The following is a 57,671-nucleotide window of genomic DNA, read 5'->3' on the forward strand; positions in this document are numbered from 1 at the left end:
TAGACCTGCAGTGCTCTAACTAAAGAGACTTCAATAATGGTGCGGAAGGAGAGACTTGAACTCTCACACCTTGCGGCGCCAGAACCTAAATCTGGTGCGTCTACCAATTCCGCCACTTCCGCATCAATTTTGTATTCATATCGCTAATTGGTAAAAGCCATATGAAATTGTAAATGGTGGCTACGACGGGATTCGAACCTGTGACCCCATCATTATGAGTGATGTGCTCTAACCAGCTGAGCTACGTAGCCACTCGTGAGCGAGACAATATAAACTCTCTAGCTCTTAGTGACAAGCCCTTTTTTAATTAGGCCCGCACTGGAAATAATGGCTGACTACAAGGAGTCAACCAGGGACAATGGATGGGGCATCAAATGATGCTTTACCGCTACTGAACCAATACTTTAAACCGAACTAGGGACAATAGACGAGGCATCAAAAGCTGTTATCCACTGTGCCTATAAATAGTGGCAGGTCTACCTGGATTCGAACCAGGGAATGGCGGCATCAAAAGCCGCTGCCTTACCGCTTGGCGATAGACCTGCAGTGCTCTAACTAAAGAGACTTCAATAATGGTGCGGAAGGAGAGACTTGAACTCTCACACCTTGCGGCGCCAGAACCTAAATCTGGTGCGTCTACCAATTCCGCCACTTCCGCATCAATTCCTAACTACTTTCAGAAGAAAAGTGTTTAGGAATGGTGGCTACGACGGGATTCGAACCTGTGACCCCATCATTATGAGTGATGTGCTCTAACCAGCTGAGCTACGTAGCCATACCATATTTTGTTCTCTTCGATTCGTTGCCTTATCGTTGGGAACGGCGCGCATTATGCGAAGTTGAGGCAAAGCCGTCAATAGTTTTTTTGAATAAATCCTCATAAATCAACCGTTCGGTTTCTTTTTAAACAAAGAGGCGTGTTAATGATCGAAAACTGATAACAAATTGGCATCAGTTTAAAGAGTTAATTGGTTTCTTTGTAAAAGAACAATAAAAAAGCCAGCGAGAGAGCTGGCTTTTAAAGTCAATGACTTGGATACAAATTAAACGTTGAAACGGAAGTGAACTACATCGCCATCTTTTACGATGTAATCTTTACCTTCTAAGCGCCATTTACCCGCATCTTTCGCACCGCTTTCACCGTTAAACTGGATAAAGTCATCGTAGCCAACAACTTCAGCACGAATGAAGCCTTTTTCAAAATCAGTGTGGATCTTACCAGCAGCCTGTGGTGCTGTTGCACCAACAGGAATAGTCCATGCGCGAACTTCTTTCACACCGGCGGTAAAGTAAGTGTGTAGAGTTAGAAGTTCGTAGCCAGAACGGATAACACGGTTAAGACCAGGTTCTTCGATACCCATATCAGCAAGGAACTCTTCCCGATCTTCATCATCTAGTTCTGAAAGCTCAGACTCGATAGCTGCACATACTGGAACAACCACATTATTCTCTTTTTCAGCGTACTCGCGTACTGCGTCTAGGTATGGGTTGTCTTCAAAGCCGTCTTCGTTAACGTTGGCAATGTACATGGTTGGTTTTAGCGTTAGGAAGTTTAGATAGCCGATTGCCGCTAGCTCTTCTTTTGCTAGTTCTACAGTGCGCGCCATGCCGCCTTCAGTCAGTACTGGAAGTAGCTTTTCAAGTACAGCAAGTTCGAACTTAGCGTCTTTATCGCCACCTTTTGCTTTTTTTGCGTTGCGTTGAATTGCACGCTCACAAGAGTCAAGGTCAGCCATCGCTAGCTCGAGGTTGATCACTTCGATATCTTCGATTGGTGATACTTTACCTGCAACGTGGACAATGTTTTCGTTCTCAAAACAACGTACAACGTGACCAATCGCATCAGTTTCACGGATGTTGGCTAGGAACTTGTTACCTAGACCTTCACCACGAGATGCACCAGCTACTAGACCCGCGATATCAACGAACTCCATCGTTGTTGGCAGCACTTTCTGTGGGTTAACGATCTTTGCTAGTGCGTCTAGACGAAGATCGGGTACAGGTACTACGCCTGTATTTGGCTCGATAGTACAAAACGGGAAGTTAGCCGCTTCGATACCTGCTTTAGTGAGTGCATTAAACAGAGTTGATTTACCTACGTTTGGTAGACCAACGATGCCACATTTAAAACCCATGATAGTAACCTTATTCAGCTTTGAACGTGTGTAAACGATTTTGCGCCTTTGATAGGCCATCCTTAATTAGGATATCCAAACAGCGAACAGATTCATCTGCTGCTGCATCAAGAAGCTCTTGTTCTTTTGCCGGAGCCTTGCCTAAAACAAATCCGGCAACTTTGTCTTTGTGCCCAGGGTGACCGATCCCGATCCTTAGGCGATAGAAATCTTTGCAATTGCCAAGTTTACTAATGGTATCGCGAAGGCCATTGTGGCCGCCATGGCCACCACCTTTCTTAAATTTAGCGACACCCGGTGGTAAATCTAGCTCATCGTGTGCAACCATTATCTCTTCTGGTTTTATTTGGTAAAACTTTGCTAACGCAGCAACCGATTTGCCTGAGAGATTCATAAAGGTGGTCGGAATAAGCAGACGGAGATCCTGTCCATTGACCATTATGCGCCCGGTTAACCCGAAGAATTTAGCTTCATTCTTCAATGTTACATTGTGAATACGTGCAAGCTCTTCTACTACCCAAGCGCCCGCATTGTGGCGAGTTCTTGCGTATTCAGGCCCTGGATTTGCAAGGCCGACAAGAAGTTTAATTTGTTGACTCAAGGTTAGGATCTCTCTTGGAATCTCAAAAAGCGCCGTATGATAGCATACAAATCTCGTCGCGGGCGAGATGAGCAATAAGGGCAAATAAAAAAACACCCCAGAAGGGGTGTTTTCAAATTAAGTTAATCGCAGTTGCGATTAGTTGAACATAGCAGAGATTGACTCTTCGTTGCTGATGCGGCGGATGGCTTCAGCCAGCATGCGAGATAGGCTTAGACAAGTAACTTTGCCTGTAGCTGCCATCTCTTTGGGTAGCGTAATTGAGTCAGTCACGATAACTTGGTCTAGCACAGAGTTACCGATATTCTGTGCTGCGTTTCCTGAGAATACAGCGTGAGTAGCGTAAGCGAATACACGCTTAGCACCGCGCTCTTTTAGTGCTTCTGCTGCTTTACATAGCGTACCACCCGTATCAATCATGTCATCAACGATCACGCAGTCGCGACCTTCAACATCACCGATTAGGTTCATAACTTCAGAAACGTTTGCACGTGGACGACGCTTGTCTACGATAGCGATATCGATGTCACCTAGAGCTTTCGCTGTTGCACGAGCACGAACAACACCGCCGAGGTCTGGAGATACCACTACTGGGTTCTCTAGGCCACGAGCTTGCATATCTTCAAGAAGTACTGGAGTCCCGAAGATGTTGTCTACAGGAACATCGAAGAAGCCTTGGATTTGTTCAGCGTGAAGGTCGATCGTAAGAACACGGTCAACGCCAACGTTAGAAAGGAAATCTGCAACAACTTTCGCAGTGATTGGCACACGAGCAGAACGTACGCGACGGTCTTGACGAGCGTAACCAAAGTAAGGGATAACTGCTGTAATACGGCCCGCTGAAGCGCGGCGCATTGCGTCAATCATCACTACAAGTTCCATTAGGTTGTCGTTAGTTGGTGCACAAGTAGATTGGATGATGAAAACATCACTGCCACGTACGTTTTCGTTGATTTGAACAGCGACTTCGCCATCAGAAAAACGAGAAACAGTAGCATCACCAAGAGAGATGTATAGACGATCAGCAATACGTTGGGCTAGTTCAGGTGTAGCGTTACCAGCAAATAGCTTCATATCAGGCACGGTGGAAACCTCAGGGTTGCGTCCAGTTTTTAAATAGATTGTGTGTGGGCTAAGCGATATTTAGCCAATGTCTCGTATAAAGGCGAAATATTCTTTCCTTTAGCGACAAATGCGGAGACAGTGTCTGGCAGTTTCCCGAGGGTAGTTTCAGCTTGGTTTTTGCTCGAAAATTCGGCAAAAACGCATGATCCCGTCCCGGTCAACCGCGACGGCGCGTATTGTAGCAGCCATGAAAGTTGCTTATCAACCTCTTGGTACAGCATTCGAACAATTTTTTCGCAATCGTTTCCGTAATCACTGTCAAGAAGGGTTGCCAGAGTTCGCTTTGGCGTATTTCTAGTCAAATTGGGATGGGTGAAAATATCGACAGTGGCAATTGAGACATTAGGTCTTACTATCAGATACCATTTTTCTTCTGGTTCAGCTTGAGTTAGCTGTTCACCGATTCCCTCAGCAAAGGCAGCAAAACCTCGAGTAAACACAGGTACATCTGCCCCTAATTTTAGTCCGATCTTTGCTAGTTCATCTTCAGATAGGTTGGACTGCCACAAATGATTGAGGGCAACAAGCGTCGTTGCCGCATTGGATGAGCCACCACCAATTCCGCCACCCATAGGGAGTACTTTGTTAAGCTCGATATGAGCGCCGAACGTGCATCCCGATTTTTTTTGCAATTCGGTGGCTGCTTTCCAGATTAAATTATCTTGCAGCGCTACACCGGGAATCTGTGGAGAGAGTGTAATGTCACCTGAGCCGTTAGCTGTAATTGTGAGGTCATCTCCATGGTCGAGAAACTGAAACAAAGTTTGCAGTTCGTGATAGCCATTGTCACGGCGCCCGGTAATGTAGAGAAATAAGTTGAGCTTTGCTGGAGAAGGCCAGTGAGTGGTCTCGGTGATCATTAGTTTATGTTCCACTTCGAAATAATAATGTTAATTGAGATATCGCCCTGAGTCAGTTTCATTTTTTTTGGCAGCGGCAAGGTAGTACCATCAATCAACACATCTTGGTAGCTGGTGTAGTTGAGCTGCCAAACTTGATCGCCAACTCGCTTGGTTAAAGACGCTAGCGTGTTGGTCTGGTTCAAATCATAGTAATCGGCTTGGGTTGGTCTACCGAGCATCCAATCATTGAGCTGCTTTACTGGTATGTTTAGGCCAGTTAGCTGTTTTATCAATGTTTCAGGGGTAGAAGCTTGGAAAGTTTGCTCGTCGTAGGTTTCCACGCTTGCACCATCGGGCGTTGTTTTTAAGTTAAGCGCTGTTTGACCGAGAAAAGTGGTCATTCGCAATTGAGTCAATGTTGAAGAATGGTGCCAATGGAAATTAAGTGATTGTCTTTGATCTGGTGCGATATAGCCGAGTTTGCCGTTGGATTTGTAATCTTGAATGGTAGCTAAACGTTGTTGATGAGTCTGCCACTCGACGTTGGTTGTGCTGTCAATGGTGGCACAGCCGTGTAGAAAAAGCGCACCGACGAGCAAGAGAAAAATAGATCGAAATTGTTTCGCCATTGCTGATTAATTACCCAGTTTGAGCCAAAGTATCCCCTCACTATATCATTGAAATCACGAACTCAAGAAAACATATCCTATTCCCCTTTCAATAAACGGGGGCATCAAGTAAAATTCCGACCTTATTTGTCCATGCCCGATTCAGAGAACCCACGATACATGTCTTTGCTTGCTATAGGTATCAATCATAATACGGCCTCCGTCGAACTTCGTGAAAAAGTCGCGTTTGGTCCGGAAAAGTTACCTGAAGCCTTAGACCAGCTCGGCCAAAACACCATCGTAAATGGTAGTGTGATTGTTTCTACCTGTAATCGCACCGAAATCTATTGCGATGTAAAAAGTGGTGGTAAGAGCAAAATTATTGATTGGTTGTCTCAGTTTCACCAAGTGAGCCCAGAAGATCTTAAACCTAGCCTTTATATCCATGAGGAGCAGGCAGCAATTCGCCACTTGATGCGAGTTTCCTGTGGTTTAGATTCTTTGGTCTTAGGTGAGCCACAGATCTTAGGCCAGGTAAAACAAGCCTTTTCTGATTCGCGTGGTAGTAAGATCGTAGACTCGGCAATGGAGAAACTGTTTCAAAAAGCCTTCTCTGTTGCTAAGCGAGTTCGTACCGAGACTGATATTGGCGGTAATGCGGTATCGGTGGCCTATGCAGCCTGTACGTTAGCGAAGCATATTTTCGAATCACTTGAGAAATCAACCGTGTTGTTGGTAGGCGCAGGTGAAACGATAGAGTTGGTAGCAAAACACCTCGCGGCAAATGGTTGTAGCAAAATGATTGTTGCCAACCGGACTAAAGAGCGTGCGCTTCCTTTGGCGGAACAGTTTGGCGCTGAGATTATTGGTTTGCCCGAAATTCCTGACCATTTGCCTCGAGCCGATATTGTGATTAGTTCCACCGCCAGCCCATTACCTATTATTGGTAAAGGTATGGTTGAGACAGCGTTGAAAGCACGTCGTTTCCAACCCATGCTGTTGGTTGATATCGCCGTTCCACGTGATATTGAATCGCAAGTCGGTGAGCTTAATGATGCCTACCTTTATTCGGTCGATGATCTGCAATCTATTGTTGATAGCAACATGGAGCAGAGAAAAATCGAAGCGATTCAAGCAGAAGCGATTGTTAGTGAAGAGAGTGCGGCATTTATGTCGTGGATGCGTTCATTACAAGCCGTTGACAGTATTCGTGAGTACCGTCAATCTGCCAATGAAATTCGCGAAGAGCTACTTAGCAAAAGTTTACAGTCTCTTGCAGCAGGAGCCGATGCAGAAAAGGTTCTGCTCGAGCTTAGTAATAAGTTAACCAACAAATTAATTCATGCGCCGACTCGTGCACTACAAAGCGCTGCAGAGAAAGGTGAGCCAGCACGGCTTGCTACTATTAGACAAAGTTTAGGTCTGGACAACTCTTAGTTTTAGAGTGACAGACTTCATTAGACCCCTGAGTTAAAGAAAACTATGAAAGCCTCTATTTTAACTAAGCTAGAAACCCTGGTTGAGCGTTACGAAGAAGTTCAACATCTACTTGGCGATCCTGATGTGATCGGTAACCAAGATAAATTCCGCGCGTTATCAAAAGAGTATTCTCAACTAGAGGAAGTCACTAAGTGTTTCCAAGCTTACCAGCAAGCGCAAGAAGATTTGGTTGCTGCTGAAGAGATGGCAAAAGAAGACGATGAAGAAATGCGCGAAATGGCTCAGGAAGAAATCAGTGAAGCGAAAGAGACCATTGAGCGTCTCAGCGATGAGCTACAAATCTTGCTACTGCCGAAAGATCCTAATGATGATCGTAACTGTTTCCTAGAAATCCGCGCGGGTGCGGGTGGTGATGAAGCGGGTATTTTTGCTGGTGACCTATTCCGTATGTACAGCAAGTTTGCTGAAAAGAAAGGTTGGCGCGTTGAAGTGATGTCTTCGAACGAATCGGAACACGGTGGTTATAAAGAGATGATCGCTAAAGTTTCTGGTGACGGTGCGTACGGCGTATTGAAATTTGAGTCAGGTGGTCACCGCGTACAACGTGTACCAGCGACAGAATCTCAAGGTCGCGTCCATACTTCAGCTTGTACGGTAGCAGTTATGGCAGAAATTCCAGAAGCGGAGATTCCAGAAATCAAAGCTACAGACCTTAAGATTGATACTTTCCGCGCGTCAGGCGCGGGTGGTCAGCACGTTAACACCACTGACTCTGCTATTCGTATTACCCACTTACCAACGGGTACGGTTGTTGAGTGTCAGGATGAGCGTTCACAACATAAAAACAAAGCGAAAGCGATGGCAGTTTTGGCTGCGCGTATTATTCAAGCAGAAGAAGCAAAGCGTGCGGCTGAAGAGTCAGACACACGTCGCAACCTTCTAGGTTCTGGTGACCGTAGTGATCGTATCCGTACTTACAACTACCCTCAAGGCCGTGTTTCAGATCACCGTATTAACCTGACAATCTATCGCCTCAACGAAGTGATGGAAGGAGAGGTAGCAAGCTTGATTGATCCTGTTATTCAGGAGCACCAAGCGGATCAGCTAGCTGCTCTAGCAGAGAACAACTAAACCAATGTCGGCTGACAAGAGTGTTGAAAGCACACTAAAAAAGGCCGTACAGCAACTTCAAGAGAGTGGCAGTGATTCGCCCTCTCTTGATGCCGCGGTGCTTCTTTGCCACGCCTTAGATAAACCACGCTCCTTTCTATTGACTTGGCCTGACAAAGTTCTTGAAACTGGGCAGTTAAGTGTCTTTCAAAGCTTATTGCAGCGTAGATTAAGCGGAGAGCCGATAGCCTATATCACGGGTGAACGTGAATTTTGGTCATTGCCGTTAAAAGTCTCGCCAACGACGCTTATCCCAAGACCTGATACTGAACGCTTAGTCGAGATTGCCCTTGATAAAGCACTTCTAAATCAAGGTGATATTCTTGATTTAGGGACAGGAACTGGCGCAATAGCTTTGGCTTTAGCGTCTGAACTTCCCAATAGACAAGTTTGGGGGGTTGATCTTAAAACCGACGCCCAGCAGTTGGCGCAATCGAATGCGAGCTCATTGAATCTGACCAACACACAGTTTTTGGCAGGAAGTTGGTTTGAGCCTATTTCGAATGGCACAGAGTTTGCTCTTATAGTTTCCAACCCTCCCTATATTGAGAAAGAAGATCCACACCTGACTCAAGGAGATGTGCGCTTCGAACCACTGAGTGCATTGGTCGCCGACGAGAAGGGGCTAGCCGATATCAGATATATCGCAACGCAAGCTCGTTCCTATCTTATCAATGGCGGATGGTTGATGTTCGAGCATGGCTTTGAGCAAGGTGAGGCAGTAAGAGAGTTATTATTATCACTTGGCTACGACCAAGTGGCGACCTACAAGGACTATGGTGACAATGATCGAGTAACCATCGGCCAATATCACCACTGAAGTAAGAGAGACAATCAATGTACGAAGGTTTAAAACATTTCCATCTGCTCACTATCGCAATCAGTGCCACGTTATTATCGGTGCGCTTTGCCATGATGATGGCGCATTCTCAACTGTTAGAGAAAAAGTTCTTTAAAGTTTTTCCACATATCAATGACACTTGTTTGCTGCTATCAGGAATTGGTTTGATCTTTATTACAGGCTTTATGCCATTTACTCCCGCCGCGCCTTGGTTGACGGAGAAGATTACCTGTGTTTTAGCCTATATCGCGCTAGGTTTCTTCGCCCTAAAGTTAGGCAAAAACAAGTTGTTAAGAACATTTTCATTCTTTGGTGCGTTAGGTTGGCTAGCTATGGCAGGAAAAGTTGCCGTAACTAAGACGCCAATGTTCTTTGGATAACATCTTTGGTCGATGAGGTGATGACAACCAATATGCTTGAGCTATTTGATGAAGATTTTGATGCCTTGGAGCTTGCGGAAGGTGCTTTGGCTTTAAACAAAGCAATCAACCCTCAAACCCAAGTTCATTGGGCAGAAGCGGAGCTAAGTCGGCTGGTGCAAGAGGCTGAAATCGCGTTGGTTCATGAAGCGAGCGACAAGCACCGCTTTGAAGCCCTCCTGCGTCTTTTCTATTATGAGTGGGGGTTTCAAGGTGATAGAGAGAGCTATTTCCACTCAGAAAATGGCTTTGTCGATAAAGTTCTTGAAACGCGTAGAGGCATTCCGGTTAGCTTAGGAGCTATTTTACTCTATATTGCGCGTAAATTAGGCTTTCCATTGGTAGGAGTAACGTTTCCTACTCAGTTCCTTGTAAAACTGGAGTGGCATGGGGAGCAAGCACTCTATATTAACCCGTTCAATGGCGAATACGTTTCAGAGCATACCTTAGGAGCTTGGCTGATCGGCCACAAAGGCCCTCTGGCTAAACTTGAATCTAAGCACTTGCTCGAAACCGACAATCCAACTGTCATTGGTCGATGGTTGGCGTTACTGAAAAGTGCCCTACTGCGTGAGGAACGCTATACTTTGGCGTTAAAGTGTACCGATCTTGCGCTAGCTTTTGTTCCTGATGACCCATACGAAATCCGCGATCGTGGGTTTATCTATCAGCAGCTTGATTGTCATCAAATCGCATTGAGTGATTATCAATATTTTATCGATCAGTGTCCTGATGACCCAGCAGCAGAACTGCTCAAGAATCAAGTGACCGCCATGAGTGACACTCAGGTAACCTTACATTAAGTCCATCTCTTAAGAGCTGGCACGACATTGAAATAGAGAGAAGAAAATGGAACAGAAAATTGTTCAAGTTGGCGACATTCCAGTTGCGAACGACAAGCCATTCACGCTGTTTGCAGGCATGAACGTTTTAGAATCTCGTGATCTAGCAATGCAGATCTGTGAGCACTACGTAAAAGTAACCGAAAAATTGGGTATCCCTTACGTATTTAAAGCGTCATTTGATAAAGCAAACCGTAGCTCTGTCCACTCTTACCGTGGCCCAGGTCTTGAAGAAGGAATGAAAATCTTCCAAGAGCTAAAAGATACCTTTGGTGTGAAAATTATCACCGACGTTCACACAGAAGAGCAAGCTCAGCCAGTCGCAGACGTGGTTGATGTTATTCAGCTTCCTGCGTTCTTAGCACGTCAAACTGACCTTGTTGAAGCGATGGCCAAAACGGGTGCAGTGATCAACGTTAAAAAACCTCAATTTATGAGCCCAGGTCAGGTAGGTAACATCGTTGATAAATTTAGCGAATGTGGTAATGAGAACATCATTCTATGTGAGCGTGGTTCTTGCCTTGGTTACGATAACCTAGTGGTTGATATGCTGGGCTTTGGTGTCATGAAAAAAGTATCTAACGGCAGCCCAATTATTTTTGATGTGACTCACTCACTTCAGATGCGTGACCCTTCTGGCGCAGCTTCTGGCGGTCGTCGTGAGCAAACGGTTGAATTGGCTAAAGCTGGTCTAGCAACGGGGATCGCGGGTCTATTTATCGAAGCGCACCCTAACCCAGATCAAGCGCGCTGTGATGGTCCATCGGCATTGCCACTTGATAAGTTAGAGCCGTTCCTTGCGCAAATGAAAGCGCTTGACGATCTAATCAAAGGCTTTGAACATATAGATATTAAATAGATATTAATAATGTAGTAATGAAAGTCAGCATCGTTGCTGACTTTTTTTTAATCTAATTTGATGGAGACAAACAGGAGCGGTATTGAAATTTGAATAAGGCTAAACTAGGTGCATATTGATTTGGTGTTATGGTATTGCAAAGGCTTTAATTAAAACTGACTTATTGTTCTGTTATAACGTAACAATAAGTGCTTAATTTTGTTGCTATAAATTGCGAAGTTCGCCTTTTGTGTTGATTAAATAATCTAAGTCACAATTACTGTTAGACAGTTATTTATGGCAGACAAACGTTTGCTTGTGATCTTTTATTTATGGCTGTGTAAATCTCAGCATTTATTACATGATTAATAGTTGTTAAGAGTGATCTGGTCATCATAAATATGAAATTCAAGTGTCACTTTCGTCACCTTAATTTAAACTAGTTCAAGTTTTGCTGCTCTCTCAGCCTGTTTTTTCCAAGTCTGTCTATTGAATGAGAGCAGTATAAAAAGCAGTGGAAACCCCTAAAAGTTCAAAAGGTATGACAATGAAGCAACGCCTGATCGTAAAAAGCGCAATTAGCGCGGCTATCCTGGCAACTCTAGCTGGTTGTGCAACGGCACCACAACATGAGTGGGAAGCAGATAAAACTTACAAGTTGACGGTTCTACACACTAACGACCACCACGGTCGCTTTTGGCAGAACAAATACGGCGAGTACGGCATGGCTGCTCGTAAAACGTTGATCGATGAGCTTCGTGCTGAAGTCGCAGCAGAGGGCGGTAGCTCACTACTGTTGTCTGGTGGTGACATCAACACAGGTGTTCCAGAGTCAGACCTACAAGACGCTGAGCCAGATTTCAAAGGCATGAGCAAAATTGGTTACGATGCAATGGCGCTAGGTAACCATGAGTTCGATAACCCACTTGAAGTACTAATGAAACAGAAAGATTGGGCAAACTTCCCTATGCTTTCTGCAAACATCTACGACAAGAAGACTGGCGAGCGTATGTTCCAGGCTTATGAGATGTTTGATCTACAAGGCATCAAGGTAGCCGTAATTGGTCTAACAACTGAAGACACTCAAAAAATTGGTAACCCGGAGTTCATCGGTGGTATTGATTTCCGTGACCCTAAAGAAGAAGCGAAGCAGCTAATTGCTGAACTTGAGAAAACTGAAAAGCCAGATCTAATCTTCGCTGTTACTCACATGGGTCACTATGAAGACGGCAAGCGTGGCGTAAATGCTCCTGGTGATGTAGCCCTAGCTCGTTACCTAGGTGAAGGTTCTCTAGATATGATCGTTGGTGGCCACTCACAAGAGCCAGTATGTATGGAAGCGCCAAACGTTGTTAAGAAAAACTTCAAGCCTTCTGACGAATGTAAGCCCGACCTACAAAACGGTACTTACATCGTTCAGGCGCACGAATGGGGTAAGTATGTAGGCCGTGCTGATTACGAATTCCGTAACGGCGAACTAGAAATGGTCAGCTACGACCTAATCCCTGTTAACCTGAAGAAGAAGGTTAAGATTGACGGTAAGAAGCAGCGTGTTCTTATTGAAGATCAGATCGCAGAAGATTCAGAACTACTAGAATTCCTGCGTCCATACCAAGAAAAAGGTAAGGCGCAACTAGACGTTAAAATTGCTGAAACTAACGGCAAGCTTGAAGGTGACCGTAACGTAGTTCGTTTCCAACAAACTAACCTAGGTCGTTTGATCGCGACAGCTCACATGGAGCGTGCGAAAGCTGACTTTGCGGTAATGAACTCTGGTGGTGTACGTGATTCTATCGACGCAGGTGATGTGACATACAAAGACGTACTGACTGTACAGCCATTTGGTAACATCCTGACTTACACAGACATGTCTGGTCAAGAAGTGATGGATTACCTAAACGTTGTTGCAACTAAGCCTGTGGATTCTGGAGCTTACGCTCAGTTTGCGGGTATCTCTATGACAGTCGCTGACGGCAAAGTATCGAACGTATTCATCAGTGGCAAGCAACTTCGCCTAGACGAAACTTACCGCTTTACAGTACCAAGCTTTAACGCATCAGGTGGTGACGGCTACCCTAAACTTATGGGACACCCAGGTTTTGTTAATACCGGTTTCGTTGACGCAGAAGTACTAAAAGAGTACCTAGAGTCAAACAGCCCTATCGATGTAAATAAATACGCGCCATCTGGTGAGATTGTTTACAAGTAAGTTGACAGCAGCTTAGAACACTAATTAAGCTAAAACGCCACTCAGTAGAGTGGCGTTTTTTGTTTGTCTAAACAGGGGGGGAGCATGACTCCTGCAATCAATCTCGCTAAAAAGAAAAAAGTGGCTCACACTATCCACCAATACCATCATGATCCAAGAGCGGAAAGCTATGGTCTTGAAGCCGCTGAGGCGCTGGGGCAAAATCCAGAACAAGTATTTAAAACCTTGCTATTTTGCCTAAACGGCGAACCGAAAAACCTCGCGGTTGCGGTGATTCCGGTTGATCAGAAGCTCAACCTAAAACAAGCAGCGAAAGCGGCAAAAGGTAAAAAAGCAGAGATGGCGAATCCCGATATCGCGCAGAAAACAACAGGGTATGTCGTGGGAGGTATCAGCCCACTTGGACAAAAAAAGGCATTGTCGACCTTTATCCATCAAAGTGCCGTTGGACAAGAAACGATCTGTGTCAGCGCGGGTAAACGAGGTTTAGAAATTGAGTTATCACCTCAAGATTTAGCAATGCTAACCCGTGGTCAGTTTGTGGAGTTGTGTGGGTAGACGGAGGAACGGACTGCGTCCTCGGGATATTGGAACGGGCTGCGCCCTATGGAACACTTCGTTTCGGGAAAGCGGGATCGGGCTTCGCCCTGCGAGAAAATATGTGTTTACTCTTTAAGCAAAGATGAGCAACGATAGTTTTCTAGTTTTCTAGTTTTCTAGTTTTCTAGTTTTCTAGTTTTCTAGTTTTCTAGTTTTCTAGTTTTCCAAAAAAGGGTTGGCGCAAAACGCCAACCCTCCAAAAATCAATCCCGAATCCCGAATCCCGAATCCCGAATCCCGAATCCCGAATCCCGAATCCCGAATCCCGAATCCCGAATCCCGAATCCCGAATCCCGAATCTACTTCGTTTCTTCTTCCATCTGCGCATTATCCACCACGTGGTTTTCGCCCAAATCTTTTGGAAGTACTAGGTTTAGTAGAATCGCCACGATACCACATAGGCTGACACCTTGCAGGCTGAACTCGCCAATACCGAAAGCCATACCACCGATACCAAATACTAGAGTAATCGCGACAATCACTAGGTTACGCGACTTGTGTAGGTCAACATTATTCTTAATCAGAGTGTTTAAGCCAACCGTCGCGATAGAGCCAAACAGCAGAATCATAATACCGCCCATTACCGGCATCGGAATGGTTTGCAGCACAGCACCAAGCTTACCGACTAAAGCCAGTACAATCGCGCTCACTGCAGCCCAAGTCATGATCACAGGGTTAAATGCTTTGGTCAGCATTACCGCGCCTGTTACCTCAGAATAGGTTGTGTTTGGTGGTGCACCAACCATTGAAGCCGCAATGGTTGCCACCCCGTCACCCGCAATTGTGCGATGTAAACCAGGCTTTTTAAGGTAATTTTTGCCGGTTACGTTTGATATTGCCAGCATATCGCCAACGTGCTCAACAGCAGGAGCAATCGCCACTGGAATCATAAATAAGATGGCGTTGATGTTGAATTCAGGTGTAGTGAAGTTCGGTAGAGCAAACCAAGCCGCTTGCTGCACTGGCGAGAAATCAACAATGCCGTAACCGAGGCTTAGTGCGTAGCCGACTACGATACCGCCTAGAATTGGTGTTAATTTGAGGAAACCTTTAGCAAACACGCTAAGAACAATTGTTGTTAATAGCGACGCCACCGAAATCACCAATGATGCGTCGGCATCGATAACCTGTGCTCCATCTACCTTGCCTAACGCCATATTGACTGCCACAGGAGCCAGACCTAAACCGATCACCATGATGACTGGGCCGACAACAACAGGTGGAAGTAGCTTGTGAATAATTTCAACGCCACGGACTTTAATTAGCGCGCCCATCGCCACATATACAAAACCTGCGGCCATTAAACCACCCATGGTTGCAGGTACTCCCCAAGTTTGAACGCCATAGAGAATTGGGGCAATAAAAGCGAAGGAAGAAGCGAGGAAGATAGGAACAGAGCGGCGGGTGACAAATTGAAAGAGAAGAGTTCCGACGCCGGCGCCGAACAGAGCGACACTAGGATCTAAGCCTGTCAACAATGGGACTAATACTAGTGCCCCAAATGCGACGAACAACATTTGCGCACCTTGAATGGCGTTTTTCATGGGTTATTCCTTTATGTGGCAAAGCAAAGAGCAATAATAAACTGCTCAGCAAAAATAAAATTCGCGGGATTTTATCATTATGCCAATCGTTTGCAATCTGAACTTGATCAAATATTTCGTCATTTATTTATTTGTTAACGTAATGGCTTTGTGGGTGGAAATTCAGAATACCGCCAAGATTCTAGACCTTTAGTTGCTCCGGTCCCGATAGTTGCTTATCATCAACCTTTAACGTGTAAGAAACTGATCTTAGGAAGTGTATGCGTCATCTAGCTTTGTTCATTTTGGGACTGGTTACTCTGCCTGCGTTGGCGTTAACTAATGTTGATTTGTACCAAACTGAAGTTGTATTAGACCAAACGGTAGATAATGCCGATGCCAAAGCGCGTGCTGAAGGCATGAAAGAAGTGATCGTTCGTGCTTCTGGTGACCGCAATGCGGTTTCTAATGAGGTGGTACTAAAAGCACTTAAGCAGAGTTCTCAGTACGTCGCTCAATTGAGTTACGGTAAGGTTGATGAACAGCAGTCACTGCGTATGGTGTTTAGTGCGCCGCATATACGCTCACTATTGAGTCAAGCCCAGTTACCCGTATGGCCTGCGGCTCGCGCCAATCTACTGGTTTGGCTGGTGGAAGAAGGACAAACAGATCGTAACATCATTTGGGAACACTCGTCGTCACAGGTGCTGGATCAGATGAAGCAACAAGCTCTGAAACGTGGGCTTCCACTCACGGTGCCTGTCGGTGATTTTGATGATATAACTGGTATTGCGGTTTCTGATCTGTGGGGGGGATTCATTCAACCAGTAGGTCAAGCTAGTCAACGTTATCCGGTTGATGGTGTGCTGGTGGTGAAAGCTCAAGGCAATAGCCTTAGATGGACCCTTTATGATCAAAGACCGGCGAGCATAGGTGTCACTCGTCAGGCACCTCTTGCGGGTTCGAACAATGGTGTAGACGCCGCCGATAAAATGATTAATCACATCAGTGACTACTATGCGAAGAAGAGTGCTGTGGTTGTGGCAAGTGAGTCTTCAGAGGCCGTTAAAGTTCGATTCACTGAGCTAAATGATGCGGTGAGCTTCTTTACTCTTGAGAATCAGCTTAAGAAGCTAAGTTCTGTCGCGTCTTTAGATATCCTTAAGATTCAAGGCAACCAGGTGACGTTCGATGTTCATTTACTTTCTTCACAGCAAGAATTTGAACAAGAAGTACGTCGTATGCGCGACGTGATTCAGCTTGAAAGTGTGACTGATGAGCCACAGTTCAAGCCTGAAGTTCATGACCCAGTGGTAAATCCATTACCAGTTGAGAGTGATAGTTCAGTTCAAAGTGAAGTCATGACCTCTTCTGAATCAGTGCAATCTATTGAAGCTGCGCCACAAGTGATTCCAGCGGAAATGATTCTGTTGTTTGAATGGCAGGGTCAAGCATATGTTACGCCTGAGCCGACACCAGATACAGCAGACTCTGCTACAACTCAAGTTGAAAGTAGCAAGGTAGAGCAAGACGTTATCACTCAGTAACTCGTGTGGAACGATTGAAATACAAGCCCGGCATTGAATAGCCAATGCCGGGCTTTTGTGTTTTAGAGGCGCAAAACTAAACAGTCAAATCTGATGCGAAATAGCGCCGCGCATGGTTGCTAACCCTACATGATCAGTTCCAAAGTAATGTCACTGTATTGGTAAACGTTCCCCCCAAAGTTTGCGCTAAATGCCTTAGCGTCTTTCTCCTTGCTAAAGCTTGCTAAGGTGCTGCCCATCGCTCCTGTCTGGCTCGATCCAATCACATACCATGCCATTTTTGCATCAATAAAGTGTTCGTCGTTGGGCTTACCCCATGGCGACTGACTCATATCATGCACAAAGACTTCTTGGACTAAACGAGCGTTCTCCGGTTGAAGAAGATACGCAAATAAATCTCGAGTGGAGCAGAACTTACTGATGTCTTTCTTATCCTTCTGGTAAGCCTCCCCCTTTGGGCCGGGAAAGTTGCTGATGATCATGCCACATAGGTGGCATTCATCAGCACTCTCTATGGCTACTGCATCGCGTAGCATGGATTGCTGTGAATCTTCTCCACAGCCAATTATAAGTAGTGGGAGAAGGAATAATCCGCTCCATTTAACCAAAAAACGTTTAGTCATGATCTGCCTCGTTTAGAGTTTTTTCTTTCTGAAGATAGCCATGGCAATGCCAAGAGGAATGATAATCCAAGCCACCATTGTGATAAGTAAAGTTTGTGTGGAATAGCTAGCGTTGATTGCAACAGCGAGAACACCACTGATATCGGTTGTGTTTAGCGCAGATAAATTGACGAGACGAAATAAATCTGCCGGATTGAGCATCATCACTTGTACTAGGTTGTGCTGTGAGAGTCCGTCATCAATGCCGATAAGAAGAGCAAGGAGAGTTAAGTCGAAGACTAAGACGAAGAACAGCCAAACAAGAAGAGCGGCGCCTGCGGCCTTTGATTTTTCGGCGGACAACAAGCTAATGATATAGGCTAAGCCAATGAAAACCAGACCGAGTAAAATTGAACTGAGGATAAATAGCGCAAAAGAGCTAAATACGACTTGTGAAGAATTAGAGAGTCCAATTAATAGCCCTGCACTACCAAAGCCAATAAATGTGGCTAAGGAAATAATGCTGCCTTGGCCAAGAAACTTACCCAATAATAATTGAGAATGACTAATCGGGTAGGTCATTAGTAGCAGCAAGGTACCTGATTCTTGCTCACCAACGAAGCTGTCATAGCATAGCAGCAAGGCGATAAGTGGAATGATAAAAACCGACAAACTCGACAAGCTTGCAATAGTTGTTGAGAGAGAAGGTGTACTTATTTGCCCCGATGCTGCACTGCCGTAATAACTTAGGCCAATGGCCAACAACGAGAAAATAAGGGTAATTGAAACCAACCAACGGTTTCTTAATCCATCTTGGAATTCTTTAATGCCTATTGCGATGATCGGATTCATTGTTTTTCCTCCACCTGTCGGCACGCCGTATTGGTCAAATAATACTGATATATCTGCTCTAAATTTGCTGGGGTGACCTGAATGTCTTGCAAGCTTTCGTTGCTGATCAGCTCTTTTACCACAGCCATTTTGTGTGACTCTGGGATCTGAAGGCTATCACTGTTAGTCATAAAGCCAGAGAGAGTAGGGTGAGCCGCCAAAGCACCGTTCAAACCTTGAGTTTTAATCGTAACGGGGAGCTGTGCTTGTTGACGTAGACTCGCCAGTGTACCTGCTGCAATGCAAGTCCCTTTTGAAAGAATCATAGCTCGGTCGATGTGTTTTTCTACGCCAGGTAACACATGAGAGCAAAGCAGTACACTTGCCCCTTGGTTTTTGAGTTGATCGACACTGGCATAGAACTCCTGCGTTGCAATCGGATCTAATCCAACCGTAGGCTCATCGAGTAATAACAGTTTGGGTTCACCCAGAAATGCTTGTGCGAGCCCAAGGCGTTGTCTCATACCTTTCGAATAATGCTTAACCTGCTGATTTTTAGCGTCACTTAAGCCAACATCTTGTAGTAGAGACTGAACCTGTCCTTTGGGTGTGGACTTTAGACGTGCAAAGTAGGTTAGTACTTCTAAACCAGTGAGTTGATCGTAAAACGAAACATTTTCCGGCAAATAGCCAATAGACTTGCGGCTATGCCAAGCCTGCTTAGAGCACGGGTCGGTATCAAAAACGCGAGCCGTTCCGCTAGTTACATCAATAATGCCAAGAATGACCTTCATCATGGTAGTTTTTCCGGCACCATTATGGCCGAATAATCCCAAAGCTTCCCCTGCCTCAAGGGTAAGATTGACTTGATTTAATGCACGCAATTGCTTGTATTGCTTAGAGACATTATCGAGTTGAACAATCGCTAGACTCATGAATGGTCTTCCTCTTGGTGAGAACAAGTGGGCTGTAATGCTAGATTTGGTGCAGAGCTAGTTTTGCAACTGAGAGCGGCTCCGCTATCTGCTTTTACGCAGTCGCTATCGGCAGGTGACATAAGTGGGTAAGAATCTTTAACCCCAGCTGGCTTTAATATCGGGAATTGCTTTTGAATCCAACGCAGCATCAACACGGCAGGGCTATCCAGCAGTACTTTAGACTCAGGGTATCGCCATACCAACTTGTCGATACCATCATTTGGTTCAAATGGGGTGTCGCCAACATTGTTATTATCTAAGTCCCAACCAAGATAGTTGCTCCAATAATTGCCGCTCCCTTGCTGACTCCACTCTTGCTCTCGGGTAGATACGTATTTAACTTGCGTCGGGTTATTGATGAAACTATTGCCAAAGATCTTACCATTTTCGGATCCAGCGGTGAGGTGAATGCCAATCTCAGCGGTATCAATGGTATTGTAGCTCAGGGTGTTATAGCTTGAGTTGTAAACGAAGATCCCTTTTCCTTCACGGCCCACAACTTTATTTTCAGGTTTAGTCCAAACATTGTTGAGTGTGTTGTAGGAGATATCTGAATAGGTGATAAAGTTCATCAATATGCCATAATCTTCGCTACTTAAGCTGCGATTTCCTCTGACAGTCAATTGCTTGGAACTCATCAAAGCGTACCCTGCACGAGTGTCGTACGCGAGATTATCGAGCACTTGATTGTGGTGGGAATACATATAGTGGATACCGTAGCGTAGGTCGTGCATGGTATTGCCCCTGAGTTCGCTATCGGTACTTGATATGATGTATAGCCCGTCTCGGGTTTTACTTACTTGATTGCCAATGACTTGTGCATTTTTGACGCCTGAGAGCTGAATTCCATTACCGCGGTCAGCAGAGCGAAGCTTAGGGTTGCCTTGAATCGCATTGTTTTCAATCAAGACATGCTGCGCGCGTTGAGTCCAAATACCAAACCCGTCGCCTTGAAGAGTGTTGTTGCGAATCACCAAGTGACTAAGTGCTACATCGCTATAAATTCCGGCGTTTTGTTCAGTCAGATCATCACCCCAGTTAACAATTTTTAAGCCATCAATGGTGATATTTGAAGCTAATAGAGTCAGGGCATTGCCTACCCCTTGGGCGTCAATGATGGTTTCATGTGTTCCGAGCAGAGTTATTTCGTATTTGATAGTAAAATTGCCGAGATAACGTCCCGGTGTGAGTGTGACGATATCGCCTTGTTCAAGGTTATTAAGCACACTCTGCAAGTCATCCTTGGTGGTGACAGTAATCTCGCGACCATAGCTGCTGAGGCTAACGAGTACCGCGATTAGTAATAAAAGCGAACGGTTTGCTTTCAATGGCTTTCCCTTATAAACATGACCGTTGGGGAGCCTTGCCCCTAGCAAAAGAGGCAAGGGCTTGGTGCTAGGCTTCTACCAACATTCGGCCACGCATTTCCATATGGAGAGCATGACAGAACCAGTTACAGTAGTACCACTGGACGCCCGGTTTATCGGCGACAAAGGTTATCGAAGCGGTTTCTTGTGGACTGATCTCCATCTGCACACCATGGTTAGTCATACAGAAACCATGAGTCACATCTTCAATCATATCTAGATTGGTAACGACGATGGTCACTTCATTGCCCAGCTTGACTTTAAACTCGTTCATACCAAACGTTGGGGCGACAGAAGTCATGTAAACACGGACCTTATTGCCATCGCGGATGACTTTATTGTCGGTCATGACATTTACGCCATCTTTCTTCGCCATCGCGATCGTTTCAGCAAAGATGGGATCATTGCGGTCCCAGATTTTATTGGGTTTGACCTTGCTGCGATGGATAATAGTACCGTCGTGCGGTTCGGCAAAGGTTGGACCATCGTGAACGAGCTTCATCTCATCACCAGAGATATCGATCAACTGGTCATTTTCAGCCTTTAATGGCCCTACTGGCAAGAAGCGGTCTTTAGAGAATTTACACAGTGAAACCAGCCACTTACCATCAGCATCACGTGTCTCACCGCTTGAGGTACTATTGTGACCTGGTTGGTAATGAACATCGATTTTCTGACGAATGTAATTGATTTTTTCGCCATTGTAGGCGCGAATGGCTTCTTCAATATTCCACTTTGCTACTTGACTATCAAGGAACAGTGTCGTGTAAGCATAGCCATTTTGATCGAATGCTGTATGCAGTGGACCTAATCCGAGTTCTGGTTCACCAACGATGGTGTCACGTGGCTTAATTTTATCTTCGAACAGGTCGTCGAGCTTAGCGATAGAGATGATCGAAACGGTTGGTGAAAGCTTGCCATTAGCCATGAAATACTTACCGTCTGGTGAAGTGTTCATGCCGTGAGGAGACTTAGGCACTGGTATGTAACGAGTTAAATCAGACCCTTTACGGCCATCAAGAACAGGAACCTTGTTGCCATTATAAGTTTTGAATTTACCGGCCTTAAGGGCAGTTTCACAGCGAGCAAGGTTGAAAACCACAACATGGTCGCGCTCGGCGGTGATCATTTCCCCAAGGTTCATGCCCATTTCAGAGTTATAACAGGTAGAAGCAAAGTATTTACCGTCGTAGTCAGCATCAGTGTTATCTAAGTTACCGTCCACCATTACTTGGAAAGCGATTTCCATACTTTCTGCATCAATAACGTTAAATAGCGAGCGGTAACTGCTGACATCTTCAAGTGTCGCTTTTCCATCGTTGTTCATCGGTATTTCGAATTCACTGTTGCAGATGACGTACTTAGTCTCAGGTACTTTTTGTACACGTAAACCATGAATTGCTTGAACGTTTGGAATGGTAATCATCTTGTCGACTTTCATTACATCACAGCGAATACGCGCGACTCGTGAGTTAGCCTTGTCGTTGATGAACACATACTTACCGTTATAGCGACCATCGGTCATACTCATATGCGGGTGGTGTGAGTCTCCTGACATGATATGAGCACTATCACCTTTGATGCGCTTACTTTCGTCGGTAAAGCCCCAACCAGTGGCACTACAACTGTTGAAAACAGGGATACGCATAAGCTCACGCATAGATGGAATACCTAGGATTCGTACTTCTCCAGAGTGACCACCACTCCAGAAACCATAGTATTCGTCTTGTTCGCCAGGGTGAACGAATGGGCTATTGGCCATTTCATCAGCTTGCGCTTTGGCCATTGAAGCAAACATGGCTGCTGTCATAGGGGCGGCGGCAACGCCTAAGCCTAAAGCTGCACTTTTACCGAAAAACTTTCGTCGGTCAGAGTTGATTGGCGAGTTGGTATCGTCATATTTACTCTTATCATCGCTCATTGGTAAATCTCCGTTTTACGTTATTGTTCAACTGATATTGGGTAACGGTTAAAACTTGCTCACCAACCACTTATACTAGGTGTTTACAATTGTGTTACGGGTATATCAGAACTCATTTGTTGACGTTTTTTACGTGCCATTTTTTTCAATGGTGGACACTTGCCATCGTTGGAATAGGTTATCTGGCAATCAAGGCAGTAATGGCACTCGCGCATATTAATCACACCGTCAGGATGAATCGCTTGAATCTCACACTCCTTCGCGCATATTTTGCAAGGGGATCCGCATTCAGGACGACGCTTAAGCCAATCAAAGAGACGGACACTGTTTGAGATTGAGAGTGCGGCACCGAGTGGGCACAGGTAACGACAAAAGGTCTTGCGGTTAAATAGATTAAGACTGAGTAAAAAGAGCGCCCAAGCGACAAAGGGCCATTCGCGGTCAAACTTGAGCAAGAAGGTGGTTTTAAATGGCTCTATTTCGGCAAATTGTTCTGCCAAAGCAAGAGAGTCAAGTGAGATAGCAAACAGGGCGAGTAAGATGAGATACTTGATGGCCCAAAGTCTTTCGTGTACTGCCCAAGGTAGCTCAAATTGAGGAACTTTAACGTAGCGAGCGACTTGATTAATCAGCTCTTGCAATGCACCAAATGGACACAGCCAACCACAATACACAGCGCGCCCCCATAGCAGCATGGTCACGGCGGCGGCACACCAAAGAATAAAGATGATCGGGTCGAGCAAGAACAAGTCCCATGAGAAGCCTTTAAACAGTGACTGTAAGAAAGTAAACACGTTGACCACAGAGAGCTGACCACCCCAAACCCAGCCAATTAATACTACTGTGACGACTAAGAACCCATGACGTAAGCGATGCATAAAAGTAGGGTGCCTGACCAAAATATCTTGGAAAAACAAAATGAGAATAAGGACGGCAATTAACGCCAGCAATATCACAACCTGAATCTGCCGTTCATGCCAAATTTGTTCTGTCGGGCTGAGTTCTTTCGGTGGAATAATCGCTGGTGGCGTGTCGACATAATTCTCAAGGACGTCGTAATGGCCTTTAAAACTGGTAAACACGCTATCAATAGGGCCCGTTTGGCGCCTCACTAAAAGTTCGATTTGCCAACTGGCCCCTGGGTCAAACTCGTGATGGGCTTGCACCTTAAATATCGACATCTCTTTAAAACTTGGTGCGCCTACCGCATATAAATCGGCGATGCGGGTGTGGTCTAAGTCGCGAAATGAGATTTCATTGTCGTTCTGGTGCACTTGTAAACGATCAAAGATTCCGCCGCGTACATAGCCAGAGCCTTTGTATGAATAGCCGTTTCCGAATACAGCGATAAGGTGTTCATCTGGTTGAAGGCTATCGGTAAGCCACTGGTATTCGGACTCACCAAATAGGTTAATACCTATGGTTGGAATGTCGGCTAAGGCGTAGTAAATCTCGGAGAACATATCATTACTTTTGGATTTTGCTACGGTATCGATGTTCTCGGCATCTGTACCATCAAAAGCTTCCTGAACAACTTGGTTGGTTAGATAGAGCTTACGAATTGATCCATCGCCGGTTAAATCAAGCCAACTCTTTTTAGCAAAGACATCTTTCCTGATGGTCGAAATGGGCTGAATGATACCGTTAGAAGGTGTGATAATGCCTAACGATTCCGCTGCTTTTGTCGCGGCTTTGGTGATGGCGACATTCATTACCATAACGGTAACGGTTGCTCCTGAAAGGCCGTCAATGGGAACATAGCCTTGCTCAGTTTTTCCTCCGACTTTAATTCTGTCTTTGACTGAGAGACCGACATATTGGTCACTAAACTCCCTTAACTTACGTTCGGGTATTCCGGCCAAAATAATCGGTTCGTGATGCTCCAACACTTTCGAAGCAAGATATTCGCCTTCGGGGCTTATCACCACCAGCATATTGACGGGCTCACCTGAATAAGCGGGTATTCGAGCAATATCATTGGTTTCAAATGCGTAGCCCAAGATACCGTCGGCCCCTTCTATGGTGCGAATCAATGGGGTGCCTTGTTTATCGGAGATCGATGTAAAATTTGGGAAAGTTTCTTGGATAAGTGGAATTGGGTCTTTGGGAGGACTTACAAACAGCGCATGAGCAGAGAGAGAAAAAAAGAACAGCGCGAAGCAGCAGAACGATACGATTCTGGACAGCGATAATGCGTAGCACGCATTCACGAATTTAGCTTTGTGTTCCATTTCAAGCTCCCTGCGAAGCAGAACAAACAATGCGTAGTAGGTTAATGTATGAGCAACAGAAGAAATTGATTTAAATCATTAATCACTAATTAACAATCTATTGATTTGATAAACTTTAAGCTCAATCACGTAAATGAGATGTTTATATTTGTTTAATAAAATGTCATTGTTTTTGCTGTGGGTATTATGGCGGAGAGGTGATCTCTCCGCTTTAGAGTAAATTAAACCTTGCTATTTGCTTTCCTCAAAGCGTGCTTTTTCTTCTTTCTCAACCTTAGACAGTCTTTTCAATTTCATGCCGAGTTCTTTACCTCTCGCTCTGGTATAGAGAATATTGCCGAAGAAGGCGAGTGTTGTGAGGGCGAGTTCAACTACCGCCAACCAACGTTCGCCATCATCAACGTATAAGATGGTAAAGCCGTGCAAGAAATAGAGCATCAAAACAAAGTTTGCCCACGCATGGGTATAAGGCTTACCAGCAAGAATTCCTGGAAGAGGTAATAATAGAGGGACAGCCCAAGCGATAGCTAATGTCGTGCTACTAATATGTGGATGAGGGGACAGCGACAGTTGCCATATCATTATCCATGTGAGTAGGGCAAGGTTGCCAAACAAGGCCAGCAGGCGATAAAGCTTAGTCGTTGACTGCATATCTTGCATAGTTATTGGTCCTTCAGTTTTAAAGCGGTCTGCGCTAAACGCTTCCCCAGTTGTTGCGACAATTCAATCTCATCTCCACTTAACGTTGAGCCCGTAGAGCTAACCGATGTCGCGCCATAAGGCGTTCCTCCGCTTTGTGTCGTGTGTAGTTTTGGTTGTGAATAGGGAATACCTAGAATCATCATTCCGTGGTGTAATAGCGGTAGCATCATGCTGTTCAGAGTTGTTTCTTGCCCGCCATGAAGACTCGATGAAGAAGTAAACACACATGCAGGTTTGTCAATCAAATCACCTGCCACCCACAGGGAGGTAGTTTTATCCCAAAAGTGTTTAAGTGGCGCTGCCATGTTGCCGAACCATACGGGGCTTCCCATCGCTAAACCATCACACCGCTTGAGTTCATTGGTGGTGATGACAGGATCGTCGGGCTTGTTTTCACCGTCTAGTTCATCAACAGTGCGCAGTATAGCTTCACAGTGTGGGATGGACTCCACCCCGCGTGCGATCTGTCTGGCAATGGCTCGCGTAGAACCATGCCGACTGTAATACAAGATGATGACTTGGCAACTCATAGAATGTCTAAGACTTGCTCCGGTGGTCGGCCATGCTTGGCTTTGCCGTTAGCAATCACGATTGGACGTTCAATTAACTTCGGGTTTTCAGCCATCGCTTTAAACAGGGTTTCGTCATCCGCTGATTTCAGCTCTAGCTCTTTGTAGATATCTTCTTTAGTGCGCATCATATCGCGAACTTCAGAAACACCAAGTTGAGTCATCAGTGTTTTAAGCTCATCGACACTTGGTGGAGTTTCGAGATACTTAATGATTTGTGGTTGAAAGTTTTTTTCTTCTAATAGAGCCAGAGTTTGGCGGCTTTTAGAGCATCGAGGGTTGTGATAAATCACGACTGACATAGAGTTTTCTCCATTTATTATTGTAAAGCGAAAAAACGATCCCTTTGTACCATTAATTGGTCAATACGGGCATCATATCTCGCTTGCTTTAAGCTTCCTAATTCAGCGATTTGACTCGCTTGTGTGTAATATTGAATTGCTTTGTCCCAATTGGCTTTGAGCGCTAGGATTTCAGCGCGGGCAGCTAAGTCTTCGTCACTTACGCCAAGGTGAATATTGGCTTCAGACAGCAAGTGCCAACCATTGACATCATTTGGATTATCATGGGTATAACGTTGCAATACTTTTATTGCCTCTTTGTTCTTGTCTTGCTCCATAAGCACGTTGGCATAGTTGATTGTCAGTACCGCGTTGTTGGGTGCTGATTTTAATGAACGCTTAAGCATTTCTTCTGCTTTTTCTGGTTGCTTCATTGCGATATAGAGATCAGACATCGCATCAAGATAGAAGCGATTATACGCATCTTGTTTTAGCAGGTTTTGCAAAATGGAGTGCGCTTCTTCAAGCTGATTGTTATCTAGGTGAACTAGCGCTTTACCATACTGAAGAGAGGGCTTGATATTGTTCGGCGCCCGTTTTTCCTTGCGGTTCATCCAATCCAGAGCGGCTTTTGCCTCGATACCAGTATAACGAGCGACAACTCTCGCTCTGGCAAGGTGGTAGTTAAGGGACGGGTCGACTCGGCGGGCTGGATAGTTCTGTGCTCGAGCGCGGCTGTCAGAAATACGATCTTCTGGCAAGGGGTGAGTTAACAGCATCGGTGGCGGCTTACTTGCGTAACGGAATTCATCCGCCAGGCGGCCAAAAAATCGCGGCATAGCGTTCACATCAAATCCAGCTTTGGACAATGTGCTGATACCAAAGCGGTCTGCCTCTTTTTCGTTGCTACGAGTGTAGTTAATTTGGCCTTGCATGTTACCTGCAGTCGTTGCAGTAATGGCTGCCATACCTGCCTGAGGCGAAGCGATTGCCAGTAATAAAGAACCAGCTAACGCGGCTAACGTTGCTGGAGAGCGTCTGGCTTGCTCCTCCATGCTTCGTGCTAAGTGGCGTTGTGTCACGTGGGCAATTTCGTGAGCCACCACTGATGCAAGTTCACTCTCACTTTGTGCATAGAGAAATAGACCTGAGTGAAGTGCGACGTAACCGCCAAAAAACGCGAATGCGTTGATGTTGCGGTCGCGGATCATGAAGAAGGTGAACGGTGTTTTAACATCTGATGCATTCGCGACCAAGCGATGACCTAAACTGTCAATATATTCGTTGAGCACGGGATCATTAACAATCGGTGAGCCGCTACGAAGCATGCGCATATAGGCATCGCCATATTGCTGTTCTTGGGCAATGGTCAAAGTGCCACTTGCCGCGGTGCCAATATCAGGAAGGTTTAGATTGTTTGCAAACGTAGGCGCCGGAGTGCTTAATGCGGTGGCAATACAAAGGCAAACTAATGAACGCGTATGTTTAAACATATTTAACAGGTGATACTCCGTAGATTTCCTCATCCTTGTCACGTTTATCATAACAAGACGGATATACGCTTGGACACCATAACGATAATATGGTTTCCAATTCGTTAAGTGATTCATTTAGTGAATGTAAAAGCAGCGATTCACCCAGAGTTCACAGCCGTGACCTTACCACTATTATTTGCACTGACGACTGGAATAAAACACTATACAATACCTATCGGTAATAATATGCATCGGGCGATAGAATGGAACCGAATATTTTGGATTTACGCCAAGAACGCTGTCCAATGGCACTGTTACTTGCTAAGCGTCACACAAAAAATTTGGCTGCTGGGGAGCAAACATTGCTCCTGGTTTCTGATTCAAGCTCATATGTCGATATCACTCATTACCTCCACCAGCACGTATTTAAGCTAATCTGTGAAGAGATGGACGGTTATTATCGTGTGCAAGTCAGCCGCTCAACAAACCCAAAGGAATTATGCTGAATGTTTGAAATGGTAAGTCGCTGGTATAAGCGACGTTTCTCTGATCCACACGCTGTAAGCCTTGTTGCGATTCTCTTATTCGGCTTCATTACGATTTATTTCTTCGGCAATCTAATTGCCCCTTTACTGGTCGCTATCGTGTTGGCGTATCTGCTTGAATGGCCTGTTGTTCAGCTTTCTCGCTTAGGTATCCCACGAACGTTATCCGTAGTGCTTGTTATTTTGGGCTTTAGTAGCTTGATGATTGTCGCTATTTTTGGCTTAGTTCCAACAATTTGGGAACAGGTTGGCAACTTAATCAATGATATCCCAACTATGTATGGTGGTCTGCAAGCGTTTATTGCTGAATTACCGCATCGCTACCCTGAGCTAGAGAACTTTCAGATTGTCGAGTCACTGGTCACTAATGCTAAAAACCAAGTGATAGTGATGGGAGAGACGGTTGTTAAAGGTTCGCTTGCTTCCTTGGTCAGTTTGGCTACTTTGGCTGTCTATTTGATTTTGGTTCCACTGTTGGTTTTTTTCTTGTTAAAAGATAAAGACGAGATGATGGATATGACCAGTGGTGTTTTACCACGTAATCGTCGCTTAGCAACCAAAGTATGGGATGAGATGAACGAACAAATCTCTAACTACATTCGCGGTAAGGTGATGGAGATCCTTATTGTTGGTGGGGTGAGTTATGTGACTTTTGCCATCCTTGATCTGCGATACTCCGTGCTGCTAGCTGTTGCGGTGGGTTTCTCGGTACTTATTCCTTATATCGGCGCAGCAGCCGTAACGGTTCCGGTTGCGATTGTTGGGCTATTCCAGTGGGGGCTGTCCCCACAGTTTTATTGGTTGTTAATTGCTTACGGTATTATTCAGGCCCTAGATGGTAACGTATTGGTGCCTGTACTTTTCTCTGAGGCCGTGAATCTTCACCCTGTTGCCATTATTGTTGCAGTACTAGTATTCGGCGGCTTATGGGGGTTCTGGGGGGTATTCTTTGCTATTCCGCTAGCGACTTTGGTTAAGGCCGTGTGGAATGCGCTGCCCAGTCAGGATGATGAAGTGACGACATAACTCGCTTTGGTGAATGCAAGCGATTACATATTAAGCCCTAAAGTTACCTCTTTAGGGCTTTTTGTTTGTGCTCCAGTTGGCATTTTTACCTACTATAGAATTTACTTAAGTGTGTATTTGTTAGAAATTTCTTAAGTAAACGTTATTCGTGACGATAACTATACTAATTACAATAACAAAACGCTTGCTGACTAATTGAGGGAAAATATGAAATTTAGCCAAAAAATCGTTGCGGCTTCATCGGCACTACTGCTGGTGACTGTAACCCTGTTGTCGATTCAACAGCTAAGCACCGTAAAACAGGAAGTCGAAGCACTCGTTGATACCAGCTTAAATGAGATGGTAAAAGGTGTGAAGAATACAGTGGTTTCAGAGATGGAAAGTAAAAAATCTTTGGCTCAATCAACCACTGAGGTTCTTGAACTTGATCCGCAAAACCGTCAACTCGTTAAACAGATTCTAGAAAAACCAGAGTTAAAAGGCAGTTTCCTTGCGGTTGGCTTTGGTTATGAAGCGGACGGTTTTGTCGTAGAAAATGATGATGGCTGGGAAGCAGGGCCTGACTACGACCCTCGAGTACGTCCTTGGTTTAAAGATGCGAAAGCGCAAGGCAAGTTAGTCGTGACGGACCCGTATGTTGATGTCTCGTCGAAAAAAGTGATTATCTCTATTGGTACACCAGTCAAAGAGAATGGTCAGTTTATGGCGGGTATGTTCTACGATATGGAGTTAGGCGGTTTAGCCGATCTGGTCAATAGCGTAAACCTACTGGATGCGGGCTACTTATTCATCGTAACTGCTGACGGTACTACTATTGCTCACCCACAAGCTGAAAATAACGGTGAAAACCTCACAAAGTATTTGCCTCAAGCAAAAGTTCAGGGCGGAAATCAAAGGTTTGAGCAAGATGGCAAGCGCTTGTTAGTTCACTTTGAAAAAGTTCCTTCTGAAAACTGGTACATCGGTGCGGTTGTTGATGAAGATATTGCGTTTGCGGCAGTGGATGACATGCGCAGCAGCTCAATTCTATACGTTGTGATTGGCGTTGTACTTAGTGTGTTGGTACTTAGCTTCTTGATCAAAGTGTTGATGAAGCCACTAGCAACATTGAACGATGCAATTCAAGATGTGGCATCTGGTCAAGGGGATCTTACTAAGCGTTTAGATACCAACACAGACCAAGAGTTTGCCCAGTTGGCGGAAGGATTCAATACCTTTACTGAAACACTGCAAAAACAGATCCAGCAATCTAAAGCTATTGGTGCAGAAATACTCCGTGGTACTGAAATGACGGTGGTTGGCGCACAGCATTCAGCAGGAGCTATGCGCAGTCAACTTGAAGAGTTAGAGCAGCTAGCTACAGCGATGAACGAAATGGCTGTGACGGCGACTGAAGTGGCAAACAACGCACAAGGTGCGGCAGCGGCGGCTAAAGAAGCGGATGAAGCGACTCAGGATGGCTCATCGGTCGTGAGTGATACAACCAATTCAATAGACATGCTCTCTACACGTATCGATCAAGCGGTAGAAGAGGTTCAAGGACTTGAATCTGCCACTGCCAATATTGAAACTATTTTGAAAGTCATCAATGATATTGCAGACCAAACTAACCTACTGGCACTGAATGCGGCGATTGAAGCGGCTCGTGCGGGTGAGTCTGGACGTGGGTTTGCGGTTGTAGCGGATGAGGTCCGCACTTTGGCTCAGCGTACCCAAGAATCAACCACTGAAATTCGTAATATGATTGAACAGCTTCAAGCTGGGGCGAGTTCGGTTTCAGTAGCGATGAATGAAAGTAAAAATACGGCAGTTGATGCGGTTGACAAAGCACAAGCGGCAGATGGTGCGTTGCAGCGTATTCGTGACGCGATTCAGCGTATTAGCGACATGAATATGCAGATCGCCTCTGCGGCAGAAGAGCAAAGCTTGGTGGCTGAAGAGATCAACAGCAACACAGTGAAAATCAAAGACTTGTCGACTCAAGTTGCAGACTCAGCTGAAGAAGCAAACATGGCGATGCAAGTTCAAACTGAGAATGTTCGTGAACAAGACGCGATTCTAAACAAGTTTATTGTTTAGTCGTTCAGTTGTGTCCCGCAAAACTAAAACGCCAGCGATTAAGCTGGCGTTTTTATTAGCAAGAGTTAATTATTTGTTTTCGTTTAAATAATCTAAAACCACTTCGTGGTGAGTCTTTGTTTTAAACTTGTTGAAGACATGCTCAATCACGCCTTCTTCGTTGATCAAGAAGCTAATACGGTGCAGGCCATCGTATACCTTACCCATGAACTTCTTCTCACCCCATACACCAAACTGGTCTGCAACCGCGTGGTCTTCGTCAGATAACAGCGTAAAGTTAAGCTCATCACGTTCGATGAACTTACCTAGGCGCTTAACTGGATCGATACTGACGCCAAGGACAACGACGTTGTTAGCATCAAGCTCAGCTTTAACATCGCGTAGCCCTTGTGCCTGAACGGTACACCCGGGAGTCATCGCTTTTGGGTAAAAGTAAAACAGAACTTTCTTACCTTTGAAATCGCTAAGTGATACGGCTTCGCCATTTTGATCAAGTAAAGAGAACGCTGGCGCAGGGGCACCGGCTGTGAGCGTGTTCATGGAGATTCCTTTTTATTGGCTGTTTTTTAAGAAATTTAGTGAGCCTTGAACGGCTAAGTCTTGGCAGAGATTATCGAACTCTTCTTGTAGCTGCATTAAGTTGCATTCTGAGTCTACAGTTGCGGTTATCGCAATATGGAACTGGTCTTTTTCCGAGTCGATTTTTTGCTTGTCTATAGTTTGAGCACTGAGTGACGAAAGACCGATATTCTTCTCTGCGAAAAAATTGGTGAACTTTTCTGTCAATCCTGGCTTATCATTTGATTCAACAAACACTTCTAACGTGTAGGCGTTGTCAAGGTGAGCGTGAGTAGAAGTACGTTTCATGATGGTGATGAGATCATGCTCCTGACCGAGAAGTGGGAGAGTGGTCTCTACACGAGTCACCGCTGCTTTATTGCCGGTCAGCAACATGATTAGGGTAAATTCATTGCCAAATAGGGCGATACGACTGTCAACAATATTGCATCCAGACTGAGTGACCAGGTGTACAACTTGGTTGCATACGCCTGGGCGATCCGTTCCTACCGCAGTAATCACCAGATGTTGAGTCATAGGTTCACTTCTATCAAAGTTAGGTTTATTAATGAGATAGCTTAGCACAGTTATATGCTAGAAAAATGGCCTCGGTACGCTTTTCTAATTTGCTTTGAACGTATTTTAGTCTATTGCGTCGTACTGGGTTAATTCCTAACTTGCTACTGACACGACCGGAATTGAAAGGAGTAAGTTGCCAAAGTTCTAACATCTGATAAATATTCATTCATTTAGGTGATTTAAGCGGCTTTAAGCGCTTGTCTTTATCAATCGCCTTACAGTACCATGCGATTAGTATCTAAATTAGGGAGAAAGACATGTTTTCAGGAAGTATAGTAGCGTTAATTACACCGTTTAATAATGATGGCGAAGTAGATTACGTGAGCCTGAAGAAACTGGTGGAATACCATGTAGCGGCTGGTAGTGACGGCATCGTTGCAGTGGGTACTACTGGTGAGTCGGCGACGCTTACGATTGAAGAGCATGTCAAGGTTGTGATGAAGACGGTTGAGTTTGCAGAAGGTCGTATCCCTGTCATTGCGGGAACGGGTGCCAATGCCACTCATGAGTCTGTTACCTTCAGTCGTCTATTAAACAACTCTGGTATTGCGGGTTGTCTAAGCGTAACTCCTTACTACAACAAACCTACTCAAGAGGGTTTGTTCCAACACTACAAAGCAATTGCAGAAGAGAGTGATGTACCACAAATTTTGTACAACGTACCGGGGCGAACTGCGGTAGACTTACTGCCTGAAACCGTAGCTCGTCTTTCTGAAATTGAAAGCATTGTTGCATTAAAAGATGCGACAGGTGATTTAAGCAGAATTGCAATTCACCGTGAACTTTGTGGCGAAGATTTTATCTTACTAAGTGGCGATGATTCGTCTGGGCTCGAATTTGTCAAACAGGGTGGTAATGGAGTGATCTCTGTGACCAACAATATCGCTGCAGAAGATATGGCGAAGATGTTTAGACTGGCGAGTGAAGGTAAGTTTGAAGAAGCGGAAATCATTAATCAACGTTTGATGCCGCTGCATAAGAACCTATTTGTTGAGTCAAGTCCGATTCCGGTCAAGTGGGCAGCCCATACACTCGGCCTTATCGAACATGGTGGCCTGCGATTACCGCTGACAGAGCTGTCTGAAAATGCTCGCCCAATAGTGGCTCAAGCGATGACGGAAGCTTGCATTTACTAAATTTAAAGATGGACTGCCGGAGTGTCACTGCTCCGGCAAGTATGTATCAGGAGTTTCAATGAAATTGTCTCACCAGCTAGTCGTCAGTTCACTAGCTGTTTTTGTTTTAAGTGCATGTTCCGGTAGTGCCACGCAGCGTCGTCAAGCGAAGGATGACTTCGAATACTTGAACACGCCACCCTTGAAAGAGTGGACGCTAGCTGAAGGCGCTAACCCTCAGTTCTATAAAAATTACGATATTCCTCAAGGTGATTTTTCTGGTGGGGTTGGCAAAGATGTTGATATCCGTTCTCCACAGCAAATCCTTGAGCTTATTCCTGGCGCACGTGCCGAGCGTAAACAAGGTGAAACGACACTGTGGTTATTACGTGAAGATGAGCTAGATAAAGTATGGCAGACTGCTTTGAAGATGCTTCAAGAGCACGGAATCGGTATTCTTGAGCAGACTGACACTCGTCTTGAAACAGACTGGGTATTATGGACGGAGCAAGACGAAGAGCTAGAAATTGGCTCACGTTACTCGATTGAACGTATTCTTGTCGGTGGTCGCCACGGGTTTAAAATTTCTTTGATCGATTGGCGCGAAGGTGGCAGGAAAGTACCTGTGACCGAGACCAACAAAGAGCGTTATAATGCTTTGATGACTAACTTAGTCACGGCTCGTTATGACCAAGACCTTCGTGAAGAAGCGGCGCGTAAAGCGCAAGAATTGGTTAAGCAGATCCCAATTTCGATGGGCTCTGACCGCAGCGGATTCCCGGTTATTATTGCGCGTACTCCATACAATGTGCTTTGGTTACGTATTCCGACATTGCTGCCAGAAATGGGCTTTACGATTGAAGAACGTAATCAGTCACAAGGCACGGTTAAAGCAAAATATGCAGCGCCAGATGATGAGTTCTGGACTGAGATAGGTGTGAAGCCAATCCAGCTAGCATCAGGTACATACACTTTCCTTCTGGGTGATCTTGGTAACCGTACGTCAATAAATGTGACAGATTCCGCGGGCAAACCAGTAGAAGAAGAGTTATTGCAAGATATGGTGCCAATCATTGCTGCTGTTGCTGAACAGACAGACGAGTAACAAGCAGATAGCAAGTATAAAAAAGCTGACATGATGTCAGCTTTTTTTATATCTATATCGCCACGGTGGTCAGTGGCAAAGTAGTTAACTACAGCACCATAGCGGCAATCCAACCAAAGACAATTAATGGAATATTGTAGTGGATAAAGGTGGGTACTACAGTTTCCCAAATATGCTCGTGTTGACCGTCAGCATTTAGACCCGACGTCGGACCCAGCGTTGAGTCTGAAGCAGGAGAGCCTGCATCACCCAGAGCTGCAGCTGTACCGACTAGCGCGATAGTGGCCATCGGAGAGAAACCGAACGCGGCTGCTAAGGGAACATAGATGGTTGCGAGGATTGGAATAGTTGAGAACGATGAACCGATCCCCATAGTAACCAGTAGACCGACTACCAACATGAGTAGTGCGGCTAGTGGTTTGTTGTCACCAATGCTTGTTGATAGCGCTTCAACTAACGACTCTACACCACCAGTCTGCTTCATTACCGCCGCAAAACCCGCTGCTGCAATCATGATAAAGCCAATCATTGCCATCATGTGTACGCCTTTGGTGAAAACATCGTGCGTCTCTTTCCACGCAATAACGCCGCCAAAAGTAAACACCATAAATCCTGCAAGGCCACCAATGATCATTGAACCAGTAGAAAGCTGCACACTTAATGCCGCAACAATACCTGCCGCTGCGACAAGAATGTTTTTCTTATTGATCGACTCAGGGTTCTCTTCTACGTGGGTCAGTTCCGTCTCTTGATACTGACGAGGCTTGCGATAGCTAAAGAAAATCGCTGTAAGTAGACCAAAAATCATCCCGGCTGCTGGAAGTAGCATCGCGACTGGCACTTGGCTAGCTACAACGTTTTCTAGACCGTTCTCATGTAAGTTCTTAAGCAGAATGTTGTTTAGGAAAATGCCACCAAAACCAATAGGTAGAACCATATAAGGCGTTACCAAACCGAAGGTGAGTACACAAGCGATCATTCGACGGTCGAGGTTAAGCTTTGCAAAAACGCCTAGTAGAGGTGGAATAAGAATCGGGATAAAGGCGATGTGGACTGGAATAACGTTTTGTGACGACATAGTGACTAACACTAAGGCAATCAGTACCGCGTATTTTAGGCCAGTCGAGGCTGACGCGTTCTCTTTACCGTTAATACGTTTGATGACGCTATTTGCTAAAAGGTCGGTAATACCAGAGCGCGAGATAGCAACAGCAAAGGTACCGAGCATAGCGTAGCTAAGTGCGATAGTGGCACCACCTCCAAGTCCGCTTTCGAAGGCAGCAACCGCTTCATTAAGTTCCATACCTGAAACCAAACCACCAACGATAGCGCTAAATGTCAGTGCTACGACGACATTGACGCGCATCAGTGCTAAGGCAAGCATGACACATACAGAAATGACAACAGGGTTCATAATTTACTCGTGTGTTGTGTTTACATTTATTCTTTTATTTCTTCTTCGCCAGCATCAATTAACGGCCAACCGCCAAGGGCTTTCCATTTATTGACGATGCCGCAGAAGAGCTCTGCCGTTTTTTGTGTATCGTATAGAGCAGAGTGGGCTTCTTTATTGTCAAAATCCATCCCTGCGGTTTTGCACGCTTTTGCAAGCACCGTTTGGCCATAAGCCAAACCACTTAACGTTGCAGTGTCAAAGGTAGCGAAGGGGTGGAAAGGGACGCGTTTAAGTTTGCTACGCTCGCTCGCTTCCATCACGAAGCTGTGATCGAAGTTTGCATTGTGAGCGACCATGATTGCACGGCTACAATCAGCGGCTTTTTGCTCTTTGCGTACCAACTTATAAATCTCTTTGAGGGCTTCAGATTCTGTCACTGCGCCACGTAATGGGCTGAATGGGTCACGAATGCCGTTAAATTCCAGCGCTTCTTTCTCTAGGTTAGCGCCTTCAAATGGCTCGACATGAAAATGAATGGTAGAGGCAGGGACAAGATCGCCGTTTTCGTCCATCTTTAAGGTAACGGCGCAGATTTCGAGTAGCGCATCGGTCTTTGCGTTGAACCCAGCGGTTTCTACGTCAATAACAACTGGAAAGTAGCCGCGAAATCGTTTTTTTAGCGTCAATGCTTCGTTTTCAATAGTCATGTGTGCTTAAAATAATGTGACAGGGCAGACATTATTGCAGATTCTTTAAGCGAGAAAAACCGTTAATGCTGATTGAAAATGAATCATTGGTAATTTGTCCTATACAAATCAGTTGGCGAGATTATTGCATTGCTCTATGTGAAGGTAATCGGGTGGCAAAATATGGCTGCCCAAGTTGAGTTAAGAGATGAAGTATTCTATGAAGAAGTGGTTGGCTCCTAGTGTTGCAATGGCAATAACAGCGTTTACTCCCAATGTATTTGCGTTGGAGAAACACTATGTGGCCAAACCTCAGCAGTCTATGTGGCAAATGGTTGCCAACACACCACTTGAATGCCGTCTTGTTCATCCTATTCCAAACTATGGTGACGCGGTTTTTTCATCGCATGCGAGCAAAAAAATTAACCTCGATTTTGAGCTCAAGATGAAACGCCCAATGGGGCAAACTCGCGACGTAAGCTTGATTTCTATGCCACCGGCTTGGAGGCCGGGAGATAGTGCGGACAGACTAACCACCATCCGCTTCTTCCAACAGTTTGATGGCTATGTTGGTGGTCAAACCGCTTGGAACATACTGGGCGAGTTAGAAAAAGGTCGTTATCCGACATTCAGTTATCAAGAATGGCGCAGTCGAAATCAGCGAGTAGAAGTGGCGCTCTCTTCGGTGTTGTTCCAACAGTCCTATAATGTGTTTAGCGATTGTATTGCCAACCTTCTGCCATACAGCTTCGAAGACATTGCCTTTACGATACTTCACTATGACCGTACCAGTGTTGAGCTAAATAAACAGTCACAGAAAAGATTGGCGCAAATTGCCGAGTACATTAAGCACAATCAAGATATTGACCTTGTATTGGTGTCGACTTATACCGATGCTGACGATGGTAAGAGTGTCAGTCAAAGCCTTTCAGAGCGCCGTGCTGAGGTGTTAGAAGAGTACTTTAAGTCTCTTGGCTTACCAGAGGACCGAATTCAAGTTCGGGGGTATGGCCGAAGACGACCAGTTGATGATAATGCTTCGCCAATTGGTAAAGACCGAAATCGACGTGTGGTCATCTCATTGGGAAGAACGCAAATATAGTCAGCTAAAACAGAAACAGGCCAGATTGACTGGCCTTTTTGTTGTTCCGTTTAGCGTGCATATACCAACCAAAATAAATATCTGATCACATATTTATCTAGATTGGTACTAGTTCAAACGGAATTTAGCAATAAGGTTACAGTTGGTGGCGGTATCGATATCTTGTACCAACTGAGCAATCTTGGGATTTGGGTGCCTTTTCATAAACTCAATCAAGGCTTTTTTGCAACAGCCCATCGAATCGATGAAGGCATCACAATCATTGTTCGGGCATTGTGGTACGAGAGTCAGCACCTTCTCTGACGCGAGCTGGAGATATTTAAGTTCATACTTTACATCACCGACGTTGCGCCAGAACATCGCCATGTTATGGCATGAAATCACCGAGATCATTAAGCGGTCTTCAACGCCAACCTCTTCAGCTTCACTAATGCGTTCACTTAACGTAAGCGCTTGCTGATAATGAAGGATACCTCTTAGGTGATCTTCATCGTTCATTGCCATGTCTGCTAGTAAGGTATGTTTCTCCCACTCTTGGATGCCCATTGTTCTAATCTCCTAACCGCGAATAGGCTTGAGATTAAATGATAATTATTATCAAGTAAAGCTAAAAAAATAGGACAGTGTGATACTGTCCTATTTAAAACATCGCCTGAAGTAATAATTAACCTTCTAAGCCTGCTGATGCTTGTTTATTTTGAATCAGCTCTAACATGTAGCCATCAGGGTCTTTGACGAACGCAATATGAGTTGTGCCGCCTTTAACTGGGCCTGGCTCACGAGTCACATTACCACCCGCCGCTTTGATTGCGTCGCATGTTGTGTAGATATCATCAACACCAATCGCGATATGACCAAAGGCACTGCCTAAGTCATACTCTTTTGTACCCCAGTTATACGTTAGCTCAATGACTGCACCTTGAGACTCGTCGCCATAGCCAAGGAAAGCTAGAGTATATTCATACTCTTTATTTTCGTTGGTACGAAGTAGCTGCATGCCCATCACGTCAGTATAAAATTGAATTGATTTGTCTAGATCACCGACGCGAAGCATGGTGTGCAGGATACGTCCATTTGACATTGTCGTGCTCTCCTAATTTTCTGGATAAACTTTTTCTTTGTATTCGCAAAGGTCTTCAATGATGCAACTACCACAGCGAGGCTTACGTGCGACACAAGTATAGCGACCATGTAGGATTAGCCAGTGGTGTACATCTAGCTTAAATTCTTTAGGCACGACCTTGAGTAGTTTTTCTTCTACTTGGTCGACATTCTTACCCATTGCAAACTTAGTTCGATTTGATACGCGATAGATATGAGTATCCACCGCGATAGTTGGCCAGCCAAAGGCGGTATTTAGCACTACGTTTGCTGTTTTACGTCCAACGCCGGGTAACGCTTCGAGAGCTTCACGGTTTTCAGGGACTTCGCCATTGTGCTGCTCGAGTATGATCTTACAGGTCTTAATGACGTTTTCGGCTTTGGAGTTAAACAGACCTATAGTCTTGATGTACTCTTTAACGCCATCGATACCTAAGTCAAACAGCCCTTGTGGCGTGTTGGCTACCGGGTACAGTTTATCTGTGGCTTTGTTGACACTGACGTCAGTCGCTTGTGCAGAGAGCAGTACCGCAATCAATAACTCGAATGGTGTACTCCAATTTAATTCGGTTTGAGGGTTAGGGTTATTTTCCCTCAGTCGCTCCAGTATTAATCGTCGTTTATCTTTGTTCATTTGAGGCTGCTTTCCAGTGCTCCGTTTGATGCGATAAGCTCAAACTGTTGTTGTTGTTATTGATTGGTCACCCGAGCTCGCTCAATGGCTTGTTTTTGTTGTTTCGGTTGGCGAGCTTCTAACTGTTTATCTATGACATTTTTCGCGGCAATAAGTAATCCGACGCCAATGAAAGCACCTGGTGGAAGCAGGGCGAGCAGGAAGCTATTGTCGAACTGAAACACCTCGATTCGTAAAGAGGTTGCCCATTCACCGAGTAGCAGGTCTGCACCGTCAAATAACGTTCCGTTACCAATAACTTCACGCATTGCCCCTAACACGACCAGTACGCTGGTCATTCCGAGCCCCATCCAAAAGCCGTCTTGTGCAGCAGGAAGTAGGTCGTTCTTAGACGCAAAGGCTTCGGCGCGACCAATGATGATACAGTTAGTTACGATCAAAGGAATAAAGATACCCAGAGAAAGGTACAGGCCGTACGCGTAGGCATTCATCAACAATTGAACGCAAGTTACCAGGGCTGCGATGATCATTACGAATACAGGGATACGTACTTCTTTCGGTACATAGTCACGCACCAATGAAACGGTCACATTTGAACCGACCAGAACGAGTAGGGTGGCAATCCCGAGCCCAAGTGCATTGGTCACGGTCGATGAAACAGCAAGTAATGGACACAAGCCTAGTAATTGAACTAGAGCAGGGTTGTTGTCCCACATGCCGTTCTTAATTAAGGTCTTATGCTCACTCATTGTTGCCTCCACAGTTCAGTGGTTGTGCCAATATTTGTTCACGATGGGTATTAACGTACTCAACGGTGTTTTTAACGGCTTTCACCACAGCGCGAGGAGTAATGGTTGCCCCAGTGAATTGATCGAACTGACCACCATCTTTACGCACTTTCCAATCTGATAGATTCTCTTCGCTGACAGTTTTACCTGCAAAACCGAGGATCCAGTCGGTGATACGTAAATCTATCTTATCACCTAACCCCGGTGTTTCTTTATGGCTTAAGACCCGCGTTCCGGTAATTGTTCCATCTTGTTGGATACCGACAATAATTCTGATAGCACCATTATAGCCGTCCGGTGCAATGGCTTCGATTGCTAAAGCCGATGGTTCATTATTGATGGTTGCCATATAGACAGGCATCGGTGAGTCTGTGCCAAGTGCTGTGTCACTGACTAAGGTACAAGCTTGATAAAGATCGTTATCGTGCATCTTGTGAGGAATCACTTGGTTGAGCACCGAAAGCAGCTGCTTTTGTTCCTGCAGCTGAATCTGATCTTTAGTTAAATAGTTGGTCAGCGCTACTACACCGGTCGAAGCACAGGCAAACACCGCTAGAACCACACCATTTTTTCTAATCGCATTTAACATGATGAAACCTTAGTGACCGTACGTTCTTGGTTTGGTGTAGTAATCAATGAGAGGTACACACATATTACCCAGCAATACTGCAAAGGCCACACCATCAGGGAAGCCGCCCCAACTGCGGATGATAAATACCATCGCCCCGATAAATGCACCAAACACCAATCGCCCTTTAACTGTCGTTGAAGCAGAGACTGGATCGGTGGCAATAAAGAAGGCACCAAGCATGGTTGCACCAGACAGAAGGTGAATAAGCGGTGACGCCGTCGTTCCTGGAGTTAAAATCATGAATAGACTGCTGATTAGCGTCAGGCTTAGCAAAAAGCTCACTGGAATATGCCAATTGATCACTCGTACCTTGATCAAAATTAGACCACCAACAAGGTAAGCAAGGTTAACCCATTCCCAGCCGATACCCGCCAAGCTACCAAATTGTGGTTGGGTTAAGGCTTCACTGGCCGTGTTGCCCGTCGTCAACGCGGTCTTAAAGGCATCTAGAGGTGTAGCCATGGTAACGCCATCAATACCGGTACGGATTTGTTGAAGAGAGAGCCCCTCTAGGTTAAATCCGGTAAAGATCAGAGAAAAAGCATCACCACTGGAAATCGCCGTCGCTTGCAGTTCATTGGGAGAGATCCAACTCGTCATCTGTACTGGGAAAGAGATCAGTAGTACCACATAAGCGACCATCGCTGGGTTAAATAGGTTTTGACCAATACCACCATAGAGGTGCTTGGCAATCACGATGGCGAAAATAAGCCCGATGGTAATGATCCACCAAGGCGACAGAGGTGGAATCGCAATCGCAAGCAGCCAAGCTGTGACTAAGGCGCTGTTATCGCGTAGCGCTGACATCGGGTGACGTTTTCTGGCAAGCATGACCAAGGCTTCTAAACCTAGACCGATAACAATGGCAAGAATAAGCTGGATTATTGTGCCCCAGCCAAAGAAATAGGTTTGTGCTGCCAATCCTGGCAAGGCGCAAAGCGCTACCCATTTCATTAGATCAGGAGTGCTTCTGCGACTATGCGCATGGGGTGAGCTGGCAATAAAGAAGGCCACTACTCTTTCTCCTCAAATTGTTTTTGTTGTTCTTTTTTAGCTTTACGTGCTTTCGCGCGTGCAATAGCGGCAGCAACTGCGGCTTTCTTAGGATCTTCGTCAGCTGTTTCTGCATCAGGCTCTTGTTCAACAGGCTCAGATTGAGCTTGCTGTTCGGCTTTACGCGCTTTTGCTCGTGCGATAGCGGCGGCAACGGCAGCTTTTTTCGGATCTTCGTCAGTTGCTTCTGATGCAGGCGCTTGTTCAACAGGCTCAGATTGAGTTTGCTGCTTGGCTTTACGCGCTTTGGCTCGTGCGATAGCGGCAGCTACTGCGGCTTTCTTAGGATCTTCGTCAGTTGCTTCTGCAGTAGGCGCTTGCTCAACAGGCTCAGATTTAGCTTGCTGCTCGGCTTTGCGCGCTTTCGCCCGTGCAATAGCGGCAGCAACGGCAGCTTTTTTCGGATCTTCGTCAGTTGCTTCTGCAGCACCTGCTTGTTCAACAGGTTCAGATTGAGTTTGCTGCTCAGCTTTACGTGCTTTCGCGCGTGCGATAGCAGCGGCAACGGCAGCTTTCTTCGGATCTTCGTCAGTTGCCTCTGGCGCAGGCGCTTGTTCAACAGGCTCAGCTTGAGCTTGCTGCTCGGCTTTACGTGCTTTTGCTCGTGCAATAGCGGCAGCAACAGCAGCTTTCTTATCTTCTGCTGGTGGCGCTTGATCAGTTTCTTCTGTTTGCGCTTTCTTCGCTTTAGCTCGGGCTATTGCTGCAGCGACCGCAGCTTTTTTATCTGTAGCGGGTGCTTGAGCGCCGTCAGAGCCAGCTTGCTGTGCTTTTTTCGCTTTAGCTCGCGCTATCGCAGCAGCGACGGCATCTTTTTTGTCGTTTGTTGACGTGTGTTCAGATTGCTGGGCTTTCTTCGCTTTCCGCTCTCTTGCCTGACGTTTACGCTCTTCACGCAGTTTGGCCATTTCACTGTTATCAGGTTCAGCTTGGCCGCTTTGCATCGCTTCTGCTTGTTTAGCTTTTGCTTTTGCAATAGCGGCAGCAACGGCTGGCTTAACTGTTTTTTCTTCAGCCACAGGCTGTGATTTTTGTGCTTTAACTCGCGCAATGGCGGCTGCAATGGCATCATCGCCACCAGAAGATTTCATCTCTTTACGGCGATCATCTGCGGCTTTCTTGAAGCGATTTTCGCGAGCGGCTTTATCTCGTTCTAGACGTGCTTTTTTCTCTTCAAAACGAATCTTCGCGCGCTCTGCCGCTTCCGCTTCTTCTTTGCGAGTACGGATCTCAGCTTTCGCTTGGCGGTAGTATTGAACCAGTGGGATTTCACTTGGACAAACGAATGCACAAGCACCACACTCAATACAATCTTGAATGTTCAACTCTTCACATTTATCAAGCTCTTCTGCTTTGGCATGCCAAACGAGTTGCTGAGGGAGAAGAGAGGCAGGGCAGGCTTCGGCACACTGACCGCAGCGGATACACGCCATTTCGTATTGATTCGGTGAAATTTCTTTGCGAGTCGGAGCCAGAATACAGTTGGATGTTTTGGTGATTGGCACCTGCGCATGAGGCAGGGTAAAGCCCATCATAGGACCACCCATAATTAGGCGCGGTAATTTCTTATCTGCTTTGTAACTAAACTCATCCAACAGAGCTTGCACTGGCGTGCCAAGTAGCGCCCAAACGTTTCTTGGCTGTTTAAAAGTATCACCAGTTAAAGTTACGATGCGTTCTACCAGTGGTTCGCCATCGCAAACCGCTCGTTTGATTGCATGCAATGAGCCAACGTTTTGCACCAATATCCCGATATCTGCAGGAATACCGCCGTTCGGTACTTCTTTGTTGGTCAAGATTTTGATCAGCTGCTTTTCACCACCTGAAGGGTACTTAGTTGGGATAACGCGGATGACGATGTCTTTGTGCTCTGCGGCTTGCTGTAGCGCTTTGACCGCTTCAGGTTTGTTATCTTCAATGCCAATAACCGTTAGTTTCGGCTTGAGGATATGCTCAACGATCTCAATTCCTTGGATGATCTCTTGGGCATGTTCACGCATCAACATATCGTCGGCAGTAATGTAGGGTTCACATTCTGCAGCGTTGATGATCAGAATCTCTGTTCTTGCCAGACCGGATTGAATTTTCTTCGCCGTTGGGAAACCTGCGCCGCCCATACCGGATACACCAGCTTGGCGAATTTTTTCAATCAGTTCGTCAGGAGTATGTTCAGTATAGTTAGTCCAGCCTTCGCGTTCGGTCCAGCGTTCGGCCATGTCGGGCTTAATAACAATACAGGTTTCACTCAAACCGGAAGGGTGAGCAGTGGTTCTTGGTTCAATAGCAACCACAGTACCCGATGTTGGCGCGTGTACAGGAAGCATAAAGCTGGTGTCGTATTTAGTCAGCGACTGACCTTTAAGCACTTGCTGACCAACTTCAACCGTAATAGTGCCAGGTTTACCTATGTGCTGTTTAACTGGTAGGACAATTTCTGCGGGAATGGCCGCACGCGAAAGTGCATGACTTACCGACTGAGACTTATTTTCAGCAGGGTGGACGCCCCCCGGGAAACTCCACAAGGCGCCAGTTTTGATTTGTTCGATTAATGACAGCATACCAGCCCTTAACTCCCGCTGTTCTGCTTGACGGCAGAATCGGTAATATCAACTACAGGAATGGCGTTCATCTGCCACTTCCAGCTCGCTGTAGTGGTTTCTACAGGAATCATTTCAATACAGTCTGTTGGGCAAGGAGCAACACATAAATCACACCCAGTACATTCGTCCTTAATCACGGTATGAAGTGCTTTTGTTCCACCAACAATGGCATCGACAGGGCAGGCTTGAATACACTTGGTACAGCCAATACACATATCTTCATGGATAAAGGCGACGGTTTTGACTGCGTTTTCAAGATCGTGTGCAGAGTCGGTGGCCTCAACGCCCATTAAATCGGCAAGCTTTTCTATAGTAGCTTGACCTCCCGGTGGACATTTATTGATATCATCGCCGTTTGCGATAGCTTCAGCGTATGGGCGACAACCTGGATAACCACACTGGCCACACTGAGTTTGGGGCAAAATACTGTCTATTTGATCAACGATTGGGTCTGCTTCGACCTTAAAACGGATGGATGCAAAACCCAAGATCGCGCCAAAGATAGCAGCGAGCACGGCTATGGCGATAATTGCGATTACTATTGAGCTCATTACAGTTTCACCAAACCAGTAAAGCCCATGAATGCTAGAGACATTAATCCAGCGGTAATCATCGCAATTGATGCGCCTTTGAATGGCATAGGTACGTCAGCAGCGGCAAGGCGTTCGCGCATAGATGCAAATAACACCAGCACCAATGAAAAGCCAACAGCCGCGCCGAAACCATAAATGATCGATTCGATAAAGTTATGATTTTCATTGATGTTAAGTAGCGCAACACCTAGAACAGCACAGTTAGTGGTGATAAGGGGAAGGAAAATACCCAGTAGGCGATACAGAGTCGGGCTGGTTTTATGTACTACCATCTCTGTAAATTGAACGACTACCGCGATCACCAGAATAAAACTCATGGTGCGCAAATATTGCAGGTTGAGCGGATCTAAAATGTAGTTCTCTACGAGATACGCGCACACGGAGGCTAAGGTCAAAACGAACGTTGTCGCTAACCCCATCCCGATAGCGGTTTCTAGTTTTTTAGACACACCCATAAATGGACATAAGCCCAGAAACTTCACCAGTACAAAGTTATTGACCAGCACAGTGCCGACCAACAACAAAAGATATTCGGTCATAGTTATATAATTTAGAAATTCCGATCCCGACATTATCCTGCTTTGCTTGTTCAATAACAACCAAGGAAAGATAAGGTTTTATATTGTTGAATAAAAATTATACGAGATTGTGCTAAAAAAGTTGAATAAATACGACTTAGTAAAGGAAAACTGGCATTTAGATTTTGCCTAGTGAATGTTTGGGGTAGGAGAGAGAAAAGAGCAACACTAGGTTGCTCTTTGGATTTGGGTTATTCCATTGTGATGTGTTCAAGCAAGACCTTGGCGTTAACCCCAATTAAGTATGGTCCAGTTCGACTGGTTCGCGTGTGCTTTTAAACGAGGGCATGGATTGACCAAATACGCGTAATCAGCGTATTGGCACAGTGGTAAGTCATTGATTGAGTCAGTGAAAAAATGCAGTTCAGAATACGACTCTGAACATTCTTTTAACCACTGCCTTAAGCGAGTGACTTTGCCTTCACGATAACTTGGTACACCTTGTATCTTGGCGGTGTAATGACCTGCCTCTGAAACGAGATCGATACCAAGTGCGGTGTGAATGCCTAAGTGACGCCCCACCGCTTCAACTAAGAAAGTCACACTGGCAGAGATAATCAGCATATCAATACCATCACGAGATAGTTGCTCGATTAAGGTTTTAGACTGAGGAAACTGTTTATCTAGAATACGAGTTTTTACACATTCTTCTACCAACAGATTAACCTGTTCAACAGGCATGTCAGCTAACGGTGTCATAGAGAAGGTTAAGTAGTCTTCCATATCTAACTTACCTTCGGCATACAAACTCATCAAACGTAGATCTTCTTCGATGAAGTTCGACTCAGTCGCGATACCCTTGTCAACCATAAACTCATTCCAAATCATTGCACAATCGGCATTGATTAAGGTCTCGTCTAGATCGAAGACGTACAAAGGTTTGGACATGTTCACACTCTTTTTAGATTTGAAAAATGCCTGCGAAACTAGCAGCACAGCGTTTCGGTATTATGACAGCTTAGGGATAGTCGCCTTTAATATCCTTTAAAAAAGCCACCATCTAACAAAATGTTTTGACCTGTCATATGATTGCTTAATGGACCAAGTAATCCAGTGACGGCATCAACAACATCTTGAACGGATGCGTATTTTTTTAGTGGGATATTGCTTGTTTCTTCAGCCATTTGCTGTTCAAAACTCACACCGTTGAGTTCGGCTTTAGCGTGCATTTTATTGGTATAGCTTTCAGTCATCACGCCTCCGAGCGAGAGCGTATTGACTGAGATACCTTGCGCACCTAACACGAGAGCCATGGTTTTGGCTTGCCCCAACCAGGCAGAGCGAAGGCAATTGTTGGTACTGTAATGAGAAAGCGCATTTTTGCTGCTTAAGCCTGAAACTAGCACGATTTTAGCACCCTGATTGAGTCGCTGATTTTCTACCAAGTATTTCATTAAGCTTAATGGACGGATAAAGAAATCTTGGTAGAGGGCTTGCCACACATCACTATCTGGAAACAGTTCTTGCGAAGGTGGAATCCTTGGGATAATAAAAACAATTTGGTCTAGCTTATCAAATGCGGATATCTCTGCAGCTGCTTGCTCGATACTATCGTCACAGCTGAAGTCCAAGCGTACAGATTGACAAGGTATTTGAGTCGTTGAACATAGCTTGCTCAACTTCTCGCTATTTCTTCCGGTAACAATAAGCTTACCAGTAATTGACTGAGCGATAGCGCTGCCCATCCCACTTGTGGCACAGGTGATTAAGGTCGTCTTCAAGTTCAGATTCCTCTGGAAATTAAATGCATTAAGTTATCTTGATAGTGATTACTCACTTTAAGCTCGTATTCTTTTCCTTTTATCCAAATCGTCACAATATGGTGGTCTTTACTTGTTTTAATATCGACGTTTTCACTGCTGTCGAACAACGATTTATGTACTAGTGTAGAACGATTGAGACGAACGAAAGGAATAGGGAATGACTGCTCTAGGTCGGTTAGAGAGCATTTTATTTTAGTTGATAGACCCGACTTATAAATGATTTCAGAGTAAGGGTGCTTGTAGGTAACTAGGGTAACGTCTTCGTTGACTGCGAAAGCGCGTTTATTACCGTTAATGATTTTATGTATGTTGTTCAGGCTTTGTTGCTCGAGTGAGGCATCTAACTTTTCTATCGGTTGTTGGTGCTCGACACTATTTTTACTTGTTAGCAGTGACTTAATGGCAACGCTGAATGCGCAAAGCAATAGTATTTCAGCCAAAACCACTAACCCCAAAACAAAATTGGTTATTTCACCTAATAACGAGCGTTGACCCCGAGCTAAGTAGTAGCTAACAACGGCAAGCTGTTTACTTGCGATGGTAATAGGTATCGAGCCGGTGTGTAGAGTTACATTGGCAGCATTTGCGGTTAATTTTGGGATCGAAGCTCCTTTTGTACAGTGTTCTGATACGTCGCGGTCATCTGCTGAAAAGCTACTAACCGTGACCTGTATACACATGTTAGCGTTGGTGTTTGATTGTTCATAAGCAGCCAAGAAATTTTTAAGACTAGATCTAATGCCATGTATATTAAAGGTGTATACATCATCAAGGAACGAGTCTGTTTTGGTCCACGCCACTACCAGTGCGCTAGCAAGCATATGGTTAGGTGCTTGTTTTTTTACTATGTAGAAGTAACTAGCCGCAAATAGAGCTTGGCTGCAAAATAACAATATTCCAACGAGCAAAAGAATGTGTGATGTAGCGAAGCGCCTATTCATCATTTGAGGTCTCACTGAAGTACAGAGTCGCTACTTTTTGATTACCGCGCGCTGTCACTTCATATAGGTACATCGGCTTTTTATTATGACCTGTGTTGTTTATATCAATGTATTGACCATCGATAGCTGTTTTGTAGTTTGAGCTTTTTAACGCGTTGAGAGCGTCTATTTTGTGTTTAAGGGATGATAATTCTGTTATCTCGCTTTCAATGAGTTGAATTAGGTCAAAAGAGTAAGCGCTCAGGAAAGAGGTATATTCGAAAGGACAGTAAGCACTTGCATATGATTTAAATAACTCCTTGTTTGGGCCTTTTACTTTTCCATCCCAATTTTTTAAGAACCTCAAGGTAATATTTGGAGAGACTTCTTCGATGATGTCGTAGAACTCCTGCCTTCCACCAATTGAGTCAGGACCTAACATGGTTATATTTTTGATATTAGTCGTTGCCAGTTCATGATAGAAGGAGGCGATGTAAGGGTTAAACAGAGGGGCGAAGATAGTGTCACCAGTGTTGATCTGTTGGGCAATTTCTTTTTGAGAGTCAAAGGTAAACTGATGAGTTATTGTGTCGATGTCCGGACGTTTTGCCAAGACTAAACGGAGGAATTCACTTGCCACTTCGACTGAGTATTGACTTGATTGAGACATCACAATATGCAAGGTTTTGGTATCGGTTTGCTCTAAATAGTATTCAGCAAGGAGCTGCGCTTGGTAGAGATTCGAAGGCATTATAGATAAGCCAAACTGAGTATCCTGAATGACATCCATTGCTGTTGCTGAAGTAATAAAAGGTATTTCGGCTTGAGTGAGGAAACTCGCAGCGGCTTCTGCTTCTTTAGATATCAGTGGGAGCACCGCGATATCTACATCTCGTTCAATCAGTTTCATTGCGGCTTGCGCACTACCGCTAGCAGAGCGGTTGTTTTCGACAAATATAATGTCTATATCTTTGGCTTTATTACCCAAAGTATCTGTGGTGCTTTTCAAAATACACATTTTCTCTGTATTTGACTTTGAGCTGTTCTTCGAAGTATGACCGACAACAATCCCAATTTTATATTTGTCACTGTCAGCGTGTGCACAAAAAGCAAGCAATAATAAAAGTGAAACACATACCTTGTTGCATATTGTCTTGGTGTTTTTGACGGTGAATTTAATAAAACTCATCCACGTATCCCCGTATTTAGTTAAACTAAAATTTTTATTTAATTAAGCTTATGTTTTTGTTTTAAAAGACTATTTGTTCTGTTTTGATATCTTTTTATTTTTTTTATTAATATCAGGGATGATTATAATTGAACTTATTGTTAACTGAAATATCATTAGGTGGAGCGATAGGTTTGTTTGATTGATAATTAACCCAGTCTTCAGTGGGTTTGGTTACTATATTTTCCAAACATGAATAGAATATGAGAGTGTTTATCGAAACTCTATGCTGAATAAAAGTTGAACAATGCTGATAGATGCTGATGGAGTCAGTAACTAGTGACTATTTTACATGTGGACGAAATTTGCCCATATTGCTACGGAATAATAAAAACACGTCTGGCTAGGGCGTTATACTGGGTAAGTCATTCTCAGTGAATAGAAAAGCCCGAACAATGTTCGGGCTATTTCTTATTAGTCGAGGTGCTTGTATGACTAAATCGAGCTGTAAGTGACCATGCGAGAGAGCACTTTTGATTACAGTGCTGGTCAAGCATTATTGAGTTTTGATCACCGTAACACGGTACTTTCCATCAAGGCAGTTGATCAGTTGCAACTTTCCTAGGCTTGAGTCAATAAATTGATTGATGGCATAAAGTGAATTTGTTTCATAGAAGTCACAGGTGACCTCGAACAAATTAAGCCATTCACTGTCCTTAACGAGCGTTCGTAATGCGTCATCGACTCGCTCACTCAGCGCAACATAGCAAGGCTCAACTATGGCATCTAAGTATTGTGTTAAGCCCTCAAGCTCCATCATCTCGGAAACATGTACCACTTGTGCTAAGGCGTTGTCTTTATTGTTGCTAAGCAACAGCCAGTTTGAACCTTCTCCTATCATCACCTGTTTATCCAAACCTAAGTAGTCATGTGGTGACGTCGTTTCGCTAGGTTGCTCATCGATCCCCCCCAGCAGGATCTGCGTTTCTCTACCTAGGCTTAATTTCGCATCAGATAGGCGCAGTGCGTTTTCGACCACAAAGCCGTGATGTGACAAATTTAAGTTTGTGCTATCGAGACCAAGGAATTTGCTGATGTAAAAGCCTGCTGTATTGCTCAATGAGTTAATAAAGTCGACCGGTTTCGGAGGGGTTTTATCAATATATCGCTGTTGACAAGAGCGATTAAATACAGACAGATCGCCCTGACCGGAGACAAGATACAGAGCCGTATTGCTAGGTAATTCTGTTATACCTGATACCCCAAGAATACCCAGTTGAATGAAGCGATCAGTTCGTCGGATATAGTTTGCTGCGACTTTTTTACACGTCTGCTTAATATCAACCGCCGGATCTCGGTGAACATAAAATGACGAGACTTGATGGATATACATTATAGCGCCTTCTTTTCGATCACAAAGGCGTTATTGTTGCCGCCAAAGCCAAAACAATTCACTAAAAAGGTGCCATGTTCACAAGGAACAGGCACTTGAGTCGGCGCCCAAATCATTTCAGGGTCAAGCGTTGAAAAGTTGGGTGTTGGTGGAATAAAACCATGGTCTATTGCATTCATCATTAACACTAATTCGCTTGTTCCGCAGCTACCTAGCGTATGGCCGATGTAAGGTTTGAGAGAGAAAAATGGAGGCGGTGTTTCAAAGATTGATTTCATGCCATTAATTTCAGCTAAATCACTGAGATAACTTGCTGTACCGTGCGCTTTAATAGCGGAAATATGTTGGCAAGTCACCTTGGCATTATCGAGCGCCTGACTGATTACCTTAGCAATACCAGAACCATCAGGGTTAACACCTGTGACGCTATGAGTTTCACAGCGGCTATCTCCCCCAAGAAAATGCCAAGGGGAGGATTTTACATCACTTCGGCTCATTAATACCACACTCAGAGATTCACCTAGTAATAGGCCATTTCGGTTGGCATCAAATGGTTTGCTACTCTCAGGTGCCAAAAGCTGCATAGAGACAAAACCTTCAATCGAGTGCTCGGCAAACGTTTCAATCCCGACCACGAGCGCATAATCGACCACTTGGCTCTCAAGCATGGTCGCGGCATCTAAAAGAGCGTTTGAACTCGAAGTGCAGGCGGTATTGTAAGTGAGGCTAAAATCACTTAGACCAAAGTGGTGGCTTAAGCGTGCAGCGTATCGGCCATTTCCTACCCTTTGGTTTTCTATTAATAGGGTCTGTCGCTGCTTAATACTTTCACCAAGAGGGACAGAGAGGGAAAGATCATTCGAAGCGCAACCAACAAATAACCCACATCGAGCACGCTGCTCAACATCGATAGAACACTGCTCAAAAACGGAGTCGATTAATCCAGTCAAGTGCGGAACAGGGTCGAATAGGGCATCGAAACTGCCTTCGTTGCGTATTGCATAGTAAGGAATCGTCCTTTGCTCTTCAAAAATAGCGATTGTTTTGTTTTGAGCAAAAAACTCTCCTTTACGTAAGGCTTCAATTTGCTGCTGATTATTGCCCAACGCACCGAGAACCTCACCAGCTAGTAAAGTTATCATGACGTTACTCAGGTTGAAGGTGATCGGCGAGATGGTTGATGGTTGTGACAACCCGGCGGAACTCTTTTGGGTCGACTAAGCGTAAGTTAAAGTGGCGTTGAAGAAGCATCGAAATCTGCAAACCATCTACAGAGTCAAATTCAAGCTCACTTTCAGGAGAAAAGAGCATGACATCGTCAGATAGCTCAGATGGATCAATTTCGTCACGATCGCACTCTTCAAGAATCAATGTTTTTAGTTTTAGTTTAAATTCGTTGTCTAAAGAGCCTTTCATGCTTCTTTCCTTTTTTTAAATGTGAATACAACGGCTGCTAGACTAAGTGACACAACACCAAAGAGGGCTAAGGCTGCTGCTTCTGGAACGATGTCGTGCACACTGCCACCACGCAAGAAAATATCTAGGAACCCTTCAAGCCCCCAGGACATAGGAGAGATATTACTCAGAGTCTGCATAGATTCTGGCATCACAACCTTTGGAACCATTACCCCACCGATCGCCCCTAAGAGAATATTAATAATCCCACCTATGGTAGTTGCTTGCTCAACACTATCTACGGCGCTGGCAATTAAAATAGACAGACCTATAGCAGAGATACTCAATGCTAGGGAGACGATGAGTAGGCCCAAAATCGAACCAGAAATAGTAAGTGGTGCAGCGCCAAAATACGGCACTATATAGACACCAACCGCAATCATTAACCAGACTTGAACTTGATTGATCAACATATACGGGATGATTTTTCCAGCAAATAAGTTGGGGATGCTGACGTTCATCGTCATAAGGCGTCTTAGCGTGTTTTGCTTTTTCTCGTTAATAAAGATGGTCGACATCGGAATGACGACGAAAAATAAGCCAAACACTATCCATGAAGGAACACTTTGCTGAGTTGATGTCGGTTTTTCATTGTCGGCAAACTTAGCATACTTCACATCAACAAGAGCATCTTCGAAAGGTTTGACCTTACCATTGCCTGCTAAATTTGACTGAGCTTGCTTCGCTGCATGGAGAGATTCGAGCTGAGTAGTCATCCAGATAAGTGACAACTGGTTTTTGAAAAGGCTTAACATAGATGGGGATGTATCGGCGGCAACCGTCAAATTGATGGGGGCTTGAGCGCTTTCAAATCCGACTGGTATATCAAGGATAAATTGAACCCCTTCCTCTTCCGGCGAGCGGTAGCTATCTTGGTTGTATTCGTGTTGCGAAAAAGAGGGAGTTTCTGCAAGTTGGGTCAATAAAGTTTGACTTGCTTGGCTCTGATCGCGATCAACCGCGATAAAATTCATCAGAGATTTGTCTTCATTCATCACATCCTTCAAGGCGATAGACATGATCAAAATAAACACGCAAGGCATTATAAACAGAGCGGCTAATGCGTGCTTGTCTCGACTGATCAGTAAAAACTCTTTAGTCAGCATTGCCTTAAACATCACATCGCTCCTTAGAAGTTAGCTGAATAAACATCGACTCTAAGGTAGTGGTTCCGTAACGGATATGCTTAGCTTTTAGTTGTTCTTGTTCTAGCTTGTTAAGAACGGAGGCGACAACCGAGGCTTCTGTGGTGTTAATTAGTAGCGTTTCGTTGTCAATAATTTGCACCATGTCGTGCAGATCAAACAGGCCCTTAATGGGCTGAGTTTGGGGGTAGAGTTCCACGACCACTTGTTGCGACTCATGATTGTTGACCATCTCGTCTATGGTGCCTTGCTTGACGATTTTTCCGGCGTTAATAATCGCAACTTCATCGCAGATTTTTTCGATCTCAGGCATATAGTGAGAGGTATAGATGATGGTTTTATTGTCGTTGGCGTACTCTTTAATACTGTCGAGAATGTCGTTGCGAGATTCAGGATCAATACCGACGGTGGGCTCGTCAAAAAACAGCACATCAGGGTTATTTAGCAACCCAATAGCAATATTTAACCGACGTTTTTGCCCTCCAGACAGCGTCGATGCTTTGCGCTCTAACATAGACGACAATCGATTTGTTTCAACGGCATAGGCAAAATTGCGACTAAAACTCTTACCTTTAATACCCTGAATACCGGCGAAAAAATTCAAGTTTTCTTTCACCGTTAAGTGTTCGTAAAAAGCGAGACTTTGAGGAATTAACGAACAACGCTGACGGATGGCTTTAAGGTTGTTTGATAAAGGCTGGTCGAAGAAGGTGATGTTGCCAGAATCATAACTTAACAAGCCATTCAATATAGACATAAGCGTGGTTTTACCTGCGCCATTTGGTCCAAGTAAACCGAAAATTGAGTTAGAAGGGACCGTAAGAGATAAATTATCTAACGCTTTGACGTCATTGTATGATTTGGATAAGGCCTTTATTTGGATCATTAAAAGGCTCTCAGAAGTGATTGATAAAGTTGTTTTTCTTGGTCTGCAATAGACTCAAGTTTGTTGGCAATAGCAGAGAAATCGATCGCTTGTTTGTTTCTAGGACGGATCGACTTGGCAATCAGTAGGGCGAACTCACGCCACTCATCACCAATTTTAGTCATTTCAGTCGACGCTTTGGCTAGTTTGTCGTTAGCAATTAGCGCGGCAGATTCTTGCAAAAAAGATGCGTAAATGTATCTAAACCCTGCTCCGCCAGTGCCGATTTCTTCTTGCATGCGGATGATATGCCCTAAAAATAATTTGGCATAATGTACGTCTTTGCTTTCTAGCCTGCGGATATGCTTGGCTAGAAAGTGCATACCTTTAAGCCCCGCAATCGGAACTGGGGTTTTTAGCATAGATTTGGCGGTTTTCTTGATGCTTTTTTCGATGACTTTAGGGTAATCGATCGATGCTGGTACGTGGGTCGGATAGTACAATGCTCCTTTCGGCGCCATGACTCCCTTAACAAAACGTGCTTTTTGCAGAGCACTTTCATCGGATGAAACAAGATGCTCGAACACTGGATCACTGATGGTATAGGTTTTGTTTTGTTTACCAACCACAATGAGATTGTGAGCATTAAAATGGAAACGCATTTCCTCAGGGAAATACGGAAGCCAAAACACCGAGGTTTGTGCGCCGACGACTTTACCTTGTGTTAACAAAGAGTCGAGTCTTTTTGTGCCATGTTCTGGTTTGGAAAATGTTTCTACTTTCATTTTCACCCCCAATGCTTTCTGCACGCCTTTTATAATCGATTTAGGCATGGAGCGATAGGCGATGAGTGGCATTCCACTGAGTTTGACAAAAGGAAGATAGGCGAAAGTAAGCGCACCCGATAAGCCGAATACCATTGGCTCCGACAAAGGCAAGCCTTGGTGGGTTAACATTGATGACATAACGCCACTTTCGCAGTGCGCATGGTGTTGGTGAGAGAAGCCATTATTGCTCATGCTTGACCTCCTCTAGATTAAGCTTCGGTAGGGTAACAAGTTGCTCAACACTAATACCTAGCGCCTCGCTATACTGGTTGAGTTTGTTTGCAGAAAGTTTGGCAAAAACACCTGGGTTCATATGGCGTTTGACCCGCCATTGAAACCAGCCTACTGATTGAGCGAGTACCATGAGGTCCATTCGTTGTGCATACATATGATAATAAAGCGGAGATTTCTGACCTTTTTTGACCAGTTCATAAGCCGCACAAGCTTGGCGTTCAAATTCATTCAGCGCTTGTTTAGTAACAAGCTCTTCAGCTTCCCAACCAGAAGAGGTTACCACTGAATACTCACCAGATTCACTGGTTGCATATACCGCTTTGCTGTTATTGGCGTAAGTAGAAGACTGATCTTGGGGTACTTTTTTAACTTCCATTACACCACCTTAAGCTGCATAAATGCAGTAGAGAATCGCCCACTTTCGGGGACGTAACACAACAAGGTGTCGCCAACTTTCAATTGTTCAGAATGAAACAATTCTTCCAAAATAATATAGATGGACGCAGAACCTGTATTCCCCTTAGACGACAAGTTGGTAAACCAACGTTTTTGGGGGATATCACATTCAGCTTCCAGCATGCCTTGATACAAACGATCGCGGAAATAACCAGAAGAGTAGTGCGGTAGGAAATAAGTGACCTCATTCGGGTCCACTTTGCCACATTCAATCAGCTCTTTTAGTGGGCGTGTAACTGTGTATTCGACAATGTTATCGTTTAACTGTTTTACGTCTTGTTTAACGGAGAAAATCGATTGTTCTAACCATGCCTGAGTGGGGTACTCTCTCCAGCCTTTTAGCTTTCCATCTGATTGTTTTTCTGCTCCAGCATACATACAGGCGTCCAGCTCGTTGGCATAAGACTTTTGTTCAATCCACTCGATTTCTAGTGAAATACCCGTTTCATTTTTCTCGGTACTTAGCAACGCAGCACCTGCGCCATCGCTCAGCATCCAACGTAAAAAGTCTTTTTCAAAAGCTATTTCTGGCTGGCGTTCCAACTCTTCTAACTTACCTGATACTTCTGCTTCAAATTGGTTTGCACGCATCATCGCTGAGGCGTTCTCTGAACCTGTAACAACGGCGTTTTGGCTCTGGCCACTTAAGACAGACATATAACCGTATTTTAATGACATTGTGCCTGCTAAACAGATTCCCGCCATCGCGACGACTTCACAACTTGGGATAGCTAATTCGCCATGTACCATTAACGCATGATTTGGTAGTAGTTGATCCGCGATAGTCGTGCCACAAGCTAATAGCTCGATTTGGTTGATATCAAAGCTGTTTGAGTTGAGTTTTCGTATCGCTTCAGCGGTAAGTTGGGTGTTGTTATGTGTTGTACTGCCAGTTTCAGGATCAATCGCATAGTAACGCTGCTTGATCTGATTCGAACGTAGTATAAGATTTTTGGCTCTCGAAGGACGCTCGCCAACTTGTCCTAACACGTCTTCTATTTGCTTATTATCTACCGCTTCATTTGGCAAAAAAGCTTGGACATCGTTTATATATACTCTTTTGTTCATGTTATCGCCCAGACGGTTTTTCATAGTATTCAGTGCTTTTCTCAATCGATTTCTTCATCAGAGGAGAGATAAGCTTTTTAGCCAGTAAATTAATAGGAACCAGAGTGAAAATCATCGTAATTAGGAACAGTACGTAAATAGTAATTACAACTTTACGAGAAAAGGCACCGGGTTGACCTGAACGCTGAATTAACTTTCCCCATATCATAAAGGAGCGGGTGGCTATTTTTTCAGATCCGATTAATTTGCCGTTGACTTTGACGGCATTCAAGTTTGTTAGTAAGGGTCTTGCTTCTTTTTCTAAGTTTTGAGACAAAGCCGATACTAGACGTGTTCCGAATCGAGCGCTCTCTGTAATATCTTGCTTAGAAACACCTGCTGCTGGAAATACCCAGAACGGGTCTTTTTTGCCTGTTAGCATCCAGCGCGGGGTGGTGACAAACGAATAAATAGTGCCACTTTGATCAGTCAAAACCGCGTTATCTATTAAATGACCACCACAATCCTTGATT

Annotated in this window: 57 protein-coding genes and 5 tRNA genes (1 of these 62 running past the window's edge); 15 read left to right on the forward strand and 47 right to left on the reverse strand. The window is 44.8% G+C overall.

What is annotated here, in order from left to right; all coding sequences use genetic code 11:
• Positions 1-37 precede the first annotated feature (37 nt).
• The 10 genes from ZX61_RS04140 to lolB all read right to left on the reverse strand — a co-directional run bounded on the left by ZX61_RS04140 (position 38) and on the right by lolB (position 5,332).
• Positions 38-122: transfer RNA gene (locus tag ZX61_RS04140), tRNA-Leu, on the reverse strand.
• 52 nt (positions 123-174) lie between these two features.
• Positions 175-251: transfer RNA gene (locus ZX61_RS04145), tRNA-Met, on the reverse strand.
• Positions 252-468: 217 nt separating this feature from the next.
• Positions 469-543, reverse strand: a tRNA-Gln gene (locus ZX61_RS04150).
• Between the two features lie 30 nt (positions 544-573).
• A tRNA-Leu gene (locus tag ZX61_RS04155) sits at positions 574-658 on the reverse strand.
• 40 nt (positions 659-698) lie between these two features.
• Positions 699-775, reverse strand: a tRNA-Met gene (locus tag ZX61_RS04160).
• 268 nt (positions 776-1,043) lie between these two features.
• Positions 1,044-2,135 carry a redox-regulated ATPase YchF gene (gene ychF / locus ZX61_RS04165; protein ID WP_049843457.1) on the reverse strand — a complete coding sequence of 364 codons (1,092 nt, stop codon included), beginning with the start codon at positions 2,133-2,135 and terminating at the stop codon, positions 1,044-1,046.
• Between the two features lie 10 nt (positions 2,136-2,145).
• Complete coding sequence (gene pth / locus ZX61_RS04170; RefSeq protein WP_049843458.1) at positions 2,146-2,736, reverse strand: aminoacyl-tRNA hydrolase; 591 nt, start codon at positions 2,734-2,736, stop codon at positions 2,146-2,148.
• 138 nt (positions 2,737-2,874) lie between these two features.
• The gene (locus ZX61_RS04175; protein ID WP_049843459.1) at positions 2,875-3,819 is read right to left on the reverse strand and encodes a ribose-phosphate pyrophosphokinase; all 945 of its coding nucleotides are present in this window, start codon (positions 3,817-3,819) and stop codon (positions 2,875-2,877) included.
• Positions 3,820-3,848: 29 nt separating this feature from the next.
• A complete protein-coding gene (gene ispE / locus ZX61_RS04180) occupies positions 3,849-4,721 on the reverse strand; it encodes a 4-(cytidine 5'-diphospho)-2-C-methyl-D-erythritol kinase (protein WP_049843460.1) in 873 nt (290 codons plus the stop codon).
• Positions 4,721-5,332 (reverse strand): lipoprotein insertase outer membrane protein LolB, encoded by a 612-nt coding sequence (gene lolB / locus ZX61_RS04185; protein ID WP_049843461.1) that lies wholly within the window; start codon positions 5,330-5,332, stop codon positions 4,721-4,723. Before lolB ends, ispE begins: the two co-directional genes overlap by 1 nt.
• 159 nt (positions 5,333-5,491) lie before the next feature.
• Between lolB and hemA the strand changes: the two genes are divergently transcribed.
• The 8 genes from hemA (at position 5,492) to ybaK (ending at position 13,628) form a co-directional block, all read left to right on the forward strand.
• On the forward strand, positions 5,492-6,748 hold the full coding sequence (hemA, locus tag ZX61_RS04190; protein ID WP_049843462.1) for a glutamyl-tRNA reductase: 1,257 nt from the start codon (positions 5,492-5,494) through the stop codon (positions 6,746-6,748).
• Positions 6,749-6,793: 45 nt separating this feature from the next.
• Complete coding sequence (gene prfA, locus ZX61_RS04195; RefSeq protein ID WP_049843463.1) at positions 6,794-7,882, forward strand: peptide chain release factor 1; 1,089 nt, start codon at positions 6,794-6,796, stop codon at positions 7,880-7,882.
• 4 nt (positions 7,883-7,886) lie between these two features.
• Entirely contained in the window at positions 7,887-8,741 is an 855-nt protein-coding gene (gene prmC, locus ZX61_RS04200) for a peptide chain release factor N(5)-glutamine methyltransferase (RefSeq protein ID WP_049843464.1), read from the forward strand.
• 17 nt (positions 8,742-8,758) lie between these two features.
• A complete protein-coding gene (locus tag ZX61_RS04205; protein ID WP_049843465.1) occupies positions 8,759-9,142 on the forward strand; it encodes a SirB2 family protein in 384 nt (127 codons plus the stop codon).
• A gap of 32 nt (positions 9,143-9,174) precedes the next feature.
• Positions 9,175-9,984: a SirB1 family protein gene (locus tag ZX61_RS04210; RefSeq protein ID WP_049843786.1), complete on the forward strand. Its 810-nt coding sequence runs from the start codon at positions 9,175-9,177 to the stop codon at positions 9,982-9,984.
• Between the two features lie 46 nt (positions 9,985-10,030).
• Positions 10,031-10,882 carry a 3-deoxy-8-phosphooctulonate synthase gene (kdsA, locus tag ZX61_RS04215; RefSeq protein WP_049843466.1) on the forward strand — a complete coding sequence of 284 codons (852 nt, stop codon included), beginning with the start codon at positions 10,031-10,033 and terminating at the stop codon, positions 10,880-10,882.
• A gap of 526 nt (positions 10,883-11,408) precedes the next feature.
• Entirely contained in the window at positions 11,409-13,070 is a 1,662-nt protein-coding gene (gene ushA / locus ZX61_RS04220; protein WP_049843467.1) for a bifunctional UDP-sugar hydrolase/5'-nucleotidase UshA, read from the forward strand.
• An 84-nt stretch (positions 13,071-13,154) separates the two neighbouring features.
• On the forward strand, positions 13,155-13,628 hold the full coding sequence (gene ybaK, locus ZX61_RS04225) for a Cys-tRNA(Pro) deacylase (protein ID WP_049843468.1): 474 nt from the start codon (positions 13,155-13,157) through the stop codon (positions 13,626-13,628).
• A gap of 341 nt (positions 13,629-13,969) precedes the next feature.
• On the opposite strand, the gene ZX61_RS04230 is transcribed toward ybaK, so the two are convergent.
• Positions 13,970-15,214 (reverse strand): uracil-xanthine permease family protein, encoded by a 1,245-nt coding sequence (locus tag ZX61_RS04230; protein ID WP_049843469.1) that lies wholly within the window; start codon positions 15,212-15,214, stop codon positions 13,970-13,972.
• Between the two features lie 260 nt (positions 15,215-15,474).
• Here ZX61_RS04230 and ZX61_RS04235 point away from each other — a divergent pair, with 260 nt between their 5' ends.
• Positions 15,475-16,740: a DUF2066 domain-containing protein gene (locus ZX61_RS04235; RefSeq protein ID WP_049843470.1), complete on the forward strand. Its 1,266-nt coding sequence runs from the start codon at positions 15,475-15,477 to the stop codon at positions 16,738-16,740.
• 125 nt (positions 16,741-16,865) lie between these two features.
• Here the strand turns inward: ZX61_RS04235 and ZX61_RS04240 are convergent, their stop codons facing one another.
• The 10 genes from ZX61_RS04240 to ZX61_RS04285 all read right to left on the reverse strand — a co-directional run bounded on the left by ZX61_RS04240 (position 16,866) and on the right by ZX61_RS04285 (position 27,714).
• Positions 16,866-17,363, reverse strand: a complete 498-nt coding sequence (locus ZX61_RS04240) for a nitrous oxide reductase accessory protein NosL (protein WP_049843471.1) — start codon at positions 17,361-17,363, stop codon at positions 16,866-16,868.
• Positions 17,364-17,375: 12 nt separating this feature from the next.
• On the reverse strand, positions 17,376-18,194 hold the full coding sequence (locus ZX61_RS04245; RefSeq protein ID WP_049843472.1) for an ABC transporter permease: 819 nt from the start codon (positions 18,192-18,194) through the stop codon (positions 17,376-17,378).
• On the reverse strand, positions 18,191-19,108 hold the full coding sequence (locus ZX61_RS04250) for an ABC transporter ATP-binding protein (protein ID WP_049843473.1): 918 nt from the start codon (positions 19,106-19,108) through the stop codon (positions 18,191-18,193). Before ZX61_RS04250 ends, ZX61_RS04245 begins: the two co-directional genes overlap by 4 nt.
• A complete protein-coding gene (locus tag ZX61_RS04255) occupies positions 19,105-20,478 on the reverse strand; it encodes a nitrous oxide reductase family maturation protein NosD (protein WP_200904213.1) in 1,374 nt (457 codons plus the stop codon). Before ZX61_RS04255 ends, ZX61_RS04250 begins: the two co-directional genes overlap by 4 nt.
• 67 nt (positions 20,479-20,545) lie before the next feature.
• On the reverse strand, positions 20,546-22,438 hold the full coding sequence (gene nosZ, locus ZX61_RS04260; RefSeq protein WP_049843474.1) for a TAT-dependent nitrous-oxide reductase: 1,893 nt from the start codon (positions 22,436-22,438) through the stop codon (positions 20,546-20,548).
• A gap of 83 nt (positions 22,439-22,521) precedes the next feature.
• Complete coding sequence (gene nosR, locus ZX61_RS04265; RefSeq protein ID WP_049843475.1) at positions 22,522-24,669, reverse strand: transcriptional regulator NosR; 2,148 nt, start codon at positions 24,667-24,669, stop codon at positions 22,522-22,524.
• Between the two features lie 231 nt (positions 24,670-24,900).
• Entirely contained in the window at positions 24,901-25,329 is a 429-nt protein-coding gene (locus tag ZX61_RS04270; RefSeq protein ID WP_049843476.1) for a DUF2069 domain-containing protein, read from the reverse strand.
• Positions 25,330-25,331: 2 nt separating this feature from the next.
• The gene (gene wrbA, locus ZX61_RS04275; RefSeq protein WP_049843477.1) at positions 25,332-25,901 is read right to left on the reverse strand and encodes an NAD(P)H:quinone oxidoreductase; all 570 of its coding nucleotides are present in this window, start codon (positions 25,899-25,901) and stop codon (positions 25,332-25,334) included.
• Complete coding sequence (arsC, locus tag ZX61_RS04280; RefSeq protein ID WP_049843478.1) at positions 25,898-26,242, reverse strand: arsenate reductase (glutaredoxin); 345 nt, start codon at positions 26,240-26,242, stop codon at positions 25,898-25,900. The genes wrbA and arsC overlap by 4 nt, the downstream gene beginning before the upstream one ends.
• Positions 26,243-26,259: 17 nt before the next feature.
• The gene (locus ZX61_RS04285) at positions 26,260-27,714 is read right to left on the reverse strand and encodes a beta-barrel assembly-enhancing protease (protein WP_049843479.1); all 1,455 of its coding nucleotides are present in this window, start codon (positions 27,712-27,714) and stop codon (positions 26,260-26,262) included.
• Positions 27,715-27,959: 245 nt separating this feature from the next.
• On the opposite strand from ZX61_RS04285, the gene ZX61_RS04290 reads away from it, so the two are divergent.
• From ZX61_RS04290 to ZX61_RS04300, 3 genes are all read left to right on the forward strand, one after another.
• The gene (locus tag ZX61_RS04290; protein WP_049843480.1) at positions 27,960-28,202 is read left to right on the forward strand and encodes a sulfurtransferase TusA family protein; all 243 of its coding nucleotides are present in this window, start codon (positions 27,960-27,962) and stop codon (positions 28,200-28,202) included.
• Complete coding sequence (locus ZX61_RS04295; RefSeq protein WP_049843481.1) at positions 28,203-29,267, forward strand: AI-2E family transporter; 1,065 nt, start codon at positions 28,203-28,205, stop codon at positions 29,265-29,267.
• A 207-nt stretch (positions 29,268-29,474) separates the two neighbouring features.
• Complete coding sequence (locus tag ZX61_RS04300) at positions 29,475-31,346, forward strand: methyl-accepting chemotaxis protein (protein WP_049843482.1); 1,872 nt, start codon at positions 29,475-29,477, stop codon at positions 31,344-31,346.
• A gap of 69 nt (positions 31,347-31,415) precedes the next feature.
• Here the strand turns inward: ZX61_RS04300 and bcp are convergent, their stop codons facing one another.
• Complete coding sequence (bcp, locus tag ZX61_RS04305; RefSeq protein WP_049843483.1) at positions 31,416-31,886, reverse strand: thioredoxin-dependent thiol peroxidase; 471 nt, start codon at positions 31,884-31,886, stop codon at positions 31,416-31,418.
• A 12-nt stretch (positions 31,887-31,898) separates the two neighbouring features.
• Positions 31,899-32,441 (reverse strand): glycine cleavage system protein R, encoded by a 543-nt coding sequence (locus ZX61_RS04310; protein WP_049843484.1) that lies wholly within the window; start codon positions 32,439-32,441, stop codon positions 31,899-31,901.
• 299 nt (positions 32,442-32,740) lie between these two features.
• Here ZX61_RS04310 and dapA point away from each other — a divergent pair, with 299 nt between their 5' ends.
• Positions 32,741-33,619: a 4-hydroxy-tetrahydrodipicolinate synthase gene (gene dapA, locus ZX61_RS04315; RefSeq protein ID WP_049843485.1), complete on the forward strand. Its 879-nt coding sequence runs from the start codon at positions 32,741-32,743 to the stop codon at positions 33,617-33,619.
• A 58-nt stretch (positions 33,620-33,677) separates the two neighbouring features.
• A complete protein-coding gene (gene bamC / locus ZX61_RS04320; protein ID WP_049843486.1) occupies positions 33,678-34,703 on the forward strand; it encodes an outer membrane protein assembly factor BamC in 1,026 nt (341 codons plus the stop codon).
• Positions 34,704-34,791: 88 nt separating this feature from the next.
• On the opposite strand, the gene ZX61_RS04325 is transcribed toward bamC, so the two are convergent.
• Both ZX61_RS04325 and rnt read right to left on the reverse strand, forming a co-directional pair.
• Complete coding sequence (locus tag ZX61_RS04325; protein WP_049843487.1) at positions 34,792-36,117, reverse strand: Na+/H+ antiporter family protein; 1,326 nt, start codon at positions 36,115-36,117, stop codon at positions 34,792-34,794.
• 26 nt (positions 36,118-36,143) lie between these two features.
• Positions 36,144-36,806 (reverse strand): ribonuclease T, encoded by a 663-nt coding sequence (gene rnt / locus ZX61_RS04330; protein WP_049843488.1) that lies wholly within the window; start codon positions 36,804-36,806, stop codon positions 36,144-36,146.
• 199 nt (positions 36,807-37,005) lie between these two features.
• On the opposite strand from rnt, the gene motY reads away from it, so the two are divergent.
• Positions 37,006-37,887 (forward strand): flagellar protein MotY, encoded by an 882-nt coding sequence (gene motY / locus ZX61_RS04335; protein WP_049843489.1) that lies wholly within the window; start codon positions 37,006-37,008, stop codon positions 37,885-37,887.
• Between the two features lie 108 nt (positions 37,888-37,995).
• Here the strand turns inward: motY and ZX61_RS04340 are convergent, their stop codons facing one another.
• The 22 genes from ZX61_RS04340 to ZX61_RS04445 form a co-directional block, all read right to left on the reverse strand.
• Positions 37,996-38,433, reverse strand: coding sequence for a DUF2753 domain-containing protein (locus tag ZX61_RS04340; RefSeq protein ID WP_049843490.1), 438 nt, complete (start codon positions 38,431-38,433; stop codon positions 37,996-37,998).
• 118 nt (positions 38,434-38,551) lie between these two features.
• A complete protein-coding gene (gene gloA / locus ZX61_RS04345) occupies positions 38,552-38,968 on the reverse strand; it encodes a lactoylglutathione lyase (RefSeq protein ID WP_004743384.1) in 417 nt (138 codons plus the stop codon).
• 12 nt (positions 38,969-38,980) lie between these two features.
• Positions 38,981-39,622 (reverse strand): endonuclease III, encoded by a 642-nt coding sequence (gene nth / locus ZX61_RS04350; protein ID WP_049843491.1) that lies wholly within the window; start codon positions 39,620-39,622, stop codon positions 38,981-38,983.
• A 56-nt stretch (positions 39,623-39,678) separates the two neighbouring features.
• Entirely contained in the window at positions 39,679-40,371 is a 693-nt protein-coding gene (locus tag ZX61_RS04355; RefSeq protein WP_004743382.1) for an electron transport complex subunit E, read from the reverse strand.
• Complete coding sequence (gene rsxG, locus ZX61_RS04360) at positions 40,364-40,999, reverse strand: electron transport complex subunit RsxG (protein WP_049843492.1); 636 nt, start codon at positions 40,997-40,999, stop codon at positions 40,364-40,366. The genes ZX61_RS04355 and rsxG overlap by 8 nt, the downstream gene beginning before the upstream one ends.
• 9 nt (positions 41,000-41,008) lie before the next feature.
• Positions 41,009-42,055: an electron transport complex subunit RsxD gene (gene rsxD / locus ZX61_RS04365; protein ID WP_049843493.1), complete on the reverse strand. Its 1,047-nt coding sequence runs from the start codon at positions 42,053-42,055 to the stop codon at positions 41,009-41,011.
• On the reverse strand, positions 42,055-44,652 hold the full coding sequence (gene rsxC, locus ZX61_RS04370) for an electron transport complex subunit RsxC (RefSeq protein ID WP_049843494.1): 2,598 nt from the start codon (positions 44,650-44,652) through the stop codon (positions 42,055-42,057). Before rsxC ends, rsxD begins: the two co-directional genes overlap by 1 nt.
• Before the next feature lie 8 nt (positions 44,653-44,660).
• Complete coding sequence (gene rsxB, locus ZX61_RS04375; RefSeq protein ID WP_049843495.1) at positions 44,661-45,245, reverse strand: electron transport complex subunit RsxB; 585 nt, start codon at positions 45,243-45,245, stop codon at positions 44,661-44,663.
• The gene (gene rsxA, locus ZX61_RS04380; RefSeq protein ID WP_004748403.1) at positions 45,245-45,826 is read right to left on the reverse strand and encodes an electron transport complex subunit RsxA; all 582 of its coding nucleotides are present in this window, start codon (positions 45,824-45,826) and stop codon (positions 45,245-45,247) included. The genes rsxB and rsxA overlap by 1 nt, the downstream gene beginning before the upstream one ends.
• A gap of 267 nt (positions 45,827-46,093) precedes the next feature.
• Positions 46,094-46,753 carry an HAD family hydrolase gene (locus ZX61_RS04385; RefSeq protein ID WP_049843496.1) on the reverse strand — a complete coding sequence of 220 codons (660 nt, stop codon included), beginning with the start codon at positions 46,751-46,753 and terminating at the stop codon, positions 46,094-46,096.
• Positions 46,754-46,839: 86 nt separating this feature from the next.
• Positions 46,840-47,586: an SDR family oxidoreductase gene (locus ZX61_RS04390; RefSeq protein WP_049843497.1), complete on the reverse strand. Its 747-nt coding sequence runs from the start codon at positions 47,584-47,586 to the stop codon at positions 46,840-46,842.
• 2 nt (positions 47,587-47,588) lie between these two features.
• Positions 47,589-48,572, reverse strand: coding sequence for a hypothetical protein (locus tag ZX61_RS04395; protein WP_049843498.1), 984 nt, complete (start codon positions 48,570-48,572; stop codon positions 47,589-47,591).
• Positions 48,562-49,737 carry an ABC transporter substrate-binding protein gene (locus tag ZX61_RS04400; protein WP_049843499.1) on the reverse strand — a complete coding sequence of 392 codons (1,176 nt, stop codon included), beginning with the start codon at positions 49,735-49,737 and terminating at the stop codon, positions 48,562-48,564. The genes ZX61_RS04395 and ZX61_RS04400 overlap by 11 nt, the downstream gene beginning before the upstream one ends.
• 535 nt (positions 49,738-50,272) lie before the next feature.
• Complete coding sequence (locus tag ZX61_RS04405) at positions 50,273-51,109, reverse strand: hypothetical protein (RefSeq protein WP_049843500.1); 837 nt, start codon at positions 51,107-51,109, stop codon at positions 50,273-50,275.
• Entirely contained in the window at positions 51,109-52,251 is a 1,143-nt protein-coding gene (locus ZX61_RS04410) for a beta-ketoacyl synthase N-terminal-like domain-containing protein (RefSeq protein ID WP_049843501.1), read from the reverse strand. The genes ZX61_RS04405 and ZX61_RS04410 overlap by 1 nt, the downstream gene beginning before the upstream one ends.
• A 4-nt stretch (positions 52,252-52,255) precedes the next feature.
• Positions 52,256-52,525, reverse strand: a complete 270-nt coding sequence (locus ZX61_RS04415) for an acyl carrier protein (RefSeq protein WP_049843502.1) — start codon at positions 52,523-52,525, stop codon at positions 52,256-52,258.
• The gene (locus tag ZX61_RS04420; RefSeq protein ID WP_049843503.1) at positions 52,522-53,682 is read right to left on the reverse strand and encodes an ABC transporter permease; all 1,161 of its coding nucleotides are present in this window, start codon (positions 53,680-53,682) and stop codon (positions 52,522-52,524) included. The genes ZX61_RS04415 and ZX61_RS04420 overlap by 4 nt, the downstream gene beginning before the upstream one ends.
• Positions 53,675-54,595 carry an ABC transporter ATP-binding protein gene (locus ZX61_RS04425; protein WP_049843504.1) on the reverse strand — a complete coding sequence of 307 codons (921 nt, stop codon included), beginning with the start codon at positions 54,593-54,595 and terminating at the stop codon, positions 53,675-53,677. The genes ZX61_RS04420 and ZX61_RS04425 overlap by 8 nt, the downstream gene beginning before the upstream one ends.
• Positions 54,595-55,593, reverse strand: a complete 999-nt coding sequence (locus ZX61_RS04430; protein WP_049843505.1) for a BtrH N-terminal domain-containing protein — start codon at positions 55,591-55,593, stop codon at positions 54,595-54,597. The genes ZX61_RS04425 and ZX61_RS04430 overlap by 1 nt, the downstream gene beginning before the upstream one ends.
• The gene (locus ZX61_RS04435; RefSeq protein WP_049843506.1) at positions 55,583-56,011 is read right to left on the reverse strand and encodes a hypothetical protein; all 429 of its coding nucleotides are present in this window, start codon (positions 56,009-56,011) and stop codon (positions 55,583-55,585) included. Before ZX61_RS04435 ends, ZX61_RS04430 begins: the two co-directional genes overlap by 11 nt.
• Positions 56,011-57,159 (reverse strand): beta-ketoacyl-ACP synthase III, encoded by a 1,149-nt coding sequence (locus tag ZX61_RS04440; RefSeq protein WP_049843788.1) that lies wholly within the window; start codon positions 57,157-57,159, stop codon positions 56,011-56,013. The genes ZX61_RS04435 and ZX61_RS04440 overlap by 1 nt, the downstream gene beginning before the upstream one ends.
• Position 57,160: 1 nt before the next feature.
• Positions 57,161-57,671, reverse strand: the 3' portion of a protein-coding gene (locus tag ZX61_RS04445) for a flavodoxin family protein (protein WP_049843507.1). Its footprint extends 404 nt past the window's final position; the window shows 511 of its 915 coding nt (coding positions 405-915); the start codon falls outside the window, past its right edge; the stop codon is at positions 57,161-57,163.

It is taken from the genome of Vibrio sp. VPAP30, from assembly GCF_001188205.1.
GTDB lineage: Bacteria > Pseudomonadota > Gammaproteobacteria > Enterobacterales > Vibrionaceae > Vibrio > Vibrio bivalvicida.

Excerpts from the sequence above, each read along its gene's own strand:
- ychF (WP_049843457.1), bottom strand. The coding sequence starts at position 2,135 with ATGGGTTTTAAATGTGGCATCGTTGGTCTACCAAACGTAGGTAAATCA.
- ispE (WP_049843460.1), bottom strand. The coding sequence starts at position 4,721 with ATGATCACCGAGACCACTCACTGGCCTTCTCCAGCAAAGCTCAACTTA.
- lolB (WP_049843461.1), bottom strand. The coding sequence starts at position 5,332 with ATGGCGAAACAATTTCGATCTATTTTTCTCTTGCTCGTCGGTGCGCTT.
- hemA (WP_049843462.1), top strand. The coding sequence starts at position 5,492 with ATGTCTTTGCTTGCTATAGGTATCAATCATAATACGGCCTCCGTCGAA.
- prfA (WP_049843463.1), top strand. The coding sequence starts at position 6,794 with ATGAAAGCCTCTATTTTAACTAAGCTAGAAACCCTGGTTGAGCGTTAC.
- prmC (WP_049843464.1), top strand. The coding sequence starts at position 7,887 with ATGTCGGCTGACAAGAGTGTTGAAAGCACACTAAAAAAGGCCGTACAG.
- ZX61_RS04205 (WP_049843465.1), top strand. The coding sequence starts at position 8,759 with ATGTACGAAGGTTTAAAACATTTCCATCTGCTCACTATCGCAATCAGT.
- ZX61_RS04210 (WP_049843786.1), top strand. The coding sequence starts at position 9,175 with ATGCTTGAGCTATTTGATGAAGATTTTGATGCCTTGGAGCTTGCGGAA.
- kdsA (WP_049843466.1), top strand. The coding sequence starts at position 10,031 with ATGGAACAGAAAATTGTTCAAGTTGGCGACATTCCAGTTGCGAACGAC.
- ushA (WP_049843467.1), top strand. The coding sequence starts at position 11,409 with ATGAAGCAACGCCTGATCGTAAAAAGCGCAATTAGCGCGGCTATCCTG.
- ybaK (WP_049843468.1), top strand. The coding sequence starts at position 13,155 with ATGACTCCTGCAATCAATCTCGCTAAAAAGAAAAAAGTGGCTCACACT.
- ZX61_RS04230 (WP_049843469.1), bottom strand. The coding sequence starts at position 15,214 with ATGAAAAACGCCATTCAAGGTGCGCAAATGTTGTTCGTCGCATTTGGG.
- ZX61_RS04235 (WP_049843470.1), top strand. The coding sequence starts at position 15,475 with ATGCGTCATCTAGCTTTGTTCATTTTGGGACTGGTTACTCTGCCTGCG.
- ZX61_RS04240 (WP_049843471.1), bottom strand. The coding sequence starts at position 17,363 with ATGACTAAACGTTTTTTGGTTAAATGGAGCGGATTATTCCTTCTCCCA.
- ZX61_RS04245 (WP_049843472.1), bottom strand. The coding sequence starts at position 18,194 with ATGAATCCGATCATCGCAATAGGCATTAAAGAATTCCAAGATGGATTA.
- ZX61_RS04250 (WP_049843473.1), bottom strand. The coding sequence starts at position 19,108 with ATGAGTCTAGCGATTGTTCAACTCGATAATGTCTCTAAGCAATACAAG.
- nosZ (WP_049843474.1), bottom strand. The coding sequence starts at position 22,438 with ATGAGCGATGATAAGAGTAAATATGACGATACCAACTCGCCAATCAAC.
- nosR (WP_049843475.1), bottom strand. The coding sequence starts at position 24,669 with ATGGAACACAAAGCTAAATTCGTGAATGCGTGCTACGCATTATCGCTG.
- ZX61_RS04270 (WP_049843476.1), bottom strand. The coding sequence starts at position 25,329 with ATGCAAGATATGCAGTCAACGACTAAGCTTTATCGCCTGCTGGCCTTG.
- wrbA (WP_049843477.1), bottom strand. The coding sequence starts at position 25,901 with ATGAGTTGCCAAGTCATCATCTTGTATTACAGTCGGCATGGTTCTACG.
- arsC (WP_049843478.1), bottom strand. The coding sequence starts at position 26,242 with ATGTCAGTCGTGATTTATCACAACCCTCGATGCTCTAAAAGCCGCCAA.
- ZX61_RS04285 (WP_049843479.1), bottom strand. The coding sequence starts at position 27,714 with ATGTTTAAACATACGCGTTCATTAGTTTGCCTTTGTATTGCCACCGCA.
- ZX61_RS04290 (WP_049843480.1), top strand. The coding sequence starts at position 27,960 with ATGGAACCGAATATTTTGGATTTACGCCAAGAACGCTGTCCAATGGCA.
- ZX61_RS04295 (WP_049843481.1), top strand. The coding sequence starts at position 28,203 with ATGTTTGAAATGGTAAGTCGCTGGTATAAGCGACGTTTCTCTGATCCA.
- ZX61_RS04300 (WP_049843482.1), top strand. The coding sequence starts at position 29,475 with ATGAAATTTAGCCAAAAAATCGTTGCGGCTTCATCGGCACTACTGCTG.
- bcp (WP_049843483.1), bottom strand. The coding sequence starts at position 31,886 with ATGAACACGCTCACAGCCGGTGCCCCTGCGCCAGCGTTCTCTTTACTT.
- ZX61_RS04310 (WP_049843484.1), bottom strand. The coding sequence starts at position 32,441 with ATGACTCAACATCTGGTGATTACTGCGGTAGGAACGGATCGCCCAGGC.
- dapA (WP_049843485.1), top strand. The coding sequence starts at position 32,741 with ATGTTTTCAGGAAGTATAGTAGCGTTAATTACACCGTTTAATAATGAT.
- bamC (WP_049843486.1), top strand. The coding sequence starts at position 33,678 with ATGAAATTGTCTCACCAGCTAGTCGTCAGTTCACTAGCTGTTTTTGTT.
- ZX61_RS04325 (WP_049843487.1), bottom strand. The coding sequence starts at position 36,117 with ATGAACCCTGTTGTCATTTCTGTATGTGTCATGCTTGCCTTAGCACTG.
- rnt (WP_049843488.1), bottom strand. The coding sequence starts at position 36,806 with ATGACTATTGAAAACGAAGCATTGACGCTAAAAAAACGATTTCGCGGC.
- motY (WP_049843489.1), top strand. The coding sequence starts at position 37,006 with ATGAAGAAGTGGTTGGCTCCTAGTGTTGCAATGGCAATAACAGCGTTT.
- ZX61_RS04340 (WP_049843490.1), bottom strand. The coding sequence starts at position 38,433 with ATGGGCATCCAAGAGTGGGAGAAACATACCTTACTAGCAGACATGGCA.
- gloA (WP_004743384.1), bottom strand. The coding sequence starts at position 38,968 with ATGTCAAATGGACGTATCCTGCACACCATGCTTCGCGTCGGTGATCTA.
- nth (WP_049843491.1), bottom strand. The coding sequence starts at position 39,622 with ATGAACAAAGATAAACGACGATTAATACTGGAGCGACTGAGGGAAAAT.
- ZX61_RS04355 (WP_004743382.1), bottom strand. The coding sequence starts at position 40,371 with ATGAGTGAGCATAAGACCTTAATTAAGAACGGCATGTGGGACAACAAC.
- rsxG (WP_049843492.1), bottom strand. The coding sequence starts at position 40,999 with ATGTTAAATGCGATTAGAAAAAATGGTGTGGTTCTAGCGGTGTTTGCC.
- rsxC (WP_049843494.1), bottom strand. The coding sequence starts at position 44,652 with ATGCTGTCATTAATCGAACAAATCAAAACTGGCGCCTTGTGGAGTTTC.
- rsxB (WP_049843495.1), bottom strand. The coding sequence starts at position 45,245 with ATGAGCTCAATAGTAATCGCAATTATCGCCATAGCCGTGCTCGCTGCT.
- rsxA (WP_004748403.1), bottom strand. The coding sequence starts at position 45,826 with ATGACCGAATATCTTTTGTTGTTGGTCGGCACTGTGCTGGTCAATAAC.
- ZX61_RS04385 (WP_049843496.1), bottom strand. The coding sequence starts at position 46,753 with ATGTCCAAACCTTTGTACGTCTTCGATCTAGACGAGACCTTAATCAAT.
- ZX61_RS04395 (WP_049843498.1), bottom strand. The coding sequence starts at position 48,572 with ATGATGAATAGGCGCTTCGCTACATCACACATTCTTTTGCTCGTTGGA.
- ZX61_RS04400 (WP_049843499.1), bottom strand. The coding sequence starts at position 49,737 with ATGAGTTTTATTAAATTCACCGTCAAAAACACCAAGACAATATGCAAC.
- ZX61_RS04405 (WP_049843500.1), bottom strand. The coding sequence starts at position 51,109 with ATGTATATCCATCAAGTCTCGTCATTTTATGTTCACCGAGATCCGGCG.
- ZX61_RS04410 (WP_049843501.1), bottom strand. The coding sequence starts at position 52,251 with ATGATAACTTTACTAGCTGGTGAGGTTCTCGGTGCGTTGGGCAATAAT.
- ZX61_RS04415 (WP_049843502.1), bottom strand. The coding sequence starts at position 52,525 with ATGAAAGGCTCTTTAGACAACGAATTTAAACTAAAACTAAAAACATTG.
- ZX61_RS04420 (WP_049843503.1), bottom strand. The coding sequence starts at position 53,682 with ATGTTTAAGGCAATGCTGACTAAAGAGTTTTTACTGATCAGTCGAGAC.
- ZX61_RS04425 (WP_049843504.1), bottom strand. The coding sequence starts at position 54,595 with ATGATCCAAATAAAGGCCTTATCCAAATCATACAATGACGTCAAAGCG.
- ZX61_RS04430 (WP_049843505.1), bottom strand. The coding sequence starts at position 55,593 with ATGAGCAATAATGGCTTCTCTCACCAACACCATGCGCACTGCGAAAGT.
- ZX61_RS04435 (WP_049843506.1), bottom strand. The coding sequence starts at position 56,011 with ATGGAAGTTAAAAAAGTACCCCAAGATCAGTCTTCTACTTACGCCAAT.
- ZX61_RS04440 (WP_049843788.1), bottom strand. The coding sequence starts at position 57,159 with ATGAACAAAAGAGTATATATAAACGATGTCCAAGCTTTTTTGCCAAAT.